This window comes from Terrabacter tumescens (assembly GCF_014646815.1).
GTDB classification, from domain to species: Bacteria; Actinomycetota; Actinomycetes; order Actinomycetales; family Dermatophilaceae; genus Terrabacter; species Terrabacter tumescens.
The window spans coordinates 171,994-213,563 of sequence record NZ_BMNZ01000007.1 but is presented as its reverse complement, the minus strand read 5'-3'; the positions used below and the strand labels follow the sequence as shown (position 1 = coordinate 213,563).

General features: G+C 72.4%; 36 protein-coding genes (1 of these 36 running past the window's edge). 32 read left to right on the top strand and 4 right to left on the bottom strand.

The window, feature by feature from the left end; all coding sequences use genetic code 11:
- The 14 genes from IEY30_RS22015 to IEY30_RS18230 all read left to right on the top strand — a co-directional run.
- Positions 1-1,124, top strand: a 1,124-nt coding sequence (locus IEY30_RS22015; RefSeq protein WP_229675082.1) for a tetratricopeptide repeat protein, incomplete at its 5' end; no start/stop codon positions are given.
- A gap of 110 nt (positions 1,125-1,234) precedes the next feature.
- The gene (locus IEY30_RS18290; protein ID WP_030201694.1) at positions 1,235-2,290 is read left to right on the top strand and encodes an HAD-IIA family hydrolase; all 1,056 of its coding nucleotides are present in this window, start codon (positions 1,235-1,237) and stop codon (positions 2,288-2,290) included.
- Between the two features lie 57 nt (positions 2,291-2,347).
- Positions 2,348-2,620 carry a hypothetical protein gene (locus tag IEY30_RS18285; protein WP_030201697.1) on the top strand — a complete coding sequence of 91 codons (273 nt, stop codon included), beginning with the start codon at positions 2,348-2,350 and terminating at the stop codon, positions 2,618-2,620.
- Positions 2,617-3,417, top strand: a complete 801-nt coding sequence (locus IEY30_RS18280) for a TlyA family RNA methyltransferase (protein ID WP_043417236.1) — start codon at positions 2,617-2,619, stop codon at positions 3,415-3,417. Before IEY30_RS18285 ends, IEY30_RS18280 begins: the two co-directional genes overlap by 4 nt.
- Positions 3,414-4,445: an NAD kinase gene (locus IEY30_RS18275; protein WP_229675081.1), complete on the top strand. Its 1,032-nt coding sequence runs from the start codon at positions 3,414-3,416 to the stop codon at positions 4,443-4,445. Before IEY30_RS18280 ends, IEY30_RS18275 begins: the two co-directional genes overlap by 4 nt.
- 9 nt (positions 4,446-4,454) lie before the next feature.
- Complete coding sequence (gene recN, locus IEY30_RS18270; protein ID WP_188960170.1) at positions 4,455-6,221, top strand: DNA repair protein RecN; 1,767 nt, start codon at positions 4,455-4,457, stop codon at positions 6,219-6,221.
- Between the two features lie 89 nt (positions 6,222-6,310).
- The gene (gene steA, locus IEY30_RS18265) at positions 6,311-7,492 is read left to right on the top strand and encodes a putative cytokinetic ring protein SteA (RefSeq protein ID WP_030201706.1); all 1,182 of its coding nucleotides are present in this window, start codon (positions 6,311-6,313) and stop codon (positions 7,490-7,492) included.
- A complete protein-coding gene (locus IEY30_RS18260) occupies positions 7,489-8,433 on the top strand; it encodes a copper transporter (protein ID WP_030201710.1) in 945 nt (314 codons plus the stop codon). The genes steA and IEY30_RS18260 overlap by 4 nt, the downstream gene beginning before the upstream one ends.
- A complete protein-coding gene (locus IEY30_RS18255; RefSeq protein WP_229675080.1) occupies positions 8,430-9,410 on the top strand; it encodes a hypothetical protein in 981 nt (326 codons plus the stop codon). The genes IEY30_RS18260 and IEY30_RS18255 overlap by 4 nt, the downstream gene beginning before the upstream one ends.
- Positions 9,407-11,275 (top strand): murein biosynthesis integral membrane protein MurJ, encoded by a 1,869-nt coding sequence (gene murJ, locus IEY30_RS18250; RefSeq protein WP_081920630.1) that lies wholly within the window; start codon positions 9,407-9,409, stop codon positions 11,273-11,275. The genes IEY30_RS18255 and murJ overlap by 4 nt, the downstream gene beginning before the upstream one ends.
- Positions 11,272-12,414, top strand: a complete 1,143-nt coding sequence (locus tag IEY30_RS18245) for a glycosyltransferase family 4 protein (RefSeq protein WP_030201719.1) — start codon at positions 11,272-11,274, stop codon at positions 12,412-12,414. The genes murJ and IEY30_RS18245 overlap by 4 nt, the downstream gene beginning before the upstream one ends.
- Positions 12,415-12,425: 11 nt before the next feature.
- On the top strand, positions 12,426-14,207 hold the full coding sequence (pyrG, locus tag IEY30_RS18240) for a CTP synthase (RefSeq protein ID WP_052358867.1): 1,782 nt from the start codon (positions 12,426-12,428) through the stop codon (positions 14,205-14,207).
- Positions 14,208-14,214: 7 nt separating this feature from the next.
- Positions 14,215-14,892, top strand: a complete 678-nt coding sequence (locus tag IEY30_RS18235; protein ID WP_030201725.1) for an NUDIX domain-containing protein — start codon at positions 14,215-14,217, stop codon at positions 14,890-14,892.
- Positions 14,893-14,969: 77 nt separating this feature from the next.
- Positions 14,970-15,338: a YchJ family protein gene (locus IEY30_RS18230; protein WP_030201728.1), complete on the top strand. Its 369-nt coding sequence runs from the start codon at positions 14,970-14,972 to the stop codon at positions 15,336-15,338.
- On the opposite strand, the gene IEY30_RS18225 is transcribed toward IEY30_RS18230, so the two are convergent.
- Positions 15,240-16,259 (bottom strand): EamA family transporter, encoded by a 1,020-nt coding sequence (locus IEY30_RS18225; protein WP_030201731.1) that lies wholly within the window; start codon positions 16,257-16,259, stop codon positions 15,240-15,242. The genes IEY30_RS18230 and IEY30_RS18225 overlap by 99 nt on opposite strands.
- Positions 16,260-16,332: 73 nt before the next feature.
- Between IEY30_RS18225 and IEY30_RS18220 the strand changes: the two genes are divergently transcribed.
- Positions 16,333-17,241 (top strand): LysR family transcriptional regulator, encoded by a 909-nt coding sequence (locus IEY30_RS18220; protein ID WP_030201734.1) that lies wholly within the window; start codon positions 16,333-16,335, stop codon positions 17,239-17,241.
- On the opposite strand, the gene IEY30_RS18215 is transcribed toward IEY30_RS18220, so the two are convergent.
- Positions 17,234-18,304 carry an acyltransferase family protein gene (locus IEY30_RS18215; protein ID WP_030201736.1) on the bottom strand — a complete coding sequence of 357 codons (1,071 nt, stop codon included), beginning with the start codon at positions 18,302-18,304 and terminating at the stop codon, positions 17,234-17,236. The two genes, IEY30_RS18220 and IEY30_RS18215, sit on opposite strands and share 8 nt — an antisense overlap.
- A 106-nt stretch (positions 18,305-18,410) precedes the next feature.
- Between IEY30_RS18215 and aspS the strand changes: the two genes are divergently transcribed.
- The 4 genes from aspS (at position 18,411) to IEY30_RS18195 (ending at position 22,976) form a co-directional block, all read left to right on the top strand.
- Complete coding sequence (gene aspS, locus IEY30_RS18210) at positions 18,411-20,240, top strand: aspartate--tRNA ligase (protein ID WP_030201739.1); 1,830 nt, start codon at positions 18,411-18,413, stop codon at positions 20,238-20,240.
- A gap of 139 nt (positions 20,241-20,379) precedes the next feature.
- Positions 20,380-22,062, top strand: a complete 1,683-nt coding sequence (locus IEY30_RS18205) for a peptide-N4-asparagine amidase (protein ID WP_043417241.1) — start codon at positions 20,380-20,382, stop codon at positions 22,060-22,062.
- 17 nt (positions 22,063-22,079) lie between these two features.
- Positions 22,080-22,532, top strand: a complete 453-nt coding sequence (locus tag IEY30_RS18200) for a helix-turn-helix domain-containing protein (RefSeq protein WP_030201743.1) — start codon at positions 22,080-22,082, stop codon at positions 22,530-22,532.
- 9 nt (positions 22,533-22,541) lie between these two features.
- The gene (locus tag IEY30_RS18195; protein ID WP_030201745.1) at positions 22,542-22,976 is read left to right on the top strand and encodes a VOC family protein; all 435 of its coding nucleotides are present in this window, start codon (positions 22,542-22,544) and stop codon (positions 22,974-22,976) included.
- 19 nt (positions 22,977-22,995) lie between these two features.
- Here the strand turns inward: IEY30_RS18195 and IEY30_RS18190 are convergent, their stop codons facing one another.
- Positions 22,996-23,760 (bottom strand): GNAT family N-acetyltransferase, encoded by a 765-nt coding sequence (locus IEY30_RS18190; RefSeq protein WP_052358868.1) that lies wholly within the window; start codon positions 23,758-23,760, stop codon positions 22,996-22,998.
- A gap of 37 nt (positions 23,761-23,797) precedes the next feature.
- Positions 23,798-25,993 (bottom strand): MMPL family transporter, encoded by a 2,196-nt coding sequence (locus tag IEY30_RS18185; protein WP_030201749.1) that lies wholly within the window; start codon positions 25,991-25,993, stop codon positions 23,798-23,800.
- A 20-nt stretch (positions 25,994-26,013) separates the two neighbouring features.
- Between IEY30_RS18185 and IEY30_RS18180 the strand changes: the two genes are divergently transcribed.
- The 13 genes from IEY30_RS18180 to IEY30_RS18120 all read left to right on the top strand — a co-directional run.
- Positions 26,014-27,414 carry a replication-associated recombination protein A gene (locus IEY30_RS18180; RefSeq protein WP_030201752.1) on the top strand — a complete coding sequence of 467 codons (1,401 nt, stop codon included), beginning with the start codon at positions 26,014-26,016 and terminating at the stop codon, positions 27,412-27,414.
- 270 nt (positions 27,415-27,684) lie between these two features.
- Positions 27,685-28,716, top strand: coding sequence for an ABC transporter permease (locus IEY30_RS18175; RefSeq protein WP_052358869.1), 1,032 nt, complete (start codon positions 27,685-27,687; stop codon positions 28,714-28,716).
- A gap of 92 nt (positions 28,717-28,808) precedes the next feature.
- Positions 28,809-30,560, top strand: coding sequence for an ABC transporter substrate-binding protein (locus tag IEY30_RS18170; RefSeq protein WP_081920615.1), 1,752 nt, complete (start codon positions 28,809-28,811; stop codon positions 30,558-30,560).
- Positions 30,561-30,675: 115 nt separating this feature from the next.
- Positions 30,676-31,662 (top strand): ABC transporter permease, encoded by a 987-nt coding sequence (locus IEY30_RS18165; protein WP_030201762.1) that lies wholly within the window; start codon positions 30,676-30,678, stop codon positions 31,660-31,662.
- Complete coding sequence (locus tag IEY30_RS18160; protein WP_043417244.1) at positions 31,659-32,729, top strand: ABC transporter ATP-binding protein; 1,071 nt, start codon at positions 31,659-31,661, stop codon at positions 32,727-32,729. Before IEY30_RS18165 ends, IEY30_RS18160 begins: the two co-directional genes overlap by 4 nt.
- Positions 32,726-33,772 carry an ABC transporter ATP-binding protein gene (locus IEY30_RS18155; protein ID WP_043417247.1) on the top strand — a complete coding sequence of 349 codons (1,047 nt, stop codon included), beginning with the start codon at positions 32,726-32,728 and terminating at the stop codon, positions 33,770-33,772. Before IEY30_RS18160 ends, IEY30_RS18155 begins: the two co-directional genes overlap by 4 nt.
- A 351-nt stretch (positions 33,773-34,123) precedes the next feature.
- A complete protein-coding gene (alaS, locus tag IEY30_RS18150; RefSeq protein ID WP_030201771.1) occupies positions 34,124-36,796 on the top strand; it encodes an alanine--tRNA ligase in 2,673 nt (890 codons plus the stop codon).
- Positions 36,797-36,798: 2 nt separating this feature from the next.
- Entirely contained in the window at positions 36,799-37,305 is a 507-nt protein-coding gene (gene ruvX, locus IEY30_RS18145) for a Holliday junction resolvase RuvX (RefSeq protein ID WP_030201774.1), read from the top strand.
- On the top strand, positions 37,302-38,555 hold the full coding sequence (mltG, locus tag IEY30_RS18140; RefSeq protein ID WP_030201778.1) for an endolytic transglycosylase MltG: 1,254 nt from the start codon (positions 37,302-37,304) through the stop codon (positions 38,553-38,555). The genes ruvX and mltG overlap by 4 nt, the downstream gene beginning before the upstream one ends.
- A 14-nt stretch (positions 38,556-38,569) precedes the next feature.
- Positions 38,570-39,412, top strand: a complete 843-nt coding sequence (locus IEY30_RS18135; protein WP_043417276.1) for a shikimate dehydrogenase — start codon at positions 38,570-38,572, stop codon at positions 39,410-39,412.
- Positions 39,409-40,110 (top strand): prepilin peptidase, encoded by a 702-nt coding sequence (locus IEY30_RS18130; RefSeq protein ID WP_030201785.1) that lies wholly within the window; start codon positions 39,409-39,411, stop codon positions 40,108-40,110. Before IEY30_RS18135 ends, IEY30_RS18130 begins: the two co-directional genes overlap by 4 nt.
- 86 nt (positions 40,111-40,196) lie before the next feature.
- Positions 40,197-41,417 carry a chorismate synthase gene (gene aroC, locus IEY30_RS18125; protein ID WP_030201789.1) on the top strand — a complete coding sequence of 407 codons (1,221 nt, stop codon included), beginning with the start codon at positions 40,197-40,199 and terminating at the stop codon, positions 41,415-41,417.
- A protein-coding gene (locus IEY30_RS18120; RefSeq protein WP_030201792.1) for a shikimate kinase crosses the window boundary here: on the top strand, positions 41,411-41,570 show its 5' end (the start). It continues 371 nt past the right edge of the window; 160 of the gene's 531 nt are visible here — the first part of the coding sequence; the start codon lies at positions 41,411-41,413; the stop codon falls past the right edge of the window. The genes aroC and IEY30_RS18120 overlap by 7 nt, the downstream gene beginning before the upstream one ends.

Below are 41,570 nucleotides of genomic sequence, written 5' to 3'. Positions count from 1 at the left end.
GCGGTGGCAGCGACCGTGGCGGGTACCGGTCGGACGACCGCCGCTCCGGCGGTGGCAGCGACCGTGGCGGGTACCGTTCCGACGACCGCCGCTCCAGCGGTGGCAGCGACCGTGGCGGGTACCGCTCGGACGACCGCCGCTCCAGCGGCGGCAGCAGTGACCGCGGCGGGTACCGGTCCGACGACCGCCGCTCTGGTACGGGTCGTGACGACCGTGGACCCCGACGCTTCGAGGACCGGCCTCGTGGGGGCGCAGGCCGTCCCCAGGGCGAGGATCGTCGAGGCGGTCAGCGCCTGACGCCCAAGTCCCCGCGCAAGCCCGAGCCGGCCATCCGCGAGGGTGTCACCGGCCAGGAGGTCGACCGCGGCGTCAAGAACCAGCTGCGCACCCTGTCCAAGGAGAACGCCGAGGGCGTCGCGCAGCACCTCGTCATGGTGGCCGAGCTGCTCGACGTCGAGCCCGAGGCCGCCCTGGCCCACGCCGAGACCGCCGTGCGCCGCGCCGGCCGCGTGCCCGCCGCGCGTGAGTCCCTGGGGCTCGTGGCCTACCGCCTCGGCGACTGGGCCCGTGCGCTCGGTGAGTTCCGCACGGTTCGCCGCTTGTCGGGGTCGAGCCACCTGCTGCCCCTCATGGTCGACTGCGAGCGCGCCCTGGGCCGCCACGACAAGGCCCTCGAGCTGGCGCAGTCGGAGGAGGCCAACAACCTGGCCATCGACGACCGTGTTGAGCTGGCCATCGTCGTGTCCGGGATCCGCCGCGACCTCGGTCAGCTCGATGCCGCTGCGGCCGGGCTCAGCGACCTCGTGAAGCGGATCAACCCGAACCGCCCATCCGCCGCGCGTCTCTACTACGCGTACGCCGACGCCAAGCTCGCAGCCGGTGACCTCGAGGTCGCCCGCGACTGGTTCGCCCGGGCCGCGGACGCCGACCACGAGCTGACCACCGACGCGGCCGAGCGCCTCGAGGAGCTCGACGGCGTCGAGCTCACCGACCTGCTCGGTGACGAGGACGAGGACGACTACCCCGTCCAGCCCGTCGGCCACGCCGACGAGGACGACGAGGACGACGAGGACGACGAGGACGACGAGGACGACGACGAGCGCCACGAGCGCGACGAGCGCTGAGCGACGCACGCCGAACGGGCCCGACCGCCACAGGTCGGGCCCGTGGTCGTCTCCGGACGTGTGCTCCACCGTCCACGACCGCCCCGTAGGGTCGTCCTCGAGGAGGTCGCATGGACACGGTGGAGCCGCTGGAACCGCTCGTCACGGCATACGACGGCTTGGTGTGCGATCTCGACGGAGTCGTCTACCGCGGTGCTGACGCCGTCCCCGGTGCGGCCGAAGCCCTGCAGGAGCTCGTGGCGCGCGGCGTGCGCGTCGTCTACGCCACGAACAACGCCTCGCGGGTCCCTGCCGACGTGGCCGCGCAGATCGCGGACGCCGGTGCGCCCGCGACGGCGTCCGACGTCGTGTCCAGCGCGCAGGCCGGGGCGGCTCGTCTCGCCCAGAAGCTCGAGCCCGGGTCTGCCGTGCTCGCGCTCGGGGGCGAGGGCGCCGTCGAGGCCCTGAGGGACGCCGGTCTCGTGCCGGTCGACCCGAGCGTGGACACCCACGGGCTCGAGGCAGTCCGGGCCGTGCTGCAGGGCTACGGCAAGCAGCTGCGCGTCAGCGACTTCGAGACCGCGGCCCGACTCCTGACGACGGGCTTGCCGTGGGTCGCGACCAACGACGATGCGACGCTGCCGCTGCCGTGGGGGCAGTCGCCCGGCAACGGCGCGTACGTCGACCTGCTGGCCAGCGCGCTGCGGCGACGCCCGCACGTCGTCGGCAAGCCGCACCCGCCGCTCTACCGGCTGGCGCTGGAGCGACTCGGGACGCCCGCGGCGCGGACCCTTGCGGTCGGTGACCGCCTGGCCACCGACATCGCCGGCGCCGAGGCGGCCGGCATCGACTCCGCGTGGGTGCTGACCGGAGTCGACCGGCCCTCTGACCTCGTCGCCGGCGGGGCGCGCCCGACCTACGTCCTCGGCTCGCTCGACGACCTCCTGAGGCCGTATGCCGTGTCCGACCGGGACGGGGACACGTGGCGCTGCGGGACGGCACGGGTCACACCCACCCACGACGGGCTGCGCATCGCGCAGGGGAGTGCGGGCGTCATAGAGGTCGTGCGCGCCGGGCTGGCGGCGCTGCTGGCCATGCGGGATGACCCTGCCGGCTCACCGGGTGGACGAGAGAAGAGCGTCGCGGCCGGCGCCGAAGCGCTCGACCGCCTGCTCGACGACGTGTGAGCGCCGACCCGGTAGCGTGACGGCAGCGGACCACTTCACGGGGCACGGAGGCAGGACATGTTCGGCGAGAGCGACATTCGACGCGAGGACCTCGCGGCCGACGAGCCGATGACGGCGCAGGACGGCGTCGAGCAGAGCGGGCACGAGGCCATGGCAGACGACGCGGCCGGCGCTGTGCCGACGCCGCCGGTCACCGGTGACGAGGCCGTGGACGAGGCCATGATGCGCCTCGCCGAGTCGCAGTCCGGCTCGTTCGCCGAGCGCATCGACGCGGGGGAGCACGCCCACCGCAGCCTGCAGAGCCGCCTCGGCGGTCTCGGTGGGGCGTGACGCGGCGCCTCGACGTCGAGCTCGTCGCGCGCGGTCTGGCCAGGTCGCGCACCCAGGCTCGTGAGCTCGTCACCGCCGGAGTCGTCCTCGTCGACGGCAAGCCGGCCGCCAAGCCTGCCCTCCCCGTCGACGACTCGTCGACCCTCGAGCTGACCCGGGAGCCGGACCGCTGGGTCGGGCGGGCCGCCCTCAAGCTGCTGCACGCGCTCGACACGTGGCCGATAGCCGTCGACGGGCGCCGCTGTCTCGACGTCGGTGCCAGCACGGGCGGCTTCACCCAGGTGCTGCTCGAACGTGGCGCCGCCCACGTGACGGCTCTCGACGTCGGCCACGACCAGCTCGTCCACTCGATCGCCACCGACCCGCGAGTGCGCGACCTGCCGGGCACCAACATCCGCGACGTGGACGCCGCTGCGCTGGGTGGCGCCTTCGACCTCGTCGTCTCCGACCTCAGCTTCATCTCGCTCGCCATCGCCCTGCCGGCCATGCGTCCGCTCGTCACCGACGACGGCGACCTCGTCGTCCTCGTCAAGCCACAGTTCGAGGTGGGGCGCGAGCGCCTCGGCCGGACCGGCGTGGTGACCTCCCCGCACGAGCGCCGCCGCGTGCTGCGCGAGGTGGCCGCTGTCGTCGCCGAACAAGGGCTGCACCTGCACGGCGCCACGGCCAGCCCGATCGCCGGGGGCGACGGCAACCGCGAGTTCCTCTTCTGGCTGGCGCCGCGACCGGTCCCCGGGGCACCGGCGACGGCGGTGGATGACATGCTGGGGGCCATCGACCTGGAAGGAGCCTCGTGACTCGCCGGATCCTGCTCGTGGCCCACCCGAGACGCCCCGAGGCGCTGACGGTCGCCAAGGGCGTCGTCGAGCGCCTGACCCACCTCGGCATCGACGTGTCGTTGCAGGCCGACGAGGCCAAGGCGCTCGACCTCAAGGACAGCTCCCGCGTGCACATCTCCTCCGCCGAGGAGCAGGCGGCCGAGGGGTGCGACCTCGTCGTGGTCCTCGGTGGTGACGGCACGATCCTGCGCGGCGCCGAGTTCGCCCGCAGCGTCGACGTGCCCCTGCTCGGGGTCAACCTCGGGCACGTCGGCTTCCTCGCCGAGGCCGAGCGCGACGACCTCGACGCCACCGTCGAGCACATCGCCCGCAACGACTACGCCGTCGAGGAGCGCATGACGCTCCACGTCGACGCCAAGCTGCACGGCGACCTCATCGCGAGCAGCTGGGCGCTCAACGAGGTGAGCGTCGAGAAGGCCTCACGCGAGCGCATGCTCGAGGTCACCATCGAGGTCGACGGCAGGCCCCTGTCGAGCTGGGGGTGCGACGGCGTCATCGTGTCGACGCCCACCGGGTCCACGGCCTACGCCTTCTCGGCCGGTGGCCCCGTCGTCTGGCCCCAGGTCGAGGCGATCCTGCTCGTCCCCAGCGCCGCGCACGCCCTCTTCGCCCGGCCCCTCGTGCTCGGGCCCGACACGCACCTCGCCGTCGAGATCAAGGCGGCCACCGAGGGTGCGGGCGTCATGTGGTGCGACGGCCGGCGCCACGTCGACCTCCCGCCGGGGGCGCGCATCGAGGTACGCCGCGGGCTGCGGCCGCTGCGCCTCGCCCGCCTGACGAGCGCCCCGTTCACCGACCGTCTCGTCGCCAAGTTCGACCTGTCCGTCGCCGGGTGGCGCGGCAACGGCGACGGCGTCGCACCCGTGGACGCCACCGAAGCCGTGGACGGCGCGGTCGGCACACACGCCCTGGACGCCCCTGGTGCCAACGACCCCGCGCTCGACCCCGTGGACGACGTCGACGGCGGCGTGGGTGCCCGGCCCTAAGGTGGTCCCGTGTTCAGCCAGATGAGGATCCGCGGGGTCGGGGTCATCGACGACGCCGTCCTCGACCTGAGCCCCGGTCTCAACGTGCTCACGGGCGAGACCGGTGCCGGCAAGACCATGGTCGTCTCGGGCCTCGGCCTGCTCCTCGGTGAGCGCGCCGACTCCGGGCTCGTGCGCACCGGGGCGTCCTCCGCCCTCGTCGAGGGGGTCGTCCAGCTGCCGCTCGACCACCCGGCGCTCGTCCGGGCCGACGAGGCCGGCGCCGACCACGAGGACGGCGAGCTCGTCATCGCGCGCACCATCGCCGCGGCCGGACGTTCGCGCGCCCATGTCGGTGGCCGCACCGCTCCCGTCTCGGTGCTGGCCGAGCTCGGGCAGCTGCTCGTGGCCGTGCACGGCCAGGCCGACCAGTGGCGGCTCAAGCAGGGTGACGCCCACCGGGCCGTCCTCGACGACTTCGGTGGCCCCGAGCTCACCGTCCTGCGCGACCGGGTGGCAGAGCTGCACGACCGGTGGCGCGACTCCGCCCGCGAGCACGCCCGGCTCGTCTCCGAGGCGCGCGAACGCGCCCGCGAGATCGACTCGCTGACGGCCTCGCTCGAGGAGATCGAGGCCGTCGACCCCCAGCCCGGTGAGGACGTGGCGCTGCGCGCGGAGGACGAGCGCCTGGCCCACGCCGACACGCTTCGGCTCGCGGCCGCCCAGGCACTGGCCGACCTCAGCGGGGACGAGTACGCCGCCGAGCCCGCTCCCAACGTGCGCGACCTCATCGGTGCGGCCCGGGGGGCGCTGGCGCCCGCGACCGCCCACGACCAGGCCCTGGCCGGGCTCGACGAGCGTCTGCACGAGGTGGGCACCCTCGTCACGGACCTCTCCGCCGACCTCACGGCATACCTCCAGGACGTCGACCTCGACCCCGAGCGACTCGGCTACGTGCAGGAGCGCCGGGCCACGCTCGGCGTGCTGACGCGCAAGTACGGCGAGACCGTCGACGAGGTGCTCGAGTGGTCCGGCCGCGGCGCGGCCCGTCTCGATGAGCTCGTGACCGCCGACGACCGGGTCGAGCGGCTCGGCGCCGAGGTGGCCGAGCTCGAGGCCGCCGTCGTGGCCGCGGCGCTCGCCCTGTCCGACGCCCGGCGCGCAGCCGGTGAGGACTTCGGCGTCCGGGTGTCCGAGGAGCTGGCGCACCTGGCCATGGGCAAGGCGGTCGTCCACGTCGAGCTCGGCCGCCGGGCCGACCCCGACGGTGTCGAGCTGCCCGACGGACAGCGGGTCCGGCTCTCGCGGCACGGCATCGACGACGTCGAGATCCTGCTCGCGGCCAACCCCGGCGCCACGCCGCGCAGCGTGGCCCGCGCGGCATCCGGCGGCGAGCTCTCACGCGTCATGCTCGCGCTCGAGGTCGTGGGCTCACGCAGTCCCTCCGGCGAGGCGGCCTCCGGGCCGCCCACCTTCGTCTTCGACGAGGTCGACGCCGGCGTCGGTGGCCGTGCGGCGCTCGACGTCGGGGCTCGGCTCGCGGCACTCGCCGAGCACGCGCAGGTCATCGTCGTCACCCACCTCGCGCAGGTCGCGGCGTTCGCCGACCGTCACCTGGTCGTGCACAAGGCCGACGACGGCCGCATCACCTCGAGCAGCGTCTCGGTCGTCGAGGGGGACGCCCGGCTGCGCGAGCTCTCGCGGATGATGGGCGGGGACCCCGACTCCGAGGCCGGACTCGCCCACGCGGGTGACCTGCTCGAGCAGACCGGCGGCGCCCGGATCGGGCAGCGATAGACCCGGGCCGCTCGTCCCCGGGTGCCGCCCGCGCGTGCCACGGACCGATGGGTTCGCTGGAGCGCCGACGTGGCACGATTGTGGCCATCATGGCCCTCCCCATCCGACGCCGTCCCCGTGCGCGGGACTCCGGTCCCGGCGTCACCGGCATCGCGCGCGTCGACCGTCGGACCAAGACGTTGACCAAGCGCCTGCAGCCCGGCGACGTCGCCGTCATCGACCACGAGGACATCGACAAGGTCAGCGCCGACGCGCTCGTCTCCGCGCGCCCGGCCGCCGTGGTCAACGCCGCCGCGTCGATCAGCGGCCGCTACCCGAACCTCGGCCCGCAGATCCTCGTCGAGGCCGGCATCCCGGTCCTGGACGCGGCCGGGCCGGAGGTCATGACGCTCACGGACGGGCAGCCCGTGCGGCTCGACGGGGCCGACCTGTGGTCGGGCGAGAGCAAGGTGGCCACCGGCACGTTGCTCGACGCCGAGTCCGTGCAGAGCCAGATGCACGAGGCGCGAGCCGGTCTCGCGGTGCAGATCGAGGCCTTCGCGACCAACACGATGGAGTTCATCCGCAAGGAGCGCGACCTGCTCCTCGACGGCATCGGCGTGCCTCCGATCACGACCGAGATCGACGGTCGGCACTGCCTCATCGTCGTGCGCGGCTACCACTACCGCGAGGACCTCGAGGCGTTGCGGCCCTACATCCGCGAGTACCGACCCATCCTCATCGGCGTCGACGGCGGAGCGGACGCGATCCTCGAGTCGGGGCACAAGCCCGATCTCGTCGTCGGCGACATGGATTCGGTGTCCGACAAGGCCCTGCGGTGCGGCGCCGAGATCGTCGTGCACGCCTACCGTGACGGGCGCGCGCCGGGGCTCGCCCGGGTCGAGGCGCTCGGCATCACCCCGGTCGTCTTCCCCGCGGCCGGCACGAGCGAGGACGTCGCGATGCTGCTCGCCGACGACTCCGGCGCCGAGCTCATCGTCGCCGTCGGCACGCACGTCACCCTCGTGGAGTTCCTCGACAAGGGTCGTGACGGCCAGGCCTCCACCTTCCTCACGCGCCTGCGGGTCGGCGGCAAGCTCGTCGACGCCAAGGGCGTCAGCCAGCTCTACCGCGCCCGGATCCCGGGGCGCCTGCTCGTGACGATGCTCCTCGTGGGCATGCTGGCCCTCTTCGCCGCGCTGGCGTCGACCCCAGCCGGCCAGGCGTGGCTGCAGGTGCTCGCCGCGCGATGGGACGACCTCTGGACCGCCGTCGTAGGGATCTTCACGTGATCGACTTCCGCTACCACCTCGTCTCGATCATCTCGGTGTTCCTCGCGCTCGCCGTCGGGATCGTCCTCGGGGCGGGCCCGCTGCAGGCCAACCTCGGTGACCAGCTGAGCGACCAGGTCGCGGCCCTGCGCACGGAGAAGCAGGGGCTCAACGACAAGCTGACGGTCAGCGAGAAGCAGGTCGACGCCTCCAACGAGTACGCCACGGCCGTCCAGCAGCGCGTCGTGCGCGGCCGGCTGACGGGCCACCGCGCCGTCGTCGTCGTCATGCCCTCCGCCGACAGCACGATGGTGAGCAACCTCGAGACCGTCGTGACGCAGAGCGGGGCAGCGCTCGCCTCGACCGTGACGCTCAGCCCCGACTGGTTCGACCCCAGCCAGGCCGCCGACCGGGCGCAGGCAGCCCGTGACGCCGCAGCCGCGCTCGGGCTCGGCTCCACCGCCACGGGCGACGCGCTGCTGCTCGAGGTCCTCACCGACCTCATGGTCTCCACGACCCCGACCGGGACGTCGGCGCAGCGCTCCGCCGCGCTCAAGGTGCTCGTCGACGCCAGCCTGCTCGACAGCACCGTGGCCGACCTCGCACCGTCGGACCTCGCGATCGTCGTCTCCGGCGACTACGCCGGCACCGAGTCGGTCGTGACGGCGCGCTCCGACGCCGTCCGTGCGCTCGTCACGGCGTTCGCCGGCAAGTCACGGGCCACCGTCGTCGCCGGAGGTGAGACGCTCGCCGCCGCCGGGCAGGCCGTCACCTCCAACGCGGTGCAGGCCGTCCGGGAGAAGTCCGAGACCGCCCAGATCGTCTCCACCGTGGACCATGCGCGGGAGGGCGACGGCCCGGCGACGGTCGTGCTCGCGATCGAGGGCTCGCTCGACGAGAAGATCGGCCACTACGGCGTCTCGGCGGGCGCGACCGCCAAGGTCCCGCGGGTGCTTCCGTGACCTCGAGCCCTCCACCGGCGCTGCCCCCTGCCCCCACCCGTGCCCGGGACCGGGCCGCGGCGTCGGCCTCGGCGTCCGTCGCGTCGCTCGTCGCGGCAGCCGCGACGTCCTGGACGCTGCTCCGGGCCGGGCGACGACTGCCGTCCCGCCTCCGCGAGCCCTGGGAGCGCACCAACCACGCCGGAGCCACCGTCACGCTCCTCGAGGGACCGGCCTGGGTGGGCGGTGCCGTGGCTGGCGCTGTCGCCGGTGCGGCCGCCGGAACCGCCGCCGGAGCCGCAGCCGGAACCCTCGGCCCGCGCCGGGCGGAGGGACCGGGGCGACCTGCCGTCGCGACCGCGGTCGTCGCTCTCGCGGCCGGAGCGCTCGGGGCGCTCGACGACCTCGCCGGCGGAACGGCCGACAAGGGCCTCAAGGGGCACCTGACGGCGCTCGCCCGCGGCGAGATCACGACCGGCGCGCTGAAGATCGTCGGCCTCGGTGCCACCGGTCTCGTCGGCGCGATGGTCGTCGACTCGGGCTCGCACCCTGCGGCGAGCCGCCAGGGGCGGTCGAGGGCCGTCGGCGTCCTGTCGACGCTCGTCGGCGGCGCGGTCGTCGCGGGGGCGGCCAACGCGATCAACCTCTTCGACCTGCGACCGGGACGCGCCCTCAAGGTCACGGTCGCCGCGGGCCTGCCGATGGTCGGCACGGCAGGCGGGCTCGGCGTGGCTGCCGGCGCGGCCGTCGGGTCCTCCCTCGGCGTCGTCCGTGACGACCTGGCGGCGGGCTCGATGCTCGGCGACACCGGGGCCAACGCCGCCGGCGCCCTCGTGGGGCTCGCCCTCGTCGAGCGCACCGGTCTGGTCGGCCGGGCCGTCGCCCTGACGGCACTGGCAGCACTCACCCTCGCCTCCGAGCGTGTCAGCTTCACGAAGGTCATCGAGGCCAACCCGGTGCTGCGACGCCTCGACGAGTGGGGCCGGGGGCGCCCATGAGCGACCCCGACGCCGGCACTGACGCCGGCCCCGACTCCGGCCCCGACTCCGACACCCACCCCGACTCCGACACCCGCCCCGACTTCGACGCCGCGAGCCGTCCGGCCCCGCGCCGCTCCGTCCCGCACCGCGGCCTGTTCGCCGCGGCGGGCACCATCGCCGTCATCACGCTCGTCGCCCGCGTCGTCGGCTTCGGGCGCTGGTTCGTCTTCTCGCACTCCGTCGGCGCCACGTGCGTCGGCAGCGTCTACCAGTCGGTCAACGCCGTGCCCAACGTGCTCTTCGAGATCGCGGCCGGGGGAGTGCTGGCCGCCGTGGCCGTGCCGCTCGTCGCCGGCGCGCTCGCGCGGGGCGACCGCGACGGCGCCGACGCGACCGCCTCGGCGCTGCTCACCTGGGCGGGCGTCGTCCTCCTGCCGCTCGGCGTCGTCGTGGCGCTCGCCGCCGAGCCGATCGCCGGCGCCCTGCTCGGTACGGGCTGCGCGGGGGAGGTGGCCCTCGGGGCCGAGCTGCTGAGGATCTTCGCCATCCAGGTGCCGCTCTACGGCGTCGCGATCGTCCTGGCCGGCGTGCTCCAGGCGCACCACCGCTTCGTCGGCGCGGCGGTCGCCCCGCTGCTCTCGAGCGTCGTCGTCATCGCGACCTACCTCGCCTACCGCGCTCTCGTCCTCGAACCGGCGGCTCCGGTCGACGAGGTCTCGCCCACCGCGCTCGTCGTGCTCGGAGTCGGGACCACGCTGGGCGTCGTGGCCCTCGCGCTGCCGCTGCTCGTGCCGGTGCGCCGCAGCGGGGTGCGGCTGCGTCCGCGCCTCCGCTTCCCCGACGGTGTCGGGAGCCGGGTGCGGGTGCTGGCCGCGTCGGGACTGCTCGCGGTCGCCGGCCAGCAGGTCGCCACCCTCGTCGTGATCCGCCTCGCCAACGACCGCGGAGGCGCCGGCACGCTCAACGTCTACACGTACGCCCAGGCGGTCACCCTGCTGCCGTATGCCGTCCTCGCCGTCCCGCTCGCGACCGCCGCGTTCCCGTCGCTGGCCGGCGCCCACGCCGCTCGCGCTGGTGACGTCGACGCGCGGGCAGACATGCATGGAGGGCCCGCCGGGACCACCACCCGGCCGGTGGGCAGCGAAGGGCAGAGCCGTCACGCGTCGGGGGAGCCGGCGCGGGACCTCGCGGCCGCGACGCTGCGCCGGGCCTGGCTCGCCACCCTCGTCGTGACGCTCCTCGGCGCGGCCACCCTCGTCGCGGTCGCGATCCCGGTCGGGGCGTTCTTCAGCGCCCTCGACGTCGGCTCCGCCTCCGATGCCTCCCTCGAGACGCTGGTCACCATGGGCGACGCGGTGACGCTCTTCGCCCCGTCGGTCGTCGCCCTCGGCATCATCGGCCTGCTGTCCCGGGCGTCCTACGTGCGCGGGTCGCCGCTCGTGGCCGGCGGCATCGCGGCAGCGGGCTGGCTGACCACCGTCGTCCTGCCGCTCGTCGTGCTGGACCCGTCGGGTGCCGGTGGCCCGGACACCCTGCGCGCGCTCGCCGGCGGCTCGAGCGCCGGTCTCGTCGTCGGGGCGGTGCTGCTCGTCGTGCTCGTCGGCCGCACCTGGGGCCGGCACGCGCTCTCGCTCCCGGCGCGGCCGCTCGTGGCCGCTCTCGTCGGGTCCGCGGCCGGGGCCCTGGCCGGTCGCGGTGTCGCCTCGTGGCTGTCCATCCACGGGTTCGGGCAGTCGCTCGGCTCCAGCGTCGCCGTCGGGGTCGGTGTCGGCGTGCTGGCCGTCCTGGTCATGGTGGGGGTCACCGTCGCCATCGACCCGAGCGCCCTGAGGCGCGTGCGACGCCGGCGCCCGGACCCCGAGACGGCGGACGTGGTCGCATGAGGGTGCTCATGGTGCTCGGTCACGCCACCGGGGGAGTCGGCGCGCACGTCGACACCCTCGTCATGGGCCTGCGCCGGCTCGGCCACGACGTGCAGGTCGTCACGGCGGAGTCCACGGCCCGCACCTTCGGCTGGGCCGACGCCCACCGGCTGTGGCCCGTGCACGCCGGTGCACGCGCTCCGCGTGGGCTGGTGGACTGGCACCGGGTCATGCGCCTCGCCGGCACCGTCGACGTCGTCCACGCGCACGGTCACCAGGCCGCCGTCGTCGCCGCTGTCGCCGTCGCCCGCGCGCGTCCACGGCCCCGACTCGTCGTCTCCCTGCACAACGACCTGCCGCCCACCCCGTCGTCGCCGGCCGCCCGCGGTCAGGCCGCTGTGTCGCGGCGCCTGCTCGGCTGGTGCCTGCGGCGCGCCGACCTCGTCACGGGGGCCAGCTCGGACCTCGTGGACCTCGCGGTGTCGCTCGGGGCCCGTCGCGCCGAGCCGGCCCTCGTGCCGTCCGCGGCAGTGCCCCAGCTGTTGCGGGCCGATCGCCTGGCCCCCGACGAGCGGGAGTCGCTCCTCGCCGGCGCCGGCCTGCCGACCGACCGGCCCCTCGTGCTCACCGTCTCGCGCATCGCGCCCCAGAAGGACCTGCCGACCCTCGTGCGGGCTGCCCGGCTCTCCAGGGTCCCCGCGACCTGGGCGGTCGTCGGCGACGGCGACGAGCGGCTCCGCGCCCACCTCGAGCACGAGGCGGACGGCATACGCCCTCTCGAGGGGGGAGACCCCGTCGTCCGGTTCGTCGGAGCCCGCCCGGACGTGCAGAACTGGCTCCGGGCTGCGGACGTGTTCGTCCTGACGAGTCGCTGGGAGGCCCGCGCGCTCGTCGTGCAGGAGGCGATGGCGGCGGGTCTGCCGGTCGTGGTCACCCGCTCCGGGGGCCTGCCCGGCCTCGTCGGTGACGCGGGTTCGCTTGTCGCCGTGGGAGATCCGTCAATCGTGGCCAGTGAGGTCGACCGCCTCCTCGGGGACCCCGACGCCCGAGCCCGTACGGGGGCTGCCGCACGTGCCGTCGCGGCCCGATGGCCCACCGTCGACGACGAGACGCGCCGGTGGGTGGACCGCTACGCCACGGACACCCTCGGGATGACGTAGACTCGAAGCCCGTGGTGGAAACGACGAAGCACATCTTTGTGACCGGGGGCGTTGCCTCCTCTCTCGGCAAGGGCCTGACAGCCTCGAGCCTCGGACGACTTCTCAGATCGCGGGGCCTGCGGGTCACGATGCAGAAGCTCGACCCCTACATCAACGTCGATCCCGGGACGATGAACCCGTTCCAGCACGGCGAGGTCTTCGTGACCGACGACGGGGCGGAGACCGACCTCGACATCGGTCACTACGAGCGCTTCCTCGACGTGAACCTCGTCGGCAGCGCGAACGTGACGACCGGTCAGGTCTACAACCACGTCATCGCCAAGGAGCGCCGCGGCGAGTACCTCGGCGACACCGTCCAGGTCATCCCGCACATCACCAACGAGATCGTCGCCCGGATGCGCGCTCTCGCCACCGGAGGTCCGGACGCCCCGGACGTCATCATCACCGAGATCGGTGGCACGGTCGGCGACATCGAGTCGCTGCCCTTCCTCGAGGCCGCGCGCCAGGTGCGCCACCTCATCGGCCGCGACAACAGCTTCTTCCTGCACGTCTCGCTCGTGCCCTACCTCGCCCCGAGCGGCGAGCTCAAGACCAAGCCCACGCAGCACTCCGTCGCCGCGCTGCGCCAGGTCGGCATCCAGCCCGACGGCCTCGTGCTCCGGGCCGACCGAGACATCCCCGACCCGATCAAGCGCAAGATCTCGCTCATGTGCGACGTCGACGTCACCGCGGTCGCGGCCTGCGTCGACGCCCCGAGCATCTACGACATCCCCAAGGTGCTGCACCGCGAGGGCCTCGACGCCTACGTGATCCGCCGCCTCGGGATGGGCTTCCGCGACGTCGACTGGACCGAGTGGGACCAGCTGCTCCAGCGGGTGCACGACCCCGAGCACGACATCGAGATCGCCCTCGTCGGCAAGTACATCGACCTCCCGGACGCCTACCTCTCGGTCACCGAGGCCCTGCGTGCCGGCGGCTTCCACCACGACGCCAAGGTCAACATCCGCTGGGTCGCCAGCGACGAGTGCCAGACCCCGGCGGGCGCCCAGAAGGCGCTCGGCGGCGTCGACGCGATCCTCGTGCCCGGTGGCTTCGGCGTGCGCGGCATCGAGGGCAAGCTCGGCGCCCTGACGTGGGCCCGTGAGAAGCAGGTGCCGACGCTCGGCATCTGCCTCGGCCTGCAGTGCATGGTCATCGAGTACGCCCGGACCGTCCTCGGCAACGAGGACGCGAGCTCGACGGAGTTCGACCCCGACACCGAGCACCCCGTCATCGCGACGATGGAGGAGCAGAAGGCGTTCGTCGAGGGCGCCGGCGACCTCGGTGGCACGATGCGCCTCGGCCTCTACCCGGCCGCCCTCAAGGAGGGCAGCGTCATCCGTGAGGCCTACGGCTCGGCCGAGGTGCAGGAGCGCCATCGCCACCGCTACGAGGTCAACAACTCCTACCGGGCCGACCTCGAGAAGGCGGGCCTCGTCTTCTCCGGCACGTCACCCGACGGGACGCTCGTCGAGTTCGTCGAGCTGCCCCGCAACGTCCACCCGTACTACGTCTCGACGCAGGCGCACCCGGAGTTCCTGTCGCGTCCCAACCGCGCGCACCCGCTGTTCGCGGGTCTCGTCGGGGCCGCCCTCGAGCGCCAGCGCAGCGAGCGGCTCGTCGAGGTCGAGCGCCACCGTGCGGCCACCGACGCCGGCCGCGCCGCGGCCGAGCCGGCCCAGGGTGAGCGTGACGACGAGTACGCCTCGGTGTCGGCTTCGGCGTCCACGGGCGACTCGCCGGACGCCGGCTGAGGCGCCGGTGAGCCTGCACGCCCCACGCGGCACCGCGGCCGACCTCGTCGAGGAGTGGACCGCCGAGCCGGTGCTCGAGTCGACGACGCCCTTCGCGGGGATCATCTTCGACGTCGTGCGTGAGCGCGTCGACCTGGGCGCCGGGGGCGTCGTCACGAGGGACCTCGTGACGCACCCCGGCGCCGTCGCCGTGCTCGCCCTGCGCGAGCTCGACGACGTGCTGCACGTCCTGCTGATCCGGCAGTACCGCCACGCGAGCGGCGGTCACGTGTGGGAGCTGCCCGCGGGCCTGCTCGACGTCGACGGCGAGCCGCCACGTGACGCCGCCGCGCGCGAGCTCCTCGAGGAGGTCGACCTCACGGCCGACGAGTGGCACGTGCTCGCCGACGACGTCACCTCGCCCGGCGCCTTCCCCGAGACGGTGCGGATCTTCCTCGCCCGCGGCCTGCACGAGGTGGACGCGGAGGACGCGCACGAGCGCACGGCCGAGGAGCTGACGATCCGTCCGCTGTGGGTGCCGCTCGACGACGCCGTCGACGCCGCGCTGGCTGGGCGGATCAGCAACTCCGCCACGCTCGTCGGGCTGCTCTCGGCGGGACTGTCGCGCGAGCGTGGCTGGTCGACGCTGCGGCCCCACGACGCTCCCTGGCCCGCCCGCGACGCCCAGCGGGCCGCACGGCGGTGAGCGGCTCGGCGTTCGGGTCGGCTGCGCCCGCTGCGTCGCCTGCGTCCGGACGGTGTCCGTGTCGCAGCGGTGACGACGTGAGGTCGTATGCCGCGTGCTGCGGGCCGCTGCTCGGCAGGGACCGCACGGCCTCCACCGCGGAGGAGCTGATGCGCTCGCGCTACACGGCCTTCGCGACCGGTGACGACGCGTACCTGCTGCGCACCTGGCACCCGCGCACCCGCCCGACACGCGTCGACCTCGACCCGGGCACCCGCTGGACCGGGCTCACGGTGCTGCGCACCGAGAGCGGGGGGCCGGGTGACGAGGACGGCGTCGTCGAGTTCGTCGCGCGCTGGACCGAACCGTCAGGCCCGGCCGGACGGGGTCGGGGCGAGCTCCACGAGGTCAGTCGCTTCGCGCGCCGAGCGGGTCGCTGGCTCTACGTCGACGGCGACCACGGGTGAGGTGATCGCCTGCTCGGCGGGGGAGGCAGCGGGCGCCACCGGCTCGGGCGTCCCACCCCGGCGACGGGACACGGCCACGCCGACACCGGCGAGCAGCACGAGGCCTCCGACGAGCTCCAGCGCGTGCGGCCGCTCGCCGAAGGCGACCGCAGCGGCTGCCATGCCGAAGACCGGCACGAGCATCGCGAACGGGGTCACCTTCGCGACGGGGTAGCGCGCGAGCAGCGTGTTCCAGATGCCGTAGCCGACGAGCGACGACAGCCAGGCGGTGTAGGCGGTCGAGGCGACGGCCTGCCAGTGGACGTGGGTGAGCGCCGCCCCGACGGCTGCCGGCCCCTCGACGACGAGCGAGAGCGCGAGCGCCGGGACCGGCACGACGAGACCCGACCAGACGGTGACCCCGAGCCCGGCACCGGGCGCCGTCAGTGCTCCCGCCCGGCGCGTCAGCACGTTGCCCACCGCCCACGACACGGCCGCGAGGACGAGCACGACGAGCGGCAGCACGGGCGCCGACAACCCCCGCCCGACGGCGATGGTGAGCAGTCCCGCGCCGCCGAGGGCCACCCCCGCCCGCTGCAGGGCGGAGGGGCGTTCGCGCAGCCAGACGGCCGCGATGACGACCGTGAGCAGCACCTGGGCCTGGAGCACCAGCGAGGAGAGTCCCGGGGGCATGCCGAGGTGCAGCGCGAGGTAGAGCAGGGCGAACTGGCCGAGGCTCGTGAAGACCCCGATGAGGGCGAGGTCGCGCCACGGCAGGCCCGGGCGGCGGACGAGGAAGACGGCCGGCACGCAGACGACGACGAAGCGCACCGCGAGGAAGAGCAGGGGCGGCACCGAGTCGAGGCCGGTGCGGATGGCGACGAAGTTCGTGCCCCAGAGCAGGGCGACGAGGACGGCGAGGGCGGAGTCGCGGCGGCGCATGACGCCCATCCTCTGCGCCCTGACCGTTCACGTCTATCAAACTGTCGTGGCCTCGACTGTGTAGCATCGCTGCATGATCGATCCGATCGCCCTCCGGTCCCTCGTCGCGGTCGAGCTGCACGGCTCCGTCGGGGCGGCAGCGTCGGCGCTCGACTACACGCCGAGCGCCGTCTCCCAGCAGATCAAGCGCCTCGAGACCCAGACGGGTGTCCGGCTGCTCGAGCGTCAGGGGAGGGGCGTGCTGCTCACCGAAGCGGGGCGCACGCTCTCGGAGTCGGCGCGGGACCTGCTGGCCCACATGGAGCGTCTCGAGTCGCGGCTGCACGGCGCGAGTGGCGAGACCACCGGGACGGTGCGCCTCGCGACCTTCGCGACGGCGTACCGCGGGATCGTCGTCGGCGCCATCGGTCGCCTGCGCGACGTCGCGCCGGGGGTGGTGCTGCGGCCCGACGAGATCGACCCCTGGGACGCCGTCGACGCGGTGGCCGCCGGCACGCACGACCTCGCGCTCGTGCACAACTGGGAGCCGCTGCCGCTGGCGATCCCGGACCACCTGGAGGTGCGCGACCTCGGCCGGGACCGGGCCGACGTGCTCGTGCACGAGGACCACCCACTCGCCGGACGCGACGGGATCGGGGTCGGCGACGTGCTCGACGAGGCTTGGGCCAGCGTCGCGCCCGGCTCGATCTGCCACCAGTGGCTCCAGAAGATGTACGCCGACGTCGGGCGGGCACCGCGGATCGCGCACGTGGCCCTCGAGTTCGCCACGCACGTCGCCCTCGTCGCGCAGGCGGAGGCCATCGCCCTCGTGCCACGGCTCGGTCGAGGTCCGCTGCCCGCGGGGGTCGTCGCCGTTCCCATCGTCGACCCCGTGTCCGAGCGGACCATCAGCCTCGTCTGGAGGCGCACCATGACCGACAGCCCGGCGCTCGCGGCCACCGTCGCGGCGCTCGCGGCCGAGGGTGTCCGCGACCTCAGCTGACCGGCTGGGCGGCCTGCTGCTCGGCGAACTCCACCTGCCGACGGGACGGCTGGTCCAGGCGCAGTCGACCGCGCAGGCGGCTCACCGGGCGCTCGACGAGCACCCACGACAGCCACGACACGAGGATCGCGACCGCGATGAGCACGAGGTTGCGGGGGGTCGAGTGCTCACCGAGCAGGTGGCTGTTGATGAACGTCTGGTGCCACAGGTAGAGCGCGTAGCTGATGGTGCCGAAGAACACCATGACCCGTGAGCCCACGACCCGCGAGTGACCCGACACGGCGGCATACACCAGCCACACCCCGAGCACGGCGTAGACGGCGCCGAGCGGCCGGAAGAGCGGGTGGTCGACGGCCAGGCCGTGGCTCGGGAAGGCCGAGACCGCGACCATGACGACGAACGGCACGAGCGGGTCCGCGGTCGGCAGCTCCCAGCCGCGGGACCTCACCCCGGACAGGGCGAAGGCGAGGGAGACCCCGAGGAGCAGGGCGAAGGCGTTGGTCTCGGTCGAGATGTCGAGCCGGAGTGCGGTGCCCTGCGTCCAGACCGAGTAGAAGGTCGCGAGCGCCGCGAGGCTGAGCGCCACGGCCAACGCGCGGCTGCGCAGCCAGGTCATGAGGGCGATGAAGATCGCCGGCCAGACGACGTAGAACTGCTCCTCGACCGACAGGGACCACAGGTGGTTGAGCACGCCGAGGTCCGTCCCGGCGATCCGCACCCAGTTGCCGACGTAGAAGAGCGAGGCCAGGGCAGCCGTCGGGTAGCTTGAAAGACGGTTGTCGCCGGTCGCCCAGAGCACCACCGGAGCGAGCACCAGCAGTAGGACCAGCGCCGGGAGCAGGCGCAGCGCCCGCCTGCCCCAGAAGCGCCACAGGCTGATCGACCCCCACCGCTCCCACTCACGGATGAGCAGGCTCGTGATGAGGTAGCCCGAGAGCACGAAGAAGAGCGTCACCCCCGAGAGGCCGCCCCAGCGGACGGGGAGGCCCGAGTGAGCGGCGACGACGAGGAGGACTGCGAGACCTCGGACGCCGTCGAGGTCGCGGTTGCGGGAGTGCTGCACGGCGAAGAGCCTAGGTGCAGGCGGTCTAGGATTGGTCCTCGGTGCCCGCGCCCGACCAGCGGCCGGACCCTCGCTCGACCCGAACCACGTCCCGGAAGGACCCTCCGTGCTCCGCACTCACGAGGCCGGCACTCTTCGTGCCGACCACGCAGGCCAGACCGTCACCCTCACCGGTTGGGTGGCGCGGCGTCGAGACCACGGCGGGGTCGCCTTCCTCGACCTCCGCGACGCCTCCGGTGTCGCGCAGGTCGTCGCCCGCGACGAGGTGCTCGCCGAGGGCGGCGCCCACGACGTACGCAACGAGTACTGCGTCAAGGTGACCGGCGAGGTGCGCACGCGGCCGGAGGGCAACGCCAACCCCGACCTGCCGACCGGCGAGATCGAGGTCATCGTCAGCGAGCTCGAGGTGCTCAACCCCGCGGCCCCGCTGCCCTTCCAGATCGACGAGCGCGTCACCGTCGGCGAGGAGGCCCGCCTCAAGCACCGCTACCTCGACCTCCGGCGCCCCGGCGCCAGCTCGGCCGGTGCCGCCATCCGCCTGCGCTCCAAGGTCAACGCCGCGGCGCGTGCCGTCCTCGGCGCCCGCGACTTCGTCGAGATCGAGACCCCGACCCTGACGCGCTCGACGCCCGAGGGCGCCCGCGACTTCCTCGTGCCGGCCCGCCTCGCGCCCGGCTCCTGGTACGCCCTGCCGCAGAGCCCGCAGCTCTTCAAGCAGCTGCTCATGGTGGCCGGCATGGAGCGCTACTACCAGATCGCCCGCTGCTACCGCGACGAGGACTTCCGCGCCGACCGCCAGCCGGAGTTCACCCAGCTCGACATCGAGATGAGCTTCGTCGACCAGGACGACGTCATCGAGCTCGGCGAGGCGATCATCCAGGCGCTGTGGCGCCTCATCGGCGTCGAGCTCGAGGCGCCGTTCGCGCGGATGACCTACCGCGACGCGATGGCGCGCTACGGCTCCGACAAGCCCGACCTCCGCTTCGGCAACGAGCTCGTCGAGTGCACCGAGTACTTCAAGGACACGACCTTCCGCGTCTTCCAGTCCGACTACGTCGGCGCCGTCGTCATGCCGGGTGGCGCGAGCCAGCCGCGCAAGCAGCTCGACGCGTGGCAGGAGTGGGCCAAGCAGCGCGGCGCCCGGGGCCTGGCCTACGTCCTCGTCCAGGAGGACGGCGAGCTGGGCGGTCCCGTGGCCAAGAACCTCACCGACGCCGAGCGCGCCGGTCTTGCTGCGCACGTCGGCGCGAAACCGGGCGACTGCATCTTCTTCGCGGCCGGCGCCGCCAAGGCCTCGCGCGCCCTGCTCGGCGCCGCCCGCCTCGAGATCGGCCGTCGCTGCGACCTCATCGACGAGGACGCGTGGAGCTTCCTCTGGGTCGTCGACGCACCGCTCTTCGAGCCCGCCGCAGACGCGGTCGCCTCGGGTGACGTCGCCGTGGGCGCAGGTGCGTGGACGGCCGTCCACCACGCCTTCACCTCGCCCAAGCCGGAGTTCCTCGAGACGTTCGACACCGACCCCGGGCCGGCGCTCGCCTACGCCTACGACATCGTCTGCAACGGCAACGAGATCGGTGGCGGCTCGATCCGTATCCACCAGCGTGACGTGCAGGAGCGGGTCTTCGCGGTCATGGGCCTGTCCGAGGAGGACGCCCAGGAGAAGTTCGGCTTCCTCCTCGAGGCCTTCGCCTTCGGTGCCCCGCCGCACGGCGGCATCGCCTTCGGCTGGGACCGCATCGTCTCGCTCCTCGCGCACACCGACTCGATCCGCGACGTCATCGCCTTCCCGAAGTCGGGCGGCGGCTACGACCCGCTGACGGCCGCGCCCGCGCCGATCACCAGCGAGCAGCGCAAGGAGGCCGGTGTCGACGCCAAGCCGGCCGCCGCGGCTCCCGCGCCGCAGGGTGCACCCGAGGTCAGCCCCGCCAGGAGCTGAGTCCCGCTCGTCCCGACCGTGGAGGGTCGTCGTCACCGGGTGACGGCGGCCCTCCACGCGTGTGCCCTCGACGTCGTATGCCGTGAGCAGCCCGGGTCTTTGCCCTACCTTGACCGGCCGGCTCCTAACGTGCGGAGACATGCGCCTCCGTCGACTGCGTCCCCTCCTCGCCGCCTCCGTGGGAGTCCTGCTCGCCATCGGCGGCGCGTCGTCCGCGATCTCAGCCCCATCGGTCGCGGCCGCGGCGACCCCGCCGGCCGAGTTCGGCAGCGACTGGGACAACCCCCGCACCCCCGAGCCGCCCGTCCCGGTGCCGGCCACGCGCCACTGCACCGTGCGGGTCGTCGACGACGCGTTCGACGACTTCGACGTCCACTCCCGGGACTACACCCCGCCGCAAGGCTGCGCGGGTCCGTGGTCGAAGGTCGTCATGCGGCTCGAGGGCTCGGTGGCCGGACGGCAGTTCGACCGCATCGGTCACGTCGACGTCGGGGGAGTGCGCATGCTGACGCTCTCGACCCCCGAGCCGAGCGTCGACGGGATCAGCTGGCACGTCGAGAAGGACGTCACCGACCTCGCGCCCCTGCTCGCCGACCCGCAGCAGGTCGATGCCTACGTCGGCAACGTCGTCGACTCGACCTACACCGGCGTCATCCACGTGACGGTCGACCTGGACTTCTACACCACCGGGCGCGGTGCCCCGGCGGCGCAGACGTCCGACACCGTCCTGCCCCTCGCCGACACCTGGCGCGACGGCACCGACCTCGTCGGCACGCTGACCGTGCCGCGCAACTCGACCCGGCTGCTGGCGGACGTCTTCGCGACCGGCTCGGGCGGCGGCTGCGAGGAGTTCTGGGACACGAGCGCGCCTGCGAGCACGGGCTACTCGTGCCCGGACGGCCTGCCCTACCGCGAGGTCGACGTGCGCATCGACGGGCAGCTCGCCGGGATCGCGGCGCCCTACCCGGTCGTCTACACCGGCGGCTGGAGCAACCCCTTCCTCTGGTACGCGATCCCATCGCCCAAGGCCTTCGACATCCCGCCGCTCGGCTACGACCTCACCCCCTTCCTGGCCCGCCTCGACGACGGCAGGTCGCACGACGTCCGGATCTCGGTCGTCGGGCTGCCCTCGGGGCAGGGCGGGTGGACCCTCTCGCCGCGCTTCCGCGTGTGGCGCGACGCGGGCCGCAGCGTGGTGTCGGGGACGATGGGGACGGCATACGCGAACGAGCCGGTGATCGAGAGCTCGGTGGCCGGGACCGGTGACCGCGCGGGCCACCTCGACCTCGAGGCCACGCGCGAGCTCCGGGTGACCGGGACGCTGTCCACCTCCCGTGGTCCGGTCACGACCACCGTCACGCGCAGCCTCTCGAACACCTCGCGGCACTCGTGGACCGACGACGAGACTGACGACACCCTGAAGGCCGCGTGGACCGACACCCAGTCGGTCGCCACGAGCCACGGCAGGGGCACGCCGACCGTCGAGCGCACGACGCACCGGTGGGACAAGGACGGGGTCCTGGGCTTCCACCCGCGCGCCGACATCGCGGGTGCCTACGACGTGACCGGTGACCTCGCGATCTCCTGGGAGCGCGCGAGCTCGACGACCCGCGGCGGGGCAGCCCTGTCGAGCCGCACCGAGAGCTCGTCCTTCGACGGTCGCGCCGCGTGGATCTACGGCGTGCCCCGGGACCAGCGGCACGCGACGGCCGACACCAGCGCCCGCGCGACCCTGACCGAGCGCAGCCCCGGCCGGGCCACGTCCTTCGAGCGCCGTCTCCGCGCGGTCAACGGCACGTTCGTCACCGACACGGCCCGCTGAGGGGCGACGATGTGGGGGTGACCACCGTGGAACGACGCGCCCCCGACGACGTCCTCGTCCACCTGCGCCGCGCCCGCGACCACGCCGACCGGCACTACGCCGAGGATCTCGACCTCGACGCGCTCGCCGCCGAGGCGCGACTGTCGAAGTACCACTTTCTCCGGCTGTTCCGCACGACCTACGGCGTCACCCCGGCCGAGTACGTCTCGAGGCGCCGCATCGAGCGGGCCCAGGACCTGCTCCGCTCGACCAACCTCACCGTGACCGAGGTGTGCCACGCCGTGGGCTTCACGAGCCTCGGGTCGTTCAGCAGCCGCTTCCGTGCGGTCGTCGGGGAGACGCCGAGCAGCTTCCAGGCGAGGTATGCCGCGTCGGGAGGTCCGCACATCCCGGGCTGCGTCATCTTCATGTGGGGCCTCGCCGAACGCTCCGCAACGCAGGAGAAGCGTGACGGGCAGAGCCCGTCCTAGCGTGGCCGCATGATCACGAACATCTCCATCGTCAGTGTCTTCGTCAAGGACATCGACGAGTCGAAGCGCTTCTACGTCGACGTCCTCGGGTTCGAGGAGAAGGACGACATCACCCTCGGCAACGGCTACCGCTGGTGCACGGTCGTGCACCCCAACCAGCCCGAGCTGCAGGTCAGCCTCGCGATCCCCGGGCCGCCCTTCCCGGACGAGCTCGTCACCGCGATGAAGCGGGCCCTCGACGCCGGCGGGCTCAACGGGCTCGGCCTCTCCGTCGACGACTGCGAGAAGACGTACGCCGAGCTGAGCGCCAAGGGCGTGGAGTTCCTCCAGCCTCCGTCGGCGCGGCCCTACGGCACCGAGGCCGTGTGCCGCGACAACTCCGGCAACTGGGTCGTCCTCGTGCAGGAGGCGGACCGCAAGGTCGTGGCTGCCGACTTCGCCTGAGGGCCGGCCCCCGCGTCCGTCAGCGGTCGATGACGACCGGTCGGCTCGACCACGCGCACAGGCGGTCGTAGCCGAGCGAGAGGTAGAGGCTGCGGGCGACGGCGTTGTGGGAGTACATCCCGAGGGTGCACACCCCGCTCTCGAGGACGGCTGCCCGGGTGACGGCACCGACGACGGCGCGGCCCAGCCCCTGCCCGCGCAGTCCCGTGTCGACGGCGACCGACGACAGGTGCGGCGCTCCGGCGCGCGTCGTGCCCCAGGCCGCCACCGCCTGCAGCGACCCGTCGGCCCCCTCCACGGCGAACCAGCGCTCGCCCTGGCCCGGCTCGGTGTCGGCCGTGGGGGAGTGCGCCTCCAGGAAGGTGCGCACCTCGCCGGCCCGAGCGACGTCGTCGAGGGGCAGCACCCGCTCGTGCGACGGGCTCTCGGCCGGGGCGGTCGTGGTGTGGAACCACTCCCAGTCGCCACCGTCCAGGACGCGGTAGCGCTCCCGGAGCCGGGGCTCGAGGTGCTGGGGCACGCTGACCGAGAAGGCGCGCCGCTCGGGAGAGACGGTCGCCGCGATCTCGGGCAGGTGGTCGAGCAGGGCCGTGACGCCGTCGTCGTCGCCGAGGACGTTGACGGTCCGGCGCACCGCCTTGCGCGTGCGCTGGAAGGCGACGGCGCCCGCGGCGCTCCACCACGTGGTGGCCAGCTCGTCCGTGACCTCCCAGCGCACGAACGGGTGCGCACCGGTCTCGGCCAGGAGGCCGTCGAGGCCGTGACCGGTGACGACGGCGGTCATCGGGTGTCCACCCGGCTGCTCACTCGGCTCACTGGGCTCACTCGGTGATCCCGAACCGGTCGTGGAGGCGCCGGAGCGGGCGGGGGGCCCACCAGTTCCAGCGACCGAGCAGCGTCATCGTCGCCGGGACCAGGAGCATCCGCACGAGCGTCGAGTCGATGACGACCGCGGCCACGAGAGCGACGCCCATCTGCTTGATGATGAGGATGTCGCCCGCGACGAAGCCACCGAAGACGATGACGATGAGCAGCGCCGCCGAGGTGATGATGCGTCCGGTGCGCTGCAGGCCGAGCGAGACCGCGCGGTCGTTCTCCGCGCCGTGCCGGTGGAACTCCACGATGCGCGAGAGCAGGAACACCTCGTAGTCCATCGACAGCCCGAAGCCGAAGGCGAGGACGAGGAAGGGCACCATCGACTCGACGGCGCCGACGGAGGTGAAGCCGAGCAGGCCCTCGAGGTGGCCCTCCTGGAAGATCCAGACGACGACCCCGAGCGCGGCCCCGAGCGAGATGACGTTGAGCAGGAGCGCCTTGACCGGGACGACCACCGACCCCGTCATGAGGAAGAGCAGGACGAAGGTGCCGAGCACGACGAGGCCCACGGCATACGGCGCCCTTGCGGACATGGAGTCGAGGAAGTCGATCTGTCCGGCTGCCTGCCCCGTCGTCAGGGTCTCGAAGGGCGCGCTCGTCGCGCGGATCGTCGTCACGAGGTCCTGCGCCTCGTCGGACGTCGGCCGTCCGGCGACGCGGATGTTGACGCGCTGGTGGTCGGCCCCGAGCGGCTGGACCGCCAGCCCCTCGACCCCTGGCCGGGAGCGGAACTGCTGGGCCCACGACGTCACCGCGGCGGTGTCGGACGACGCGGCGACCACGGTCACCTCGGGGGCGGACAGCGCGGGGTAGTCACGGTCGAGCTGCTCGAAGAAGACGCGTTGCGGTGCGTCCTTCGGGAGCAGCTCGGTGCCCGACGAGGTCAGCTTCATCGACAGCGTCGGGAGCGCGAGCGTCACGAGGACGACGACGACCCCGACGATCACGAGCACCGGTCGACGCTGCACGGCGACGGCGAGACGCGAGAAGAGGCCGACGTCCGAGGCCTGCTCGACCGCCTTGCGGGACAGGCGCTTTGCGCCGACGACGCAGAGCGCGGGCACGAGCGTGATCGCCACGACCATCGCGACGAGGACGACGCTGACCCCCGCCACGCCGATGGCCCGCATGATCGAGGCCTCGAAGACGAGCAGGCCGGCCAGGGCGATCGCGACGGTGAGACCGGAGAAGAGGACGGTGCGCCCCGCCGTGGCCACCGTGCGCTCGGTCGCGCGGGCCACCTCCTCCCTCGTCGGCACGTCGTGCTCACGGTGCGCGAGCTCCTCACGGAAGCGGCTGACCGTGAGCAGGCCGTAGTCGATGGACAGGCCGAGGCCGAGCAGGGTCACGATGTTGACGACGGTCGCGTCGAGCTCGACGGCGTGGGAGAAGCCGAACAGCGAGAGCAGGGCGCCGCCGATCGACACGATCGCCCCGACGATCGGCATGCCCGCGGCGACGAAGCCGCCGAAGACGAAGAACATGACGAGGAAGGTGAGCGGCAGGGCGATGCCCTCCCCGCGCAGGAGGTCGTGCTCCACGGTGCTCGTGATGGCCTTGATGACCTTGCTCGTGCTGCCGACGGTGCCCTGTGCGTCCATCGCCGTCGCGACCGCGAGCAGCCGTGTCTCCGCGGGGGACTCGGCGGAGTCCTGAGCAGCCTTGTCGAGGCCGGGCTCGAAGTCGACGACCGTCACGAAGCCGCCGGCGGCCGGGGTGCCGCCCTTGAGCAGGGGGGCGACGGACGGGTCGGTCACGCCCTTCGGCGCGAGCAGGGGGGAGCGGACGCTCTTGACGCCCTTGACCGCGGCCACGGCCCGGGTCGCGGCTGCGCCGTCCTGCACGGTCTTGGCGTCGGTGAGGTCGGCGCCGTTCACCTGCATCGTCAGGGTCTGGAGGGCCGGCTGGCTCTCGGCGATGACGTCCTGGGCGCGCGAGGACTCGGACTCGACCGTCGGCGCCCCGGAGTGGAGCCTCTCGAAGAGGGACTCTCCGGTGACCCCGCCGACCGCGACGGCGAAGCACGCGACCGCGATGACGGCCCACGCCGCCACCCAGCTGCGCGGGTGCCGCGCGATGAGTCCTCCGAGACGGGCCAGACGGGTGCGCGGCGCCGGGCCCGCGGATGAGGGGTTCTGCACGCGGATAGCCTTCCACAGTGATGTCAGACAGTCCGGCGGACCTCTTCGGTGCGGCCTCCGCCGCCGACCGCGGCGAGCAGCCGGCCTCGGCCGGGGTCGCCCCGCTGGCCGTGCGGATGCGCCCGCGCTCCCTCGACGAGGTGCGCGGCCAGTCCAAGGTGCTCCGGCCCGGGAGCCCGTTGCGCCGTCTCATCGAAGGGTCCGGTGGGGCCGCCGGACCCCTGTCGGCGATCCTCTGGGGCCCGCCCGGCACCGGCAAGACGACGCTCGCGCACCTCGTCGCGACCGCCGCCGAGCGCCGGTTCGTCGAGCTCTCCGCCGTCACGGCCGGCGTCAAGGACGTCCGCTCCGTCATGGAGTCGGCCGTCCGTGAGCGCGACCTCTACTCGCGCCAGACCGTGCTCTTCCTCGACGAGATCCACCGCTTCACCAAGGCCCAGCAGGACGCCCTGCTGCCCGGCGTCGAGAACCGCACCGTCATCCTCGTCGCCGCCACGACCGAGAACCCGTCCTTCAGCATCATCTCCCCGTTGCTCTCGCGCTCGGTGCTCGTCACCCTGGAGTCCCTGTCGGACCAGGAGATCGGCGAGCTGCTCGCGGCCGCCCTCACGGACGAACGCGGCTTCGACGGCGAGCACACCCTGGCGGCCGACGCCACCGAGCACCTCGTCCGCATCGCCGGTGGCGACGCGCGCCGCGCCCTGACCTCCCTCGAGGCCGCCGCCGGTGTCGCGCTCGACGCCCAGCCGGCAGGACGGCTCTCCGACGACCCCGTCGAGATCACGCTCGCCCACGTCGAGCAGGCCGTCGCGCAGGCGGCCGTGCGTTACGACCGGGCCGGGGACCAGCACTACGACGTCGCCAGCGCGCTCATCAAGTCGATGCGGGGCAGCGACGTCGACGCGGCCCTGCACTACCTCGCCCGGATGCTCGAGGCGGGGGAGGACCCGCGCTTCATCGCGCGCCGCATCGTCATCTCCGCGAGCGAGGACGTCGGGATGGGCGACCCGACGGCCCTGCAGACGGCCGTGGCCGCGATGCACGCCGTGGCCCAGATCGGCATGCCAGAGGCGCGGATCATCCTGGCCCAGGCCGTCGTGCACAACGCCATGGCACCCAAGTCCAACGCGGCATACCTCGGCATCAACGAGGCGATCGCCGACGTCCGGGCCGGGCGCGGAGGCGTCGTGCCCGCGCACCTGCGGGGGAGCGGCTACGCCGGGGCCGAGCGGCTCGGCCACGGCAAGGGCTACGTGTACGCCCACGACGAGCCCGACGGGGTGGCGGCGCAGCAGTACCTCCCGGACGACCTGCACGACGCCGTCAGCTACTACCGCCCCACCGACCGCGGCTTCGAGGAGAGGCTCCGGACCCGCTGGGAGTGGCTGTCGGGGCGCTTGGGACGCACGCGCCGGCAGTGACGCCGAGGCCCCCGCCGCGGGCCTGCGAGGCGGATTGTTTCGGGCCTGCGAGGCGCGGGCGGACATTGTGTCGTGGAACGAGGCGGTCGGTAACGATTTGTCATCCATGACCGGTCCGATGCTTGGACGACGTAAGACTCTGTGGCAGGCTCACGACGTCCCGGCGGGGGTGGCATCCGGAAGATCTGGAGTGCCCCTGGGGGCGGCTCGGGTGACGTAACCCCGGGCCGGAAGTGATCCCACAAGGATGGAGACAATGCGTTGAACGCAATGCCGGAGCCCTCAGCAGTCACGCTGACCGAGGAATCCGACGAGAGGGCTTCGACGACCGCGCCTGAGCACCAGGACGTCCGCACGGGACGGTCCCCCGGCCAGGTGGCCTGGGCCCGCCTGAAACGGGACAAGGTCGCGATCATCTGCTCCGTCATCATCCTGTTCTTCATCGTCGTCGCGATCTTCGCGCCGCTGCTCGTCTCGCTCGAGGCCATCGACCCGATCACCAAGGCCAAGGCCGACCCGGGCACCGTGCACACCGAGCTCGTCGACTTCAACGGCCTGCCGACGGTCGGCGCGAGCTCGGCCCACTGGCTCGGCGTCGAGCCGCGCCTGGGCCGTGACCTCTTCGCCCGCTGGGCCTACGGCGCCCGCCCGTCGCTCATCATCGGCTTCGTCGCCGCCTTCGCCTCGACGGTCCTCGGTGTCGTGCTCGGCCTCGTGGCCGGCTACCTCGGCGGCGTCGCCGACAAGATCATCTCGTGGGTCATCGACTTCTTCCTGTCGCTGCCGATCCTGCTGCTCGTGCTCGCGATCATCCCGATCATGCAGAAGCGTCTGGCCGCCGGCGGTGACCTCACCCCGGAGGAGACCTCGACGATCCGCTTCTGGGTGCTCATCGTCATCCTCGTCGTCTTCGGCTGGATGGGCCTCGCACGACTCGTGCGAGGCGAGGTCAAGAGCCTGCGCGAGCGGGAGTTCGTCCAGGCGGCCCGTGCCATCGGTGTCCCGACGCGCTCGATCCTCTTCCGGGAGATCCTGCCCAACCTCGTCGGCCCGATCATCGTCTCGGCCTCGATCGCGGTGCCGGCGTACATCACCTACGAGGCGACGCTGAGCTATCTCGGAGCCGGTCTCGTCGAGCCCACCGCGTCGTGGGGCCGCACCATCGCCGACGCGCAGAACCTCTTCGCCACGTACCCCCTGTGGCTCTGGCCCTCGGTCATCGGCCTGTCGCTCCTCGTGCTCGCCCTCAGCCTGCTCGGCGACTCGATCCGCGACGCGTTCGACCCCACCAGCCGCCGCTGACCCATCGGGTCGCGGTCACCAGATGTTCCCGGCACAACGCCGGGACAAGCAAAAGGGAGCAAACAACAATGCGCTGGACCAAAGTCCTGACCGTGGGAGCCGCGGCTTCCCTCGGCTTCGTCGCGGCCTGCGGCGCCCCGTCGGCGACCAACACGCCGTCCGGCACCGGTGGTGCCAACGGCGGCAAGGTCGACCAGGCGGGTGCCGCCCTCGACCCGAACGCCAAGGGCCCGGCCCCGGAGATCCCCGGTGCGAAGAAGGGTGGCATCCTCACGGTGCCCTACGCCTCGACGCCCGCCAACATGGACCCGAGCGACCAGTTCTACCAGGACACGGCCGTCATCTTCTCGCTGACGAACCGCGCGCTGACCACCTACGTCAGCCGTGACGGCAAGCAGGTCCTCGTTCCGGACCTCGCCACCGACCTCGGCAAGCAGTCGGAGGACGGCCTGACGTGGACGTTCACGCTCAAGGACGGCATCAAGTACGAGGACGGCTCCCCGGTCAAGGCCCAGGACATCGTCTTCGCGGCCAAGCGCTCGTTCGACCCCGACCTCGCCGCCAACGGCCCGACCTACCAGCGCGAGTTCTTCAAGGGCGGCGCGGACTACCAGGGCCCCTACAAGGGTGACAAGAACTGGAAGGGCGTCGAGGCCACCAACGACAAGACCATCGTCTTCCACCTCGAGAAGCGCTTCGAGACGCTGCCCTACTTCGTCTCCTTCAACCAGTTCACGCCGATCCCCGAGGCGAAGGACAAGAAGGCCGACTACCAGCTGCACCCGCTCGCCACCGGCCCGTACATGTTCGACAAGTACACCCCGGGCACCGAGCTCGTCCTCAAGCGCAACCCCAACTGGGACCCCGCCACGGACGCCGCGCGCCACAACTACCCGGACGGCTTCCACTTCAAGTGGGGCGTCGACACCATCAAGACGCAGACCGCGATCCTCGCCTCCAACGGCGACGATGCGACGAGCCTCAACTGGGACCCGATCGACTCCTCGCTCATCCCGCAGATCGAGGGCGACAAGAAGGCCCAGTTCGAGGAGGGCCCCTCCTCCTGCGTGCTCATGGTCAACCTCGACGCCCGCAAGATCCCGCTGCCGGTCCGCAAGGCGATCGCCGTGGCGTACCCCTTCGACTCGATCCACAAGGCCGGCGGTGAGACGACGCACTCGTTCTCGCCCGCCAGCACGATCATCCCGCCGCAGATCGCCGGTCACCTCGACTACACGGCCGAGGCTGCCCCGGGCTTCAAGATGAACGGCCAGGGCGACGGCAACGCCGAGGAGTCCAAGAAGATGCTCGCCGCGGCCGGCTACGGCCCCGACAAGCCCTTCGAGCTCATCTACTACTACACCAACGACGACGACATCGCGCAGAAGGTCAACCAGGTCCGCAAGCAGAAGCTCGAGGCCGCCGGCTTCAAGGTTCAGGACATCGGTGTCCCGGCTGCCGAGCGTCGCAAGCTCGTCGGCGACCCGAAGGGCAAGTACAACATGCTCCAGTCGCCGCGCGGCTGGTGCTTCGACTGGCCGTCCGCCGACTCGATCATCCCGCCCACCTTCGGCACGATCGCCCTCTCGCAGGGTGGCACGACCTTCGGCAACTTCTCCGACGCCAAGATCGACGCCGAGATCAAGCGCATCCAGCAGCTCTCCATCACGGAGCAGGGGCCGGAGTGGGGCAAGATGGACAAGTGGCTCACGGAGAACTACCTCCTGGCCATCCCGGACAACAACGACAAGGGCAACTCGGTCTTCGGCACGAAGGTCAAGAACGTCCACAACAACCCGAACAAGGGCATGCCGGACCTCACGGACGTGTGGCTCGACTCCTGAGTCGGCAGTGACGGCTCCCCCTCGGGGGAGCACGATCTGAACTGACCGCCGTGGTGGGGGTCCGGGATCTCCCGGGCCCCCACCACCGGCGCCCACCTCGTTTGGAAGGCAAAACGTGCTCACGTACATCCTCAGGCGGTTGGCTCTCGCCCTGAGCGTCATCCTGGCCACGCTGGTCTCGGCGTTCCTGCTGTTCTTCGCGGGCCCGTCCGACCCGGCGCAGGCCATGTGTCCCGAGACGCGCTGCAACGCGACGCGACTCGCCGCCATCACGAAGAGCATCGGGCTGGACAAGCCCCTGACGGTGCAGTTCTTCGACTACTTCAAGGGTCTGTTCTTCGGGCGCGACTTCGTCTACGCCGGTGACACCGTCCACTGCGGCGCACCGTGCCTCGGCTTCTCGTTCGTGACGCGACGCTCCGTCAACGAGGAGCTGTTCACCCGCTTCCCGAACACCATCGTGCTGGCCCTGATGGCCGCCGTCGTGTTCGTGACGGTCGGCGTGACCCTGGGCATCATCGCGGCGGTGCGACGTGGCTCCGCCACGGACCGTGGGCTCGTCGGCGCCTCGCAGGTGCTCGGCTCGATCCCGTACTACGTCCTCGCGCTGCTCGTCGCCCTCTACCCGGTCATCCTCTGGAACGTGCTGCCGCAGTACTCCTCCATTTCGGCGGGCGTCGGCCCCTACTTCATGGGCATGCTCGCGCCGGCCCTGATCCTCGGGTTCGTCACCTCGGCGTCCTACGTCAGGTACACCCGCAACTCGATGATCGAGACGCTGTCGATGGACTACATCCGCACCGCCCGCTCGAAGGGCATCAGCGAGCGCACCGTGCTGTACAAGCACGGCTTCCGCGCGGCGATGAGCCCGATCGCGACGATCCTCGGCCTCGACATCGCCGCTCTGCTGACCGGCACGCTCATCACCGAGCAGATCTTCGGCGTCGACGGCATCGGCCGTCGCGGCCTGGCCGCGCTCAAGGCCTTCGACCTGCCGGTCATCATGGGCACCGTCCTCATCGGAGCGGTCGTCGTCGTCTTCATGAACCTCGTCGTCGACATCGCCTACTCCTTCATCGACCCGCGAGTGAGGCTGTCGTGACCGCGTCCGTGAACACCATCTCGACCCAGTCCGCCGAGGCTCGAAACGCCGGGGACGTCGTCCTCGACGTCAGCGACCTCTCGGTGGCCTTCCCCACCGAGGAGGGCGTCGTCAAGGCGGTCTCCAACCTCACCTACCAGGCCCGCCTGGGGCGCACCCTCGCCATCGTCGGCGAGTCCGGCTCGGGCAAGTCCGTGAGCAGCATGGCGGTGCTCGGCCTGCACAACCCGAAGCGGACCCAGATCACGGGCAGCATCAAGCTGGACGGGATCGAGCTCGTCGGCGCCCCGGCGTCGACGTTCCAGAAGATCCGCAGCACCAAGGCCGCCATGGTCTTCCAGGACCCGCAGAGCTCGCTGCACCCGTTCCACAAGGTCGGCAAGCAGATCGCCGAGGCCTACCAGGCCCACAACAAGGTGAGCAAGCAGGTCGCGATGAAGCGGGCGGTCGAGATGCTCGACCTCGTCGGCATCCCCAACCCCCAGCGGCGGGCGAACTCCTACCCGCACGAGTTCTCGGGCGGCATGCGCCAGCGCGCGATGATCGCGCTGGGCCTCGTCAACAACCCCAAGCTGCTCATCGCCGACGAGCCCACAACTGCTCTCGACGTCACCGTCCAGGCTCAGATCCTCGACCTCGTCAACGACCTCCAGAAGGAGTTCGGCTCCGCCGTCATCCTCATCACCCACGACCTCGCGGTCGTGGCCGAGACGGCCGACGACATCCTCGTGATGTATGCCGGTCGCGGCGTCGAGAAGGGCAGCGCCAAGGAGGTGCTGGCCCAGCCGTCGCACCCGTACACCTACGGCCTGCTGCAGTCGCTGCCCTCGCACTCCGAGGACCTCGAGGAGCTCCGCGCCATCAAGGGCACGCCGCCGAGCCTGCTCAACCTCCCGTCCGGCTGCTCGTTCCACCCCCGGTGCGAGTTCAAGTCACAGGTCGAGGGCGACGCCTGCTGGACGCAGCTGCCCGCGTGGCGCCCGACCCCCGGACTGCACAACCGCGAGATCCGTTGCCACCTGGCCGATCCCGTGGCCACCCTGAAGCACGACGAGGAAGCCCGATGAGCGCCCAGACCCTGCTCAAGGTCACCGACCTCCAGCGCCACTTCCCGATCCGCGAGGTCCAGGGACTGCGCATGGTGAGGGCGACGGTCAAGGCCGTCGACGGCATCAGCTTCTCCGTCAAGGAGGGGCAGACGCTCGGACTCGTCGGTGAGTCCGGCTGCGGCAAGTCGACGACGTCGCGGCTCGTGACGCGCCTGGACGAGCCGACCGGCGGCACCATCGAGTTCGGCGGCCGCGACATCACGCACCTGAAGGAGCACGAGCTGCGCGACATCCGCCGCGACGTCCAGATGATCTTCCAGGACCCGTACTCCTCGCTGAACCCGAGGCAGACGGTCGGCGCGATCCTCAGCACGCCGCTGCGCGTCCACGGCCTGCACCGGGGCAAGGAGAAGGCCCGGGTCCAGGAGCTGCTCGAGCTCGTCGGCCTCAACCCCGAGCACATCAACCGCTACCCGTCGGAGTTCTCCGGTGGCCAGCGCCAGCGCATCGGCATCGCGCGCGCGCTCGCCGTCGAGCCGAAGCTCATCATCGCCGACGAGCCGGTCTCGGCCCTCGACGTGTCGATCCAGGCGCAGGTGATGAACCTGCTCGCCAAGCTGCGCAACGAGCTGGACCTCGCGTTCATCTTCGTCGCCCACGACCTCGGCGTCGTGCGCCACTTCTGCGACCAGGTCGCCGTGATGTACCTCGGCAAGATCGTCGAGTTCGGCGACAAGAAGAAGATCTACGAGGCTCCCGAGCACCCGTACACCCAGGCCCTGCTCTCCGCGGCGCCCGACATCAACGTCGCGCGTGGCATCGCCCCCAAGGAGCGCATCCGCCTGATCGGCGACGTGCCGAGCCCGATCGACCCGCCGAGCGGCTGCCGCTTCCGCACGCGCTGCTGGAAGGCGCAGGACATCTGCGCCCAGGAGGAGCCGCCGCTCGTCACCGCGACGGCCGACGTGGCCTCGCGCGCCTTCCGTGAGGGTGGCGTGCACCTCCAGGCCTGCCACTTCCCCGAGGTCAAGACCGACCTCGTGGCCGAGGTGCCGGCCTGACGGTCGCCTCGTCCGCAGGACCATGTGTGCGGCTGGGCCGGCTCCCCGTGCGGGAGCCGGCCCAGCGGCATACCCGGGCAAAGGTGGTGGGACGGGGCTCGCGAGGTCCGTTAGGGTTGAACCACCTGGGCGTGAGCGTGCGCCGACGACCGAAGGACGATGAACGTGGCCCAGAAGGGACCCAGGCGCAGCCGTGTCGACGGCCTGCAGCCGGCGAGGCGAGCCCCCCGGGGGTCAGTCGCGCCCCAGTGAGGCGCAGGGCTGACCCCGCCCCGCCTGCCCGTCCACCCCTCAACCACGGGAGACGGGCCTCCCGCAGACCACACCCGTCGACCACCGCAAGGACGCATCATGGAAACCGCTGAGATCAGGCGTCGCTGGCTCTCGTACTTCGGCAGCCAGGGCCACACCGTCGTGCCGAGCGCCCCGCTCGTGCACGAGGACCCCAACCTGCTGTTCGTCAACGCCGGCATGGTCCCGTTCAAGCCGTACTTCCTCGGTCAGGAGACCCCGCCGTTCAGCCGCGCCACGAGCGTGCAGAAGTGCGTGCGCACCCTCGACATCGAAGAGGTCGGCAAGACGACCCGCCACGGCACCTTCTTCCAGATGAACGGCAACTTCAGCTTCGGCGACTACTTCAAGGAAGGCGCCATCCAGCTCGCGTGGGAGCTCATCACGCGCAGCCAGTCCGAGGGCGGCCTCGGCTTCGACGAGAAGGACCTCTACGCGTCCGTCTACCACGAGGACGACGAGGCGATCGCGCTGTGGAAGAAGGTCGCCGGGCTGTCCGACGACCGCATCGTGCGCCTGGGCCGCAAGGACAACTACTGGAACATGGGCGTCGCCGGCCCCGGCGGGCCCTGCTCCGAGATCCTCCTCGACCGCGGACCCGAGTTCGGTGCCGACGGCGACTGGGAGGCGGGCGACCGCTACCTCGAGTTCTGGAACCTCGTCTTCATGCAGTACGAGCTCGAGAACGTCCGCTCCAAGGAGGACTTCGACATCGTCGGAGACCTGCCCAAGCGCAACATCGACACCGGCATGGGCCTCGAGCGCGTGGCGTTCCTGCTCCAGGGCGTCGACAACATCTACGAGACCGACGAGGTCTTCCCGGTCATCGCGGCGGCGGAGGACCTCTCGGGCCGTCGCTACGGCTCCGACCACGACGACGACGTCCGCTTCCGTGTCGTGGCCGACCACGTGCGCTCCTCGCTCATGCTCATCGGTGACGGCGTGACCCCCGGCAACGAGGGCCGCGGCTACGTGCTGCGCCGCCTGCTGCGCCGTGCCGTGCGCTCGATGCGACTGCTCGGCGTCGACGCGCCCACCCTCGAGCAGCTGCTGCCCGTCAGCATGGAGCGGATGAAGGCGTCCTACCCCGAGCTCGAGACCGACTTCCAGCGGATCAGCCAGGTCGCCTATGCCGAGGAGGAGGCCTTCCGGCGCACCCTCAGCTCCGGCACGACGATCCTCGACACCGCGGTGGCGCGGGCCAAGTCCTCCGGGGCGACGACCCTCGGCGGCGCCGAGGCGTTCGCGCTGCACGACACGTACGGCTTCCCGATCGACCTGACGCTCGAGATGGCGGCGGAGCAGGGCCTTCAGGTCGACGAGACCGGCTTCCGCCGGCTCATGGGCGAGCAGCGCGACCGGGCCAAGGCCGACGCGCGCGCGAAGAAGTCGGCGCACGGCGACACGAGCGTCTACCGGCAGCTGTCCGACACGCTCGGGCGCGACGTCGAGTTCACCGGCTACGACCAGACCCTGACCGACACGCGCATCCGTGGCCTGATCCGCGACGGCCTGGTCGTCGACCGTGTCGCTGTGGGGGACGAGGTCGAGATCGTCCTCGACCGCACCCCGCTCTACGCCGAGTCCGGTGGCCAGCAGGCCGACCACGGCCGCATCCGCCTGGCCAACGGTGCCCTCCTCGAGGTCACCGACGTGCAGCGCCCGATCACCGGCCTCGTCGTGCACCGCGCGACGGTGCTCGAGGGCGAGGCCGGGGTCGGCGAGGACGCCGAGGCGGAGGTCGACGTCGTGCGCCGGCGCTCCATCTCGCGCGCGCACACGGCGACCCACATGGTCCACCAGGCCCTCCGGGACGAGCTCGGCGATACCGCGACGCAGGCGGGCTCGGAGAACTCTCCCGGCCGGCTGCGCTTCGACTTCAAGTCCCTCCAGGCGGTCCCCGCCGCGGCGATGGGCGAGATCGAGGGCCGGATCAACGCCGTGCTCCTCGACGACCTGCCGGTGACCGCGGACATCATGAACATCGACGCCGCCAAGAAGCTCGGCGCCATGGCGCTCTTCGGCGAGAAGTACGGCGAGCGGGTGCGCGTCGTCTCCATCGGCGAGTGGTCGCGCGAGCTCTGCGTCGGCACGCACACCCCGCGCGTCGGCCAGATCGGGGTCGTCAAGCTGCTCGGCGAGAGCTCGATCGGCTCGGGCGTGCGCCGCGTCGAGGCGCTCGTGGGCGCCGACGCCTACACCCACCTCGCGCGCGAGGCCACGATCGTCAGCCAGCTCACCGACACCCTCGGTGTGCGACGTGACGAGCTGCCCGACCGCATCGCGGCGATCCTCGGTCGCCTGCGTGACGCCGAGAAGGAGATCGCCGCCGTCCGCCAGAGCCAGGTGCTCGGTGCGGCCTCGGGTCTCGTGCAGTCGGCCCGCGACATCGGCGGTGTGACCTTCGTGAGCCACGACGCTGGCGACGGCGTCGCGGGCGACGACCTGCGCAAGCTCGTCACGGACGTGCGCGGTCGCCTCGGCAACGACCGTCCGGCGCTCGTCTCCATGGCGTCGGTGGCCGGCGGACGTCCCGTCGTCATCGTCGCGACGAACGAGCGGGCGCGTGAGGCCGGTCTCAAGGCCGGGGCCTTCGTCAAGCTGGCGGCCCAGGCGCTGGGCGGCGGTGGTGGCGGCAAGGACGACCTCGCCCAGGGTGGCGGGACCGACCCGGCGCGGGTCTCGGCGGCGCTCGGCGTCGTCGAGGACCAGCTGCGCAACCGGGGCGCCTGACCTTGACCGACCCTCGCTCCCGGACCGGGGCACGCATCGGCGTCGACGTGGGCAACGCCCGCGTCGGCGTCGCCGCGTCGGACGCCTCGGGGGTGTTCGCCCACCCCGTGCGCACCCTGCCCCGGGACGTCGAGGGTGACAGCGACGTCGAGGCGATCGTCGCGCTCGCGCACGAGCTCTCGGCGATCGAGGTCGTCGTGGGTCTGCCGCGCCTGCTGTCCGGCGAGGAGGGCGAGGCGGCGCGCATCGCGCGCGACTACGCCGGTCGGCTCGCGGGGCGACTGGGTACGGTAGGGGTGCGGATGGTCGACGAACGCTTGACCACCGTGGACGCGCACCGCAGACTACGCGACAGTGGCGTCCCGGGCCGGGGGCAACGAGCCGTTGTCGACCAGGCCGCTGCAGTACTCATCCTGCAGTCGGCCCTCGACACCGAGTCGCTGTCGGGCCGCCCACCGGGGGAGACCGTCACGCCGGGGGGCAAACGGAAGAAGGAACGTCGTCGATGAAGGACCATCTCGAGTCATCGATCTTCGGTGACCACGAGGACACCGTCGACGGTGTCGACCACCTCGACGGCAGCCACGCCCCCGACGCCCACCCGGGTGCGACGCCTCCGCTGAGCCGGCGCGAGATGCGCGAGCGTGAGCTCGCGGAGCGCAAGCGTGGCAAGCGCCGCGGGGCCAAGGCCGCGGCCGGTGGCGCGCCGCGTGGCAAGCCCTCGGTTTTCCGCCGGCTCGTCGTCATCGTTCTCGCGCTCGCCGTCATCGGTGGGGGAGTCGCGGTCGCCTACAAGGCCCTGCGCCCCGTCGTCGAGGGCTTCCTCGAGTCCAACGACTACCCGGGCCCCGGCACGGGCGAGGTCCGCGTGACCATCGACCGCGGGTCGGGCGGCACGGCGATCGCCAAGACCCTCGCCGACGAGGATGTCGTCAAGTCGAGCAAGGCCTTCATCGAGGCGGCCAACAACGACCCGAAGAGCGCCGGCATCCAGCCGGGCATCTACACGATGAAGAAGCAGATGAAGGCGGCCGACGCGCTCGCCATCCTCGTCGACCCCAAGAACCGCCTGATCACCCGCGTCGTGATCCCCGAGGGCCTGTGGGCCGACGAGATCTACGCCAAGCTCTCGAAGTCCTCCGGCATCCCCGTGGCCCAGTACGCCGCCGCGGCCAAGCAGGTCGACGAGCTGGGCCTGCCGCCGTCGGCCAAGGGCAACATCGAGGGCTACCTCTTCCCGGCGAGCTACGAGTTCGGGCCCACGGCGACGGCGCTCGACCAGCTGAAGGAGATGGTGGCGGAGTCGACGAAGCGACTCGACGCGCTCGGCATCGCGCCGGACCGGATGGAGCGCGTCGTGACCGTCGCGAGCCTCGTCGAGGGTGAGGCCCAGAACGAGACCGACCGCTCGCGGGTCGCCCGTGTCGTCGAGAACCGTCTCGCCAAGAAGATGTCGCTCGGGTTCGACTCGACGGTCAACTACATCTTCAAGAAGCGCGGCGTGCCCACGCAGCAGATGCTCGAGAGCAACAACCCGTACAACACCCGTCGCTTCCAGGGCCTGCCGCCGGGACCGATCTCCAACCCCGGCGAGAGCGCCCTGCAGGCGGCCGCCAACCCCGTCGCCGGGCCGTGGCTGTACTTCGTCACGGTGAACCTCGACACGGGCGAGACGAAGTTCGCGGCCACCTACGAGGAGCACCAGCGCAACGTGGCGCAGTTCCAGAAGTGGTGCGCCGACAACAAGGGCAAGTGCTGAGCGAGGGGAGCGCGATGCCCCGGCACTGTGCGGTGTGGGGCAGCCCGATCGGGCACTCGCTCTCGCCCGTGCTGCACCGCGCTGCCTACGCGGCCCTCGGGCTGCGCACCTGGACCTACGATCGGCGCGAGGTCGACGTGGCAGCGTTCCCGGACGCCCTCGCCGGGCTCGACGACACCTGGCGCGGACTGTCGCTGACGATGCCCCTCAAGGAGGTGGCGCTCACGGCGGCGAGCGTCGTCGACGCGACCGCACGCGACACCGGCTCGGCCAACACCCTCGTGGCCACCCCGGCCGGCTGGCACGCCCACAACACCGACATCCACGGCATCGAGGCGGCGCTGCTCGTGGCCGGGTGCGTCGACACGACCCACGCGCTCGTCATCGGCAGCGGGGCCACGGCCCGCTCGGCCGTCGCCGCGCTCGCCGCCTCGGGCACGCGGCGGGTGACCTTCATGGTGCGTGACCGGCCCAGGCCCGAGACGGTCGAGCAGGCCGAGCGGGCCGGGCTCGTCGTTGACGCCGTCGCCCTGGGCGACTGGCCCCTCGCGGACGTCGTCATCAGCACCGTGCCACCCGAGGCGGTGCCCGGCCTCGACGCCTTCCCCGTCACCGACCGCGACGAGAGCCCCCTCACGGTGCTCGACGTCGTCTACGGCCACGGACCCACGCCGCTGCAGCGCCGCGCCCGCGCGTGCGGGTGGACGCTCGCCGCCGGCACGGACATGCTGTTGCACCAGGCCGCGGCCCAGGTGACCCTCATGACCGGCAGACCCGCCCCGCTCGACGCGATGGCCACGGCTCTCGCCGCCCTCGTCGACCCCGAGTGGGGCACGCCGCTCCCGACGCCCTCATGACCTGGGCGACCTTCCCCGCCACGCCGTGGTGGTTCGTCGCGCTGCTCGCCGTCGCCGGGGCGGGCGTCGGAGAGGTGCTCCGCCGGCGTCTCGCGACCGGCGGCTACCGCCTCGACGACGAGACCGGTCCGCACCCCCGGGTGTCCTCGCGCGTCGTCCCCGTCGCGCTGGCCCTCCTGTGGGGGCTGCTGGCGTGGCGCTTCGGTCCCCTGTCGGAGTGGGCGCTGAGCCCGGCCTACCTCGCCTTCGCCTTCGTCGCGGTGGCGCTCGCGTGGATCGACGCGGACGTGCACCGGCTGCCCCGGGGACTGACACGACCGGCATACCCCCTTCTCGTCGCCCAGCTCGCGCTCGCGTCGCTCGCGTCGGGGGACTGGGAGGCGCTGCGCCGGGCGGCGATCGCCGGCGCCGTGCTCTGGGCGATCTACTTCGTGCTCGCGCTCGTCGCGGCGCTGCTCGGCAGCGGCTTCGGCTACGGCGACGTGACGCTCGCGGGGCTCGTCGGGCTGGCCACGGGCTACGTCAGCGTGTCGACGACCCTCGTGGCGTCGTATGCCGCGTTCATCCTGTCCGGGGTCTACGGGCTGGCCCGCCTCGTCCTGCGCCGCGGCTCCCGCAAGGACGACATCGCCTTCGGACCGTGGATGCTGCTCGGCCTGCTCATCTCCCTCGTGGTGCAGGTTCGCCCGCTGTTCTGACGGGTTCGGCGGGGCACAGGAGGCACGGCGGTCCCGCGGAGCGGGCGCCGCGTAGCCGGCGCGCGGGCCCGTGGGAGGATCGGGGCATGTTGCGTTGGTTGACGGCCGGTGAGTCGCACGGGCCCGCACTCGTCGCCATGATCGAGGGTCTTCCCGCGGGGGTCGAGGTCGGCGCGAAGGACCTGCAGGCCGCCCTCTCGCGTCGGCGCCTCGGCCACGGGCGCGGTGCGCGGATGAAGTTCGAGCAGGACGAGGTCGAGTTCCTCGGCGGCCTGCGCCACGGGCGCACGCTGGGCTCGCCCATCGCCGTGCGCATCGGCAACAGCGAGTGGCCGAAGTGGACGACCGTGATGAGCCCCGAGGCCGTCAGCGACGAGGCGTATGCCGCGTCCGACGACGTCAACGCGGAGAAGGAGGTCGCGCGCAACAAGCCGCTGACCCGCCCGCGGCCGGGCCACGCCGACCTCGTCGGCATGCAGAAGTACGGCCACGAGGACGCCCGGCCGGTGCTCGAGCGCGCCTCGGCCCGCGAGACCGCTGCCCGTGTCGCCCTCGGCGAGATCGCGGCCCGCTTCCTCGAGCAGTCCTACGGCATCCGCCTCGTCTCGCACACCGTCTCGATCGGCACGGCCGGGGTGCCCGCCGGCGCCGCGCTGCCCACACCCGACGACGTCGAGCGCCTCGACGCCGACCCGGTGCGCGCCTTCGACCCCGAGGGGTCGGCCGCCATGGTCGCCGAGGTCGACGCGGCCAAGAAGGACGGCGACACCCTCGGCGGCGTCGTCGAGGTCCTCGCCTACGGCGTGCCGCCGGGCCTGGGCTCGCACGTCCACTGGGACCGCAAGCTCGACGGCCAGCTCGCGCAGGCGCTCATGAGCATCCAGGCGATCAAGGGCGTCGAGGTCGGCGACGGCTTCGAGACCGCCCGCCGCCGTGGCTCCGAGGCGCACGACGAGATGGAGATGACCGACGGCGTCATCACCCGCCGCACCGGCCGCGCCGGCGGCACCGAGGGCGGCATGTCGACCGGACAGGTGCTGCGCGTCCGCGCAGCGATGAAGCCGATCAGCACCGTGCCGCGCGCCCTCTCGACGGTCGACGTCGCCACGGGCGAGGCCGCGACCGCCATCCACCAGCGCTCCGACGTGTGCGCGGTGCCGGCGGCCGGCGTCGTCGCCGAGGCGATGGTCGCGCTCGTCCTCGCCGCGTCCTGTCTGGAGAAGTTCGGCGGCGACTCGGTCACGGAGACCGCACGCAACCACACGGCATACCTCGACGGCATCCGGAAGGGGCTGCGCACGTGGTGAACCAGTCGAGCACGCGACCGGTGGCGGTCGTCGTCGGTCCGCCCGGTGCGGGCAAGACGACCGTCGGGCAGGAGCTCGCGACCCGGCTCGGCGTGGCGTTCCACGACGTCGACGCCGCGATCGAGGCGGCCCAGGGCCGCTCGATCTCCGACA

Bases quoted from the DNA above. Each gene is read 5' to 3' on its own strand.
- IEY30_RS18180 (WP_030201752.1), top strand. From the start codon at position 26,014: ATGTCAGACAGTCCGGCGGACCTCTTCGGTGCGGCCTCCGCCGCCGAC.
- IEY30_RS18245 (WP_030201719.1), top strand. From the start codon at position 11,272: ATGAGGGTGCTCATGGTGCTCGGTCACGCCACCGGGGGAGTCGGCGCG.
- IEY30_RS18195 (WP_030201745.1), top strand. From the start codon at position 22,542: ATGATCACGAACATCTCCATCGTCAGTGTCTTCGTCAAGGACATCGAC.
- alaS (WP_030201771.1), top strand. From the start codon at position 34,124: ATGGAAACCGCTGAGATCAGGCGTCGCTGGCTCTCGTACTTCGGCAGC.
- IEY30_RS18135 (WP_043417276.1), top strand. From the start codon at position 38,570: ATGCCCCGGCACTGTGCGGTGTGGGGCAGCCCGATCGGGCACTCGCTC.
- IEY30_RS18130 (WP_030201785.1), top strand. From the start codon at position 39,409: ATGACCTGGGCGACCTTCCCCGCCACGCCGTGGTGGTTCGTCGCGCTG.
- IEY30_RS18225 (WP_030201731.1), bottom strand. From the start codon at position 16,259: ATGCGCCGCCGCGACTCCGCCCTCGCCGTCCTCGTCGCCCTGCTCTGG.
- IEY30_RS18175 (WP_052358869.1), top strand. From the start codon at position 27,685: ATGCCGGAGCCCTCAGCAGTCACGCTGACCGAGGAATCCGACGAGAGG.
- IEY30_RS18205 (WP_043417241.1), top strand. From the start codon at position 20,380: ATGCGCCTCCGTCGACTGCGTCCCCTCCTCGCCGCCTCCGTGGGAGTC.
- mltG (WP_030201778.1), top strand. From the start codon at position 37,302: ATGAAGGACCATCTCGAGTCATCGATCTTCGGTGACCACGAGGACACC.
- IEY30_RS18290 (WP_030201694.1), top strand. From the start codon at position 1,235: ATGGACACGGTGGAGCCGCTGGAACCGCTCGTCACGGCATACGACGGC.
- IEY30_RS18220 (WP_030201734.1), top strand. From the start codon at position 16,333: ATGATCGATCCGATCGCCCTCCGGTCCCTCGTCGCGGTCGAGCTGCAC.
- IEY30_RS18285 (WP_030201697.1), top strand. From the start codon at position 2,348: ATGTTCGGCGAGAGCGACATTCGACGCGAGGACCTCGCGGCCGACGAG.
- steA (WP_030201706.1), top strand. From the start codon at position 6,311: ATGGCCCTCCCCATCCGACGCCGTCCCCGTGCGCGGGACTCCGGTCCC.
- IEY30_RS18190 (WP_052358868.1), bottom strand. From the start codon at position 23,760: ATGACCGCCGTCGTCACCGGTCACGGCCTCGACGGCCTCCTGGCCGAG.
- IEY30_RS18155 (WP_043417247.1), top strand. From the start codon at position 32,726: ATGAGCGCCCAGACCCTGCTCAAGGTCACCGACCTCCAGCGCCACTTC.
- murJ (WP_081920630.1), top strand. From the start codon at position 9,407: ATGAGCGACCCCGACGCCGGCACTGACGCCGGCCCCGACTCCGGCCCC.
- aroC (WP_030201789.1), top strand. From the start codon at position 40,197: ATGTTGCGTTGGTTGACGGCCGGTGAGTCGCACGGGCCCGCACTCGTC.